The sequence below is a fragment of the Microcoleus sp. genome (genome assembly GCF_041354475.1).
Taxonomy (GTDB): Bacteria; Cyanobacteriota; Cyanobacteriia; order Cyanobacteriales; family Microcoleaceae; genus Microcoleus.
In genome coordinates this window covers 1-47,938 of the sequence record NZ_JBGJZU010000050.1, presented here as the reverse complement: position 1 = coordinate 47,938, position 47,938 = coordinate 1, and the positions used below count along the sequence as shown (strand labels likewise).

General features: G+C 45.4%; 40 protein-coding genes, 1 tRNA gene and 1 pseudogene. 15 read left to right on the top strand and 27 right to left on the bottom strand.

Annotation, left to right across the window (positions count from 1 at the left end):
• The 4 genes and pseudogenes from ACBR23_RS18550 to ndhL all read right to left on the bottom strand — a co-directional run.
• A pseudogene (locus tag ACBR23_RS18550) lies at window positions 1-874 on the bottom strand (hypothetical protein); the annotation flags it as partial.
• Window positions 875-1,120: 246 nt separating this feature from the next.
• Complete coding sequence (gene trpA, locus ACBR23_RS18545) at window positions 1,121-1,918, bottom strand: tryptophan synthase subunit alpha (RefSeq protein ID WP_341736710.1); 798 nt, start codon at window positions 1,916-1,918, stop codon at window positions 1,121-1,123.
• 94 nt (window positions 1,919-2,012) lie between these two features.
• The gene (locus ACBR23_RS18540) at window positions 2,013-2,318 is read right to left on the bottom strand and encodes a DUF3007 family protein (RefSeq protein ID WP_340522087.1); all 306 of its coding nucleotides are present in this window, start codon (window positions 2,316-2,318) and stop codon (window positions 2,013-2,015) included.
• The gene (gene ndhL / locus ACBR23_RS18535; RefSeq protein WP_340522086.1) at window positions 2,319-2,534 is read right to left on the bottom strand and encodes an NAD(P)H-quinone oxidoreductase subunit L; all 216 of its coding nucleotides are present in this window, start codon (window positions 2,532-2,534) and stop codon (window positions 2,319-2,321) included. It abuts the gene before it with no gap.
• A 210-nt stretch (window positions 2,535-2,744) separates the two neighbouring features.
• On the opposite strand from ndhL, the gene ACBR23_RS18530 reads away from it, so the two are divergent.
• Window positions 2,745-2,829 (top strand) — tRNA-Leu (locus ACBR23_RS18530).
• Window positions 2,830-2,946: 117 nt separating this feature from the next.
• Complete coding sequence (gene thiL / locus ACBR23_RS18525; RefSeq protein ID WP_371125669.1) at window positions 2,947-4,422, top strand: thiamine-phosphate kinase; 1,476 nt, start codon at window positions 2,947-2,949, stop codon at window positions 4,420-4,422.
• Window positions 4,423-4,463: 41 nt separating this feature from the next.
• Here thiL and ACBR23_RS18520 read toward each other — a convergent pair whose 3' ends face one another.
• The 4 genes from ACBR23_RS18520 to ACBR23_RS18505 form a co-directional block, all read right to left on the bottom strand.
• A complete protein-coding gene (locus ACBR23_RS18520) occupies window positions 4,464-5,111 on the bottom strand; it encodes a hypothetical protein (RefSeq protein ID WP_371119820.1) in 648 nt (215 codons plus the stop codon).
• A gap of 171 nt (window positions 5,112-5,282) precedes the next feature.
• Window positions 5,283-5,483, bottom strand: a complete 201-nt coding sequence (locus ACBR23_RS18515; RefSeq protein WP_341736707.1) for a hypothetical protein — start codon at window positions 5,481-5,483, stop codon at window positions 5,283-5,285.
• 7 nt (window positions 5,484-5,490) lie between these two features.
• Window positions 5,491-6,660 carry a cysteine desulfurase family protein gene (locus ACBR23_RS18510; protein WP_371119821.1) on the bottom strand — a complete coding sequence of 390 codons (1,170 nt, stop codon included), beginning with the start codon at window positions 6,658-6,660 and terminating at the stop codon, window positions 5,491-5,493.
• A gap of 67 nt (window positions 6,661-6,727) precedes the next feature.
• Window positions 6,728-7,129, bottom strand: a complete 402-nt coding sequence (locus ACBR23_RS18505) for a hypothetical protein (protein WP_371117648.1) — start codon at window positions 7,127-7,129, stop codon at window positions 6,728-6,730.
• A 191-nt stretch (window positions 7,130-7,320) separates the two neighbouring features.
• Here ACBR23_RS18505 and ACBR23_RS18500 point away from each other — a divergent pair, with 191 nt between their 5' ends.
• Complete coding sequence (locus ACBR23_RS18500; RefSeq protein WP_371119822.1) at window positions 7,321-9,006, top strand: phospholipase D-like domain-containing protein; 1,686 nt, start codon at window positions 7,321-7,323, stop codon at window positions 9,004-9,006.
• Window positions 9,007-9,298: 292 nt separating this feature from the next.
• On the opposite strand, the gene ACBR23_RS18495 is transcribed toward ACBR23_RS18500, so the two are convergent.
• The 3 genes from ACBR23_RS18495 to ACBR23_RS18485 all read right to left on the bottom strand — a co-directional run bounded on the left by ACBR23_RS18495 (window position 9,299) and on the right by ACBR23_RS18485 (window position 13,268).
• The gene (locus tag ACBR23_RS18495; RefSeq protein ID WP_371119841.1) at window positions 9,299-10,009 is read right to left on the bottom strand and encodes an MORN repeat-containing protein; all 711 of its coding nucleotides are present in this window, start codon (window positions 10,007-10,009) and stop codon (window positions 9,299-9,301) included.
• 102 nt (window positions 10,010-10,111) lie between these two features.
• Entirely contained in the window at window positions 10,112-10,864 is a 753-nt protein-coding gene (locus ACBR23_RS18490; protein WP_371119823.1) for an MORN repeat-containing protein, read from the bottom strand.
• 415 nt (window positions 10,865-11,279) lie between these two features.
• Window positions 11,280-13,268, bottom strand: a complete 1,989-nt coding sequence (locus ACBR23_RS18485; protein WP_371119824.1) for a hypothetical protein — start codon at window positions 13,266-13,268, stop codon at window positions 11,280-11,282.
• 495 nt (window positions 13,269-13,763) lie between these two features.
• Between ACBR23_RS18485 and gpmI the strand changes: the two genes are divergently transcribed.
• The 7 genes from gpmI to ACBR23_RS18450 all read left to right on the top strand — a co-directional run bounded on the left by gpmI (window position 13,764) and on the right by ACBR23_RS18450 (window position 22,267).
• Window positions 13,764-15,365 carry a 2,3-bisphosphoglycerate-independent phosphoglycerate mutase gene (gpmI, locus tag ACBR23_RS18480; RefSeq protein ID WP_371117653.1) on the top strand — a complete coding sequence of 534 codons (1,602 nt, stop codon included), beginning with the start codon at window positions 13,764-13,766 and terminating at the stop codon, window positions 15,363-15,365.
• Window positions 15,366-15,730: 365 nt separating this feature from the next.
• Window positions 15,731-15,970: a preprotein translocase subunit SecG gene (secG, locus tag ACBR23_RS18475; RefSeq protein WP_341736700.1), complete on the top strand. Its 240-nt coding sequence runs from the start codon at window positions 15,731-15,733 to the stop codon at window positions 15,968-15,970.
• 88 nt (window positions 15,971-16,058) lie between these two features.
• Window positions 16,059-16,781: a peptidase gene (locus ACBR23_RS18470; protein ID WP_371117654.1), complete on the top strand. Its 723-nt coding sequence runs from the start codon at window positions 16,059-16,061 to the stop codon at window positions 16,779-16,781.
• Window positions 16,782-16,898: 117 nt separating this feature from the next.
• Window positions 16,899-17,366 carry a bis(5'-nucleosyl)-tetraphosphatase gene (locus ACBR23_RS18465; protein WP_371117655.1) on the top strand — a complete coding sequence of 156 codons (468 nt, stop codon included), beginning with the start codon at window positions 16,899-16,901 and terminating at the stop codon, window positions 17,364-17,366.
• Between the two features lie 781 nt (window positions 17,367-18,147).
• Window positions 18,148-18,858 (top strand): hypothetical protein, encoded by a 711-nt coding sequence (locus ACBR23_RS18460; RefSeq protein ID WP_371119825.1) that lies wholly within the window; start codon window positions 18,148-18,150, stop codon window positions 18,856-18,858.
• A 46-nt stretch (window positions 18,859-18,904) separates the two neighbouring features.
• Window positions 18,905-20,770 carry a hypothetical protein gene (locus tag ACBR23_RS18455; RefSeq protein WP_371119826.1) on the top strand — a complete coding sequence of 622 codons (1,866 nt, stop codon included), beginning with the start codon at window positions 18,905-18,907 and terminating at the stop codon, window positions 20,768-20,770.
• 12 nt (window positions 20,771-20,782) lie between these two features.
• Window positions 20,783-22,267: a DUF1802 family protein gene (locus ACBR23_RS18450; protein ID WP_371119827.1), complete on the top strand. Its 1,485-nt coding sequence runs from the start codon at window positions 20,783-20,785 to the stop codon at window positions 22,265-22,267.
• Between the two features lie 35 nt (window positions 22,268-22,302).
• Here ACBR23_RS18450 and ACBR23_RS18445 read toward each other — a convergent pair whose 3' ends face one another.
• From ACBR23_RS18445 to ACBR23_RS18410, 8 genes are all read right to left on the bottom strand, one after another.
• Window positions 22,303-23,073, bottom strand: a complete 771-nt coding sequence (locus ACBR23_RS18445) for a Uma2 family endonuclease (RefSeq protein WP_371119828.1) — start codon at window positions 23,071-23,073, stop codon at window positions 22,303-22,305.
• An 84-nt stretch (window positions 23,074-23,157) separates the two neighbouring features.
• Window positions 23,158-23,748: a YdcF family protein gene (locus ACBR23_RS18440; RefSeq protein WP_371119829.1), complete on the bottom strand. Its 591-nt coding sequence runs from the start codon at window positions 23,746-23,748 to the stop codon at window positions 23,158-23,160.
• A gap of 878 nt (window positions 23,749-24,626) precedes the next feature.
• Complete coding sequence (locus ACBR23_RS18435; RefSeq protein WP_371119830.1) at window positions 24,627-25,460, bottom strand: GUN4 domain-containing protein; 834 nt, start codon at window positions 25,458-25,460, stop codon at window positions 24,627-24,629.
• 442 nt (window positions 25,461-25,902) lie between these two features.
• A complete protein-coding gene (locus ACBR23_RS18430; RefSeq protein WP_371117661.1) occupies window positions 25,903-27,045 on the bottom strand; it encodes a response regulator in 1,143 nt (380 codons plus the stop codon).
• Window positions 27,046-27,215: 170 nt separating this feature from the next.
• Window positions 27,216-29,858 (bottom strand): GAF domain-containing protein, encoded by a 2,643-nt coding sequence (locus ACBR23_RS18425; RefSeq protein WP_341736689.1) that lies wholly within the window; start codon window positions 29,856-29,858, stop codon window positions 27,216-27,218.
• 668 nt (window positions 29,859-30,526) lie between these two features.
• Window positions 30,527-31,660 carry a glycosyltransferase gene (locus ACBR23_RS18420; protein ID WP_341736687.1) on the bottom strand — a complete coding sequence of 378 codons (1,134 nt, stop codon included), beginning with the start codon at window positions 31,658-31,660 and terminating at the stop codon, window positions 30,527-30,529.
• 296 nt (window positions 31,661-31,956) lie between these two features.
• Window positions 31,957-33,105: an NAD-dependent epimerase/dehydratase family protein gene (locus ACBR23_RS18415; RefSeq protein ID WP_341736686.1), complete on the bottom strand. Its 1,149-nt coding sequence runs from the start codon at window positions 33,103-33,105 to the stop codon at window positions 31,957-31,959.
• 112 nt (window positions 33,106-33,217) lie between these two features.
• Window positions 33,218-33,808 (bottom strand): chromophore lyase CpcT/CpeT, encoded by a 591-nt coding sequence (locus tag ACBR23_RS18410; protein WP_371117662.1) that lies wholly within the window; start codon window positions 33,806-33,808, stop codon window positions 33,218-33,220.
• A gap of 116 nt (window positions 33,809-33,924) precedes the next feature.
• Between ACBR23_RS18410 and ACBR23_RS18405 the strand changes: the two genes are divergently transcribed.
• Together ACBR23_RS18405 and ACBR23_RS18400 are read left to right on the top strand one after the other, a co-directional pair.
• Window positions 33,925-34,269 (top strand): hypothetical protein, encoded by a 345-nt coding sequence (locus ACBR23_RS18405; RefSeq protein WP_371117663.1) that lies wholly within the window; start codon window positions 33,925-33,927, stop codon window positions 34,267-34,269.
• Window positions 34,259-34,699 carry a hypothetical protein gene (locus ACBR23_RS18400; protein ID WP_371119831.1) on the top strand — a complete coding sequence of 147 codons (441 nt, stop codon included), beginning with the start codon at window positions 34,259-34,261 and terminating at the stop codon, window positions 34,697-34,699. Before ACBR23_RS18405 ends, ACBR23_RS18400 begins: the two co-directional genes overlap by 11 nt.
• 178 nt (window positions 34,700-34,877) lie before the next feature.
• On the opposite strand, the gene ACBR23_RS18395 is transcribed toward ACBR23_RS18400, so the two are convergent.
• Window positions 34,878-34,979 (bottom strand): cytochrome b6-f complex subunit PetL, encoded by a 102-nt coding sequence (locus ACBR23_RS18395; RefSeq protein ID WP_340523689.1) that lies wholly within the window; start codon window positions 34,977-34,979, stop codon window positions 34,878-34,880.
• Between the two features lie 296 nt (window positions 34,980-35,275).
• On the opposite strand from ACBR23_RS18395, the gene aroB reads away from it, so the two are divergent.
• Entirely contained in the window at window positions 35,276-36,370 is a 1,095-nt protein-coding gene (gene aroB, locus ACBR23_RS18390; protein WP_341740100.1) for a 3-dehydroquinate synthase, read from the top strand.
• 230 nt (window positions 36,371-36,600) lie between these two features.
• Here aroB and ACBR23_RS18385 read toward each other — a convergent pair whose 3' ends face one another.
• Window positions 36,601-37,371 (bottom strand): tetratricopeptide repeat protein, encoded by a 771-nt coding sequence (locus ACBR23_RS18385; protein WP_371117665.1) that lies wholly within the window; start codon window positions 37,369-37,371, stop codon window positions 36,601-36,603.
• Window positions 37,372-37,555: 184 nt separating this feature from the next.
• On the opposite strand from ACBR23_RS18385, the gene ACBR23_RS18380 reads away from it, so the two are divergent.
• Entirely contained in the window at window positions 37,556-38,395 is an 840-nt protein-coding gene (locus ACBR23_RS18380) for an SPFH domain-containing protein (protein ID WP_340520485.1), read from the top strand.
• Here the strand turns inward: ACBR23_RS18380 and folP are convergent.
• The 5 genes from folP to hemE form a co-directional block, all read right to left on the bottom strand.
• On the bottom strand, window positions 38,386-39,255 hold the full coding sequence (gene folP, locus ACBR23_RS18375) for a dihydropteroate synthase (RefSeq protein ID WP_371117666.1): 870 nt from the start codon (window positions 39,253-39,255) through the stop codon (window positions 38,386-38,388). The two genes, ACBR23_RS18380 and folP, sit on opposite strands and share 10 nt — an antisense overlap.
• A gap of 94 nt (window positions 39,256-39,349) precedes the next feature.
• Entirely contained in the window at window positions 39,350-40,420 is a 1,071-nt protein-coding gene (locus tag ACBR23_RS18370; protein WP_341740103.1) for an aromatic ring-hydroxylating dioxygenase subunit alpha, read from the bottom strand.
• 263 nt (window positions 40,421-40,683) lie between these two features.
• Window positions 40,684-42,273, bottom strand: a complete 1,590-nt coding sequence (locus ACBR23_RS18365; RefSeq protein ID WP_371117667.1) for a B12-binding domain-containing radical SAM protein — start codon at window positions 42,271-42,273, stop codon at window positions 40,684-40,686.
• Window positions 42,274-42,596: 323 nt separating this feature from the next.
• Entirely contained in the window at window positions 42,597-43,562 is a 966-nt protein-coding gene (locus tag ACBR23_RS18360; RefSeq protein WP_371117668.1) for an NAD-dependent epimerase/dehydratase family protein, read from the bottom strand.
• Between the two features lie 208 nt (window positions 43,563-43,770).
• Window positions 43,771-44,835 carry a uroporphyrinogen decarboxylase gene (hemE, locus tag ACBR23_RS18355; protein ID WP_371119832.1) on the bottom strand — a complete coding sequence of 355 codons (1,065 nt, stop codon included), beginning with the start codon at window positions 44,833-44,835 and terminating at the stop codon, window positions 43,771-43,773.
• Between the two features lie 385 nt (window positions 44,836-45,220).
• On the opposite strand from hemE, the gene ACBR23_RS18350 reads away from it, so the two are divergent.
• Entirely contained in the window at window positions 45,221-46,450 is a 1,230-nt protein-coding gene (locus ACBR23_RS18350) for an RNA-guided endonuclease InsQ/TnpB family protein (RefSeq protein WP_371117670.1), read from the top strand.
• 266 nt (window positions 46,451-46,716) lie between these two features.
• Here ACBR23_RS18350 and ACBR23_RS18345 read toward each other — a convergent pair.
• Window positions 46,717-47,938 (bottom strand): AIR synthase related protein (locus tag ACBR23_RS18345; protein WP_371125668.1); only part of this gene is annotated, 1,222 nt, incomplete at its 5' end.

Sequence of the window (47,938 nt, the reverse complement as noted above, 5' to 3'; positions counted from 1 at the left end):
GGGTGGTTCTTCCTTGGGGGTAGGGGGTGGTTCTTCCTTGGGGGTAGGGGGTGGTTCTTCCTTGGGGGTAGGGGGTGGTTCTTCTTCCTTCCATCCAAGCTTCAGCAATTAACCCATTTACTGCTACAATGGCCGCCGTTACTGCACTCGGCCCAGAGAGTTGACCGAGGTGTAAAATAGCTAAATTGTGGGGGCTTTGGGTGTAAGATAGTGATGTCCACCACAGCGAACCTTGACTCCAAAAACTTTCTAAAGCACACCATAATGCCGTGCCAATTAAAACACGAATTAATGATGAGAATTTGGAGTTACCCCCCCCAGCCCCCCCTTGTAAAGGGGGGGAGTGAAGAGTTCCCCTTTTAAAAATGGGGGAGTTAAGAAGAACCCCCCCCAGCCCCCCCCAAGGGGGGAAAGAAGAGAGGGAGTTGAAAGTTACAAATAGCCATGCCCAAACAGCAACTAAGGCGGCTCCCCAGAGAGTGATGAATGCCCAACAAAAAAGTGCGATCGCTAAACTAGGCCACCACGGAACCCCCAACCAAGTCATGGGGTGAATTCCCATAATCCAAGACAAAGCTAATCCGTGATAGCCAATTCCCCAGAGTAAAGGAAGAAGGAACAAGGAAGAGGGAATAAAAAAGAATTTTTGTTTGTTTACTTCTTGTTTTGGCTGTTGGTAATCTACAACCAAAACCCAGAGGGGAACTAAGGCGAACCAAGCCAAAAGCCAAGCATTTACTGGTGCGGTTGTCAATCCCATCACAATACCGCCCAAAAGTGCGATCGCCCATCCTAATTTCTGAGGTGTATTCACCTCGATTTTTTGAAATTTGCGTTTATTAAATGAGCTACTTATATAAAATCCTCTCTTCATCGTCCTGTATTAAACTCTCTCTTCTCTTGCTTCGCGTACTTCGCGCCTTCGCGGTTAAATCATTCCGATACAACCGGAATTGATATTACTACGCGCTTTGTTATCTCAAAAAAACCTCCCTTCAGGTCGGAAACCTAAAGGAAGAAAACCTTTTATCTCAAGTACAACAATGTCTTTAGGAGCAATTATGGCAAGCTAGATCGCACTCCGGCATCTATCTAATGATAGAAATTATCGGCAAGGTGGCTAAGTATTTTGAATTGCTGCTTTGAGACTCTTGCAGAATTGGGCGATAGATTCTAAACCCTGTTCTGGAGTGCCATCAGCTAAACGTTTGACAAAAGCACTGCCCACAATGGCAGCATCTGCGCCCCATTCTTTCACTTGACGAGCGTGTTCCGGTGTCGAAATCCCAAAACCGATGCCGATGGGTTTTTCGGTGACGCTGCGCAGTTCTTGCAGTAACTCTTTTGCTCGCTTTTCTAATCCATCCCGCACTCCTGTAACGCCGGTGACGCTGACTAAGTAAATAAATCCTTGAGACTGCTTAGCAATAGCTTCTATGCGGCTTTTGGGACTTGTGGGAGCCACTAATAATGTGAGTTCAATGCCTAATTTGTTGGCTGGTTGAATTAGGGTTTCGGCTTCTTCTAAGGGCAAATCTGGTACTACTAATCCCTGGACTCCGGCACTTTTGATTTGCTGCAAGAAAGTTTCTACACCTCGATACAAAATCGGGTTATAGTAGGTGAACAGAATAATGGGCGATCGCAAATTAGGGCTAACTTTGGCGACCATTTCCAGCACGTCATCTAAGCGAGTTCCGTGCTGCAAAGCCCTGGTAGCAGCAGCTTGAATGACTGGCCCGTCAGCCAGGGGGTCGGAATAGGGAACACCAAGTTCGATCGCATCAGCACCGTTGTCATCCAAAACTTGCAGTGCTTTGGCCGTTGTCTCCAAGTCGGGGTCGCCAGCAGTAATGAAAGGGATTAAAGCGCACTGATTTTTTTGGCGCAGGTTTTCAAAGCAATTAGAAATAGTCATTAGTTATTGGTTATTAGTCAGTGGTTATTGATTATTGGTTATTGGCAGCACCGCGCCCTGAGCGTAGTCGAAGGGCGCCGCTAATAACAAATAACTAATTATTTTTTTCCTGTTCAATTTCAGCTTGAATTTTTGCCAATTCTTCGGGAGTCAGTGCATCAAGCTGCTTCTGCAATACTGCTTCTTTGTAGTCCTTCAGTTGCTGACTGTAGGTCATACCTTGAGTAACAGCTCGAAATAGATAGGTAGCCAGCCATCCAATTAAGCCGGCCACCAAAAATAATTGACTCCAGATACCAGCCTTGGTGCTGTCGAGTCCCGCCAATTGCAGCAACAAGTAGGCTAACCCACCAGCCACAAAGACACCGAGTGTGATTCCAATTACGTCTATACGTCGCATTTAGGCTTCTATCTGCCGCCGTTTGGGGCGAAAATTTAAAAATGGAGCTAGGAGAAACATACCTGGGAAAAAGAAGAACATCAAGAAGTACATGAACGCCCGTTCCAAAGAAGTAGCAATGTACCAGCGGCTGTTGAGATAGGCGTAGGTAGCTGCGGGTACTACCAGGAGATAAGCTCCCGCCAAGACGGCGTACAGCAGTAGGGTAATATACATAGATTTGCTTTAGGGGAATAATTACAGGCGGTAGGTGAGATAGGCGCGATCGCCTAGGACACACTGATTGATTATTGTACCGCTTAGGGGGATGCAGCGCAGTTTTTGAGAAATTTTCGATTAGGGGTTGCGTAAAATAGGGTTTTGGTTGTATTGTATAAAGCTGTGGTTGTCTGTGGGGGCATAATCCTGCTACAGTAACTTAAATCAGGGGGTGTGGCGGAATGGTAGACGCTACGGACTTAAAATCCGTTGACCCGAAACGGTCGTGTGGGTTCAAGTCCCTCCACCCCCATTCAAATTCGATGCTTTGTGAGTCAAGACTCTCAGATTTACTGATTGACCGAGATTTTTGTTTGCCGCTCATCATAACCATAAGAAGCTCTCTTCCCTCTGGGATGAATTAAAAATTATGGTCATTAAAGATATCGGAGAACAAGGTCTTTTAAAAATATTGCAAAAATTCTGCCCCCCAGAGATAGTCGGTGATGATTGCGCTGTGATGGTGACAAGTCCCAACCAATCTCTGGCTGTGACGACGGATATGTTGGTGGATGGAGTGCATTTTAGCGATCGCACTACCAGCCCCTATGATGCAGGATGGCGCGCGGCAGCCGCGAATTTGTCGGATCTGGCAGCGATGGGAGCAAGACCTCTGGGGGTGACAGTAGCCCTGGCTGTGGCGGCGGATACGGCTGTGCTCTGGGTGGAAGAGTTTTATCGGGGGATGACGGCTTGTTTGCAAGTGTATCAGACGCCGATCGCCGGGGGAGATGTTGTACGATCGCCCGTTGTGACTGTGGCGATTACGGCTTTTGGGGAGGTTGAGCGCGATCGTATCATTAGTAGGTTACAGGCGCGATCGGGCTGGGCGATTGTGGCTACGGGTGTTCACGGGGCCTCTCGCGCTGGATTGGAGTTGCTGTTGAATCCTGAATTTGGGCAAAATCTCACCACAGGCGATCGGGCTACTTTGATTCTAGCCCACCAGCGCCCTCAACCGCGGCTGGATGTTTTGCCTGTGCTTTGGGAAATCTTGGGTTGTGAAGATGGGATGGAACCCCCCCTCAGTCCCCCCCTTGCTAAGGGGGGGAAGCCGGATTTGAATTCTCCCCCCCTGGGTAAGGAAGGGAAGCCGGATTTGAATTCTCCCCCCCTGGGTAAGGAAGGGAAGCCGGATTTGAATTCTCCCCCCCTGGGTAAGGGGGGGAAGCCGGATTTGAATTCTCCCCCCCTGGGTAAGGAAGGGAAGCCGGATTTGAATTCTCCCCTCGTTGGTAAGGGGGGGAAGCCGGATTTGAATTCTCCCCCCCTGGGTAAGGAAGGGAAGCCGGATTTGAATTCTCCCCTCGTTGGTAAGGGGGGGAAGCCGGATTTGAATTCTCCCCTCGTTGGTAAGGGGGGGAAGCCGGATTTGAATTCTCCCCCCCTTAGCAAGGGGGGGCCGGGGGGGGTTAATTCTCCCACGCTGATGAATGAGGATCTAAATTCTCCCCCCCTTAGCAAGGGGGGGCCGGGGGGGGTTAATTCCCCAATTGCGATCGCCGGAATGGACAGTAGCGATGGTTTAGCAGATGCGATTATTCAAATTTGTCGGGCTAGCGGTGTTGGTGCAAAAGTCGATCGCCCCAAAATACCAATTCCCCATATTTTCAGCGAACTTATATCAACAGAAAAAGCTTTAGAATGGGCATTGTACGGCGGGGAAGACTTTGAGTTAGTGCTGTTTTTGCCACTGGTGCAAGCTGAGTTATTGGTAGAAAAAATCGGAAATGGGGCCGCGATTGTGGGAATGACTACAGATAGCACGGATATCTGGTTGACTGATAGCAGCGGTATTTATCCTGATGTTGTATTAAAGCTCGATCGAGGATTTCAGCACTTCTAAATAATCTCTTAGTCAGCCTAGGAACTTGGGCGAGGGTTGAGTCAAGCCGGCGAACCATTGGTTCTGTTACTGTAAGCAGTAGCCAGATTCTGTTGAGTTTGAGCAAACTTTTCGCTCCCAGGTTCCCGATTATTTAAAACTATTTGATAACCAGTAATGGCTATTTCCATATTCTTCTCTTTATTACCGCTGCTAAACTCACTAATATGACTACTCAAACTTTCAATTAGGCCAATAATTGAGCTAATTGTTTCTGAATTTTCACCGTCCAGTAACTTAAAAGAAACTTGCTCTAAAGTCCGGGCAAAACTGTCATTGAGGAGATGTTGCCGTTGAGCTAGCATGGGGAAAATTACTGCACTATCGCTATTGCTAGCTTGTTCTGCTTGCAATAATTCTAGGAAGAAGTTTGCATATTCTTGAAAATTTTCACCTTCAGATATATTGCTATCTCCGTCATCATTCATATCCATAAATTGCCCTAGCTCACGGGCCAGATTTCGCAGAAATTGAGCGCCATTTTCCCCTCCTTGTTGAGCCAAGGTTGATGCTACTAACTCGCAAGTTTCCAGAAATCCGCGATCCAACAATTCTGAGTTATCCTGTAATATCTGCGGTTCTTCGACCTTGGGGCAATTCAGCAAGCTGTGAATTAATTGGAGATAGGCTTGGGCGCGGTTTTCTTCCATTGTGGAGAGTTGTCAATAACACCGGAATGTATTTTATCATGATTGGTCGGTGACGAGAAACCGGGTTTTTGCGACAGACTTGGTTACAGGCGAAAACTCTGGAAAAAACCCGGTTTCTTTGGTTATGTGTAGAAAGAATGGAGTCGGCGATTGAAATCGCCCCATCATCTATTACAATTGATTTGGATCGATTCCCATTTCTCGGAGTCTTGATTCTAAAGCTTGCGATCGCGACGGGTCAAACATTTCGAGTCCCTTGTCAGATAACTGGAACCGCACGCCCAGTCTGGGACTGATCCAACCGTCTATTTGTTCGATCGCTTCTAATTGTTCTTGTTGACGTTGCCATCCTGTAAACGATTTCAACGTCATTGGTAGCTTATTGACATAATGCTACTTTGGGAATTAATCTCTCCAAAATTTGCTCGATCGCCTTGGCAGTCCAATCAATATCAGCTTCCGTTGTTTCCCGTCCCAGACTCAACCGAATGCCGCAAATAGCCATGGTTTTGCTATATCCCATTGCCAATAATATCGAACTTGGAGTTAGTTTTCCGCTGTTACAAGCAGAACCGGAACTAATGCCAATTCCGGCCAAATTGAGCTGTCTTACTAAAGTTTTTCCCGTCACTTTCCCTGGGTCGCAGTCGGGAGAAACAATGCAAAAACTGACGTGGTGTGGCAGTCTACAATATCGATCGCCAGTTGGTACTAAACTAGGTACGTGGGCTAATCCGTCAAAAAGGCGATCGCGCAATTCAATTAATCTTGCAGTTTCCCCATCCATCTCCTGGGATGCCAATTCCGCCGCCACCCCAAAACCCACAATTATGGGCACTGCTTGCGTCCCGGAACGCAGTTTCAATTCTTGGCCACCACCAGTCAAGATTGGCGCTAATTTTACACCAGGACGCACGTAAAGCGCCCCCGCACCTTGGGGCCCATACAGCTTGTGACTGGAAAGGGAAAGCAAGTCTACGGGAAGTTTCTGGACATCGATGGGTAATCTGCCAGCAACTTGAACTGCATCGGTATGAAACAGGATATCGCGATCGCGGGCGATCTTTCCTAATGCTTCAATTGGTTGCAGCGTGCCAACTTCGCTTTGTCCGTAAATAATGGAAATTAACACTGTATTCGATCGCACTGACTGCTGCAAATCCCAAGGGTGAACTCGCCCAAGTTTATCCACCTGTAGGCGAGTCACTTCCCATCCCCACTGTTCAAGTTGTAGCGCGGTTTCTGATACTGCTGAATGCTCTACGCTAGAGATAATTATGTGCTGTGGCGTAGTATAAAGACGCGCAATTCCCAGGATGGCTAAGTTGTCAGCTTCAGTACCACCTGAAGTAAAAATCATCGATTCTGGGAGAGCGTTAATCAGGCTAGCTACCTGCATTCTGGCTAATTCTAAAGCTGTGGCGGCTCTTTGTCCCCACTCGTGCAAACTCGAAGGATTTCCCCACAGTTGAGCAATAGCTTTTTGCATCGCATCAATTGATTCTGGGCGTGTGGGAGTCGTGGCGCTATAGTCGAGATAAATTTGCATGGCTTTAAATAGGTTAGTTATTGGTTATTTGTTATTGGTTATTTGTTATTGGTTATTTGTTATTTAACTAACTTCCCGGTTTACAAACATTATAGTCTTCGTGGGACAAAACTTTTTGGGGAATCAAGAACGTCCCACAATCTTCGCAGAGCATTCTGTAGTTGCGCGTTACAGGAATACTCACGATCAAACGATTGTGACGCAGGCGTTTGCCACCGAAATCTCTGTAATTTTTATTTTCACCTAAAGCTGCTATAATTGCTCGTGCTTTAGTAACTACATGATCTGGCAGACCTCTGAGATCGATGATATCTCTGGCAAATGAAGCCTCCTTTTCCTGTTTTTTGGTTTGTTTTTCCGCCCGCAGTTGGACGCACTGCTGCTGTGCTGCAAACTCTTGCGTACAGCGATGACACGCTTTACCATATCCTTTGTGACCGCACGGAAAAAGGGTTTTTCTTTTAGCCATAAAGCAGCAGTATCGGGTTCGATCCACGCCCCTGAATGCTGCTACCCTACCAGTGATGCTTCCGGCATCGAGGCAGTCTTAAAAGACGTACAATCTATTCCCTTTCATAAATTTAATAGGTTCTAACCATACATTATCGAATATATTTGAACAGTAAGCTGATAAATAACCTCAAGATTTTTTAAACTTTTGTGGATAAACTTTTTTATATTTTACTGCGTTTGTGCTCGCTTTTGTTACTGACAATCGGTCTGGCTGCTTGTGGACAACGAGAGCAAGAGTTGCCTAAATCCTCTCCCAGTCTGACTCCCTTGCCTCAAGACCCTTTGTTGCAAGTATACTTCAATCAGTCACTCACTTCCAGTTATACAGAGCCTTATCGTCTGCAAACTAGACCTGGAGATGATTTGGAAAAGTTGGTCACGGAGGCGATCGCCACTGCTGAATCGACGGTAGACGTAGCGGTGCAGGAGTTTCGCTTGCCCGGTATAGCGCGAGTTTTAGCCGATCGCCAACGTTCTGGGATCAAAGTGAGATTGATTGTGGAACATATGTATAGTCGCCCTTGGAGCGATTTTTCCGCGTCGGAGTTAGGAAAATTACCAGAAAGAGAGCGCGATCGCTACCAGGAATTTGTTCAACTTGCAGATACCAATAAAGACGGGAAATTGAGTGCCGATGAAATCCAGAAAAATGATGCTTTGCTAATTCTCAAAAATGCAGCTATTCCTTTAATAGATGATAGGGCTGACGGTTCTAAAGGTAGCGGCTTGATGCACCATAAATTTGTGATTATTGACAATAAAACCGTGATTGTAACTTCTGCTAATTTTACAACTAGCGATGTACATGGTGATTTCAAAACAGCAGAAAGCCGTGGCAACGCTAACAATTTATTAAAAATTCAAAATCCTGAATTAGCACAAATATTTACTCAAGAATTTAACATCATGTGGGGCGATGGACCAGGAGGCAAACCAGACAGTAAATTTGGCATTAAAAAGCCCTTTCGTCAAGTACAAAAAATCCGAGTAGGGAATGGGACTGTGGCGGTGCAATTTTCGCCGACTTCCAAGACATTACCTTGGGAAAAAAGTGTTAACAGTTTGATTAATAAAACTTTGGGACGTGCCAAAAAGTCAGTGGATTTGGCACTGTTTGTTTTTTCGGCTCAGCGGTTAGCAAATACTCTGGAAATTGAGGCGAGGCGGGGAGTTGCAGTGCGAGCTTTAATTGACTCTAATTTTATTTATCGCCCTTACAGTGAAGGTTTGGATATGATGGGGGCGACTTTGATTGAACATTGCCAGTTGGAAGCGGACAATCGCCCTTGGAAACAACCCCTGACTACGGTGGGAGTGCCTGTGTTACCAAAGGGCGATCGCCTGCACCACAAATTTGGGGTTGTAGATGGAAGTATCGTGATTACAGGCTCTCACAACTGGAGTGAGGCGGCAAATCATGGGAATGATGAGACGCTATTGGCGATCGACAATCCGGTAGTTGCAGCCCATTTTGAGCGGGAGTTCGATCGGCTTTACAAAGGTGCAATGTTGGGAATTCCGCCTCGAATCAAGCAGAGAATTGATGCTAGGAAAAAAGAGTGCGAATCAGTACCATTAGCATCCAAATCTTCAACAGTGGCGGCGGGAAATGTGGCAGCCAAACTTCCAATTTCTGCTGGTAAAAAATTAGTTAATTTGAATACCGCGAGTCAGGCAGAATTGGAGACTTTGCCTGGAGTTGGGCCAAAGTTAGCCGAAAGGATTATGGCAGCGCGGCAACAGCAACCTTTCACATCTGTGGACGACGTGGCGCGGGTGCAGGGCATTGGGGACAAGCTTTTAGAGAGATGGCGCGATCGAGTAACTTGGTAATTAAGTTTGTACTCAGGACTTCATTCCTGACAAAGTTCACAGTCCGAAATTCCATCCTTCCTTTCGCAACCCAGCATCAAAGACTCAAGTCCTCACTAGAAACCTATTGAACCTACTTTGACAACAAAAGGGCGAAAGATTGGCGACGAAGTTGCCTGAGTTAGGAGTAAATCCGAACCCATTGAAAACTAACAATTTTATGCGATTTCCCCGACTTCTTAAAGAAGTCAGGGATCTGGATCTATTGGGCAGTGGACTTACTTAATAGCGGTCAATAGCACTTATTCCCAGTTTATCGAGTCAGCCGCTGGCCGTCCTTGAACACTCCCGGAAAGCGCTTGCCACTGGTATCGATAATGATGCCCTTGCCGTGAGGCAATCCCTTACGGAACTCTCCCTCATAGCGAATACCATTAGAGAACGCGCAAGTACCTCTAGCATCGAGATCTTGATTAAAAAACTGTCCCGAACACCGGGTACCGTCGGCGCGGGTGAATACCCCCGCACCTAAAGGTTTACCCCCCAAAAATTGACCGACAAATCGATCGCCATTAGCAAAAATGAATTGCCCCTGTCCAGTCGGCGTACCCACTTTCCAATCGAGAGAAAACGGCCCAACGTAGCGATCGCCATTAGTAAAAATAGCAGTCCCAAAACTAATTCTGCCATTTCGGAATACGCCCTCGACGCGAGCATCATCCTTAAAAATAAATTGTCCTCGACCATTTGGCTGGCCAAGGCTGAACAGCCCCTCATAGCGATCGCCGTTAGAGTAGATATACACCCCCGTGCCGCCCGGTAAACCGTTAACTAAGTCTCCGATGTAGCTATCGCCATTATCATAATCGCACCGAACTCTAGCTGTAGCGATAGCTGGCACACAGCGACCGGTTCTAGCTCCTCCTTGCGCCATTGATGGCAATGGATAAGTCGCATAACTACCAATGCCCAAAACTGATGCAACTAATAAAGCAATTCCACTGGTTTTAAAACGGGAAATCATTAAGCAAGTTTCTCCTATGCGATTCTGGATATTATTTTCCTTCGTCATTTGTCGTTTGTCCGATTTCCGCTCAAAACTGGCCTTAAAGGCTCAATTTATGATTTACGAAAGTCCCGGTTTGCCATTGCGGAATACCCCCGGAAAGCGTCTGCCACTAGCGTCGATCATCGTCCCGACACCGTGAGGCAATCCCTTTCGCAATTCTCCTTCATAGCGCGTACCATTAGGGAAAGTGCAGGTAACGGAAGCATCAAGTCCTAGATTAAAAAAACTACCTGAGCAGCGAGTTCCGTCTGCCCGCACCAATAGCCCTGGCCCAAAGGGTGAACCTGCAAAGAATAGTCCTTCATAGCGATCGCCATTGGAATAAAAAAATTGACCCCGCCCAGCCGGTTGACTACTAATCATATTAGTCTGAACATTTCTAACGACTCCAAAGTCTCCGATGTAGCGTTCTCCATTCGGAAAAATCACCGTCCCAGACCTCATTGTGCCGTCTTGGAAGATGCCTATGTAGCGGCCATCATCTTTAAAAATAAATGTCCCTCGGCCATTGGGGACTCCATTGCGAAATTGTCCTTCGTAGCGATCGCCATTAGCATATACATAAACACCCGTACCATCGGGCAAGCCATTCACAAAGTCTCCCTCGTAGTTGTCGGCCCCCTCATAATTACATTTCACTTTCCCCGTAGGAGGATTACCTTGACATACGGGAGGACGTTTGCCTTCTTCTTTTTTTGGCTCATCTTTTGGTTGAGCAATTGACGGCTGAGGATTCAAGAGATTAGTCGCGCTTCCGATACAAGAAGCAACTAATATCACCATCCCTAATTTTTGAATTGAACCGAGCATGAGAAATCTCCTTTGACTTGAAAATATAGGGATTTTAGAGAAGTTAAGGCTTGCTGAAATGTTTGGTATTTTTCAATTCTAATGTTGATTTTTCAGGAGCGCTAATTGCTGTGTCTTGGCTGTAGGGACACTCCAAGAGCCCATTGGTGTCAATTTAAGGTAGAACCTATAGTCCGCCAGGGGTTGAAACCCCTGCCTCAAAGCTCAAGTCCTCTCAAGAGGACTGAAGAGAAGAATTTTCAACTCATTAGTCCTCTTTAGAGGACTTTAGCTATTAGACAGGGAATTCATTCCCTGGCGGACTGGCGGGAGGACTAACAGATTTGGCGGGCTGATATCGAAGTCAGCCCTAAATACAAAAAGGCAAAAATTAAAGTTTTTGCCCTTAGCATTTTTGCTGCTTTACTGTCAATTATTAGCGCCCCGTCGCTCTATTAGCATTTGGCAGACGACTAATAACTGCATTGGCGGGTTTTGGTTCACGACTTGGGGGTTTTTCCCCAACTGCTTTGGCAACCTCAACGCCGTTTTCTTCCAGAATCACGATCGGATCAGCTCCTGACTTGACATCAACACGCTTCACCAAAACTTTCCCGTTAGACAATCGTTGCCCTACTTTGACATATCGACTGGTTGGTTCATTCGGTACTCTCACAATCACTTGCGTCTCGTTCCCCACTTTCACAACACCGCTGACTTCAGTGCCTGTAGCGAGGTCAGTAGAAGGTGGTGGAGGAGGCCCAGGAATTGCCGGCACTTGCTTGACTGGAGGCGGATTGGGGTCTACCCACTGGGGCGGACGCTTGTCTACTGGCAGTGGTGGTAGATTCGGCACTCCTAGGGGTTTAGCTGCAATTGGCTGGGGCGGGCGTGGATTCCTAGCGGTCAGCGGATTCCTATCGGCAGTTGTTGCTGGATTTGGACGGCGGCTCAATTGAGGCGTATTTAGCCCCGGAACTTGGCGCGGGGAGCCAACTTGCGAGCCATCACCTCCCGGCAAACCGGGCTGTCCGGGGCGACCACCAAAGGGAGGCGCATTGAGTCCCGGAACTTGGCGCGGGGAGCCAACTTGCGAGCCATCACCTCCCGGCAAACCGGGCTGTCCGGGGCGACCACCAAACGGAGGCGCATTGAGTCCGGGAACTTGGCGCGGGGAGCCAACTTGCGCGCCATCGCCTCCTGGCAAACCACCCTGTTCGGAGCGACTTGCCAATTGAGGAGCATCTACTCCCGGTACTTGCCGTGGGCTGCCAAGTTGCGCTCCCTCGCCTCCCGGCAAAGTAGGATTTTGGGGAGAGCGAAGGCGTGGTATTTGTGGCACCGCAGCTAAGTCCCTACCCAGGGCCTTTTCCCCTGCGGGTTCAGGATTTGTCGGAGTTTCGGATAGAACTGGCAGCAGAGGTGCTTTTGCAATTGTTCGCGCCTCATAGTCTTGATCGCGGACGGCTGCATCAAGCCTATTCTTTCCCTGTCGCCAAACTGCTTGCAGCAAATTGATTCGCGTCACGCAAGAAAGAGATCCCCTTCTTTCTGTCGGTGGTCGATATACCTCAATTGCTTCTGCAATTTGCGGCACGATGGAACACCGGAGAGCATCAGGAGGTGATTTATCTCCGTAAATGTTCCACAAGTTTGAGGCTATTACATATTCATCAAGAGTTTTTTGTATTCTTCGGAAGAATGGTCGGTTAGTTAGGAGTAACTCTCGTCTGGTTGAATTCTTGCTTCCTTCTTTGCCGTAAATGGTATCGACTAATAGACCCAGATCCGTACGGTACTCAGAATTTTGTGTGGTGTCATCCAGCAGAGCCTGAAGCGTCCTGAATTCGCTGACAATGCCTCTTGCTGTCGGGCTGAGATTGATTGGGGGAGCGGCGGGGCCTTTGAGTTTAGTTCCTCCAATTTGGACAGGGCGAGTTAGCTCTGGCAGTTTGGGTAGCAGGTCAATCTTTCGCGATACCAGTTTGGGCAATGGATTCGCTGTCATCGGCCCTGCTGCAACTCCTACCGATTCTGCTCCGGCTGGGTTTTGAACTGCGATCGGTGGCAGCGGCCCAAAGGGGTCTATCTGAGCAGGATTTGGTGTCAACGCTCCCGACGGTATGGGTTGACCAGGCGCTGGTGGGTTTTTGGGCTGGCTCTTGTTGTCGCCAATCCCTGTGGCACTCTGTTGTGCCCGTTGGTCTGGGTTGGTCGATCGAATTAAGCCCGGAGGCTGAGCCGCTACGACTGGAGACTGGAAAGTCTGAGTTCCTGGGGTGGGGCTAGCTGCTGCTGACGGTGATGGAGAAGCTCCACCAGGAGTGGGGCTGGGGCTGGCTGTGTTGCCACCCCCACCGTCACCACAGCCTCCGATCGAGAAAGCTAGTAGTCCTATAGTTGCAAAATATAAAAGTTTGTGCATTGCCGATCGCCCCTAAATGCTTGATTTCAAGATCCAACAAGGCTTTGCAATTACAGCCTGTTATCGCTTTTAGTTTATCTGTGTTCGATGTTATGCGATCGCTTCACAATTGCCAAGTTCCCCCAGGTGTCATTCCCACCGTTCTCACCGTTACCCCGACCATCGCCATCGCCTTGAGTCCGCAATTTTTCCCCTCACAGCCCTAGGCCTCTCTAGAAAAGCCCCTCTGGAACAGGCTGTTTGACCCAAAAAATGGGATTCAAGCCCCGTCCTTCTAGGACGGGCGAGTGTCAACTGTGCCACAATAACTATTGCAAAGGTCCATAGTCTTGACATCTAAAGGTCAATTATGTTAATTTGCCGTTTTAATAGTGAATGAAAATTTCATTCCGTAAAAAAGAAAATCCCCTAAAATTATCCCTTGGCTTCGGGTGAACAATCACACCGTATATAACTGATTAACTGAGAAATTATACTTACAAATAGGGTATTGTCATGCCACAAGCGTCCGTATCTCCTGTAGTGCTGATTATTCTAGACGGCTGGGGTTATCGTGAAGAAAAAGACGGAAATGCGATCGCCACTGCAAAAACACCAGTTATGGACAGTCTGTGGGCCGCTTATCCCAGAACTCTAATTCGCACTTCTGGCAGAGCCGTAGGCCTACCCGAAGGGCAAATGGGCAACTCCGAAGTCGGTCACTTGAATCTGGGTGCGGGTAGGGTAGTCCCTCAAGAGTTGGTGCGGATCTCTGATGCAGTGGAAGATGGTTCTTTGCTGAGCAATCCGGCTCTAGTTAAGCTTTGCGAGGAAGTGCAAGCTAGGGGCGGGAAGTTGCACCTGACTGGCCTTTGTTCCGAAGGTGGGGTTCATTCCCATCTCAGTCATATTCTAGGTTTGCTGAAATTGGCAAAAGCCCAGGGCATTTCTGAGGTTTGCATTCACGCCATTACCGACGGCCGCGATACTACCCCGAAAGAGGGTGTGGAAGCTCTCGCCAAAATAGAAGGTTATATCCAAGAGGTAGGGATTGGCAAAATAGCTACTCTCAGCGGTCGCTATTATGCGATGGATCGTGACAAGCGCTGGGATCGGGTGCAACGTGCCTATGATGTGATGGTGACTGAGAGTGTGCCTGATGGTCGATCGGCTGTGGAGGTATTGCAGGCATCTTATGGTGAAGGGGTGACGGACGAGTTTGCCCTCCCGACCCGCATTGCGCCCGGAGCAGTGGCATCCGGCGATGGGCTGATTTTCTTTAATTTTCGCCCGGACAGGGCTAGAGAGTTGACTCAGGCCTTTGTCGATCCAAATTTTAAAGGGTTTGAACGGCAGTTAATTGAGCCGCTGACCTTTGCTAGTTTTACTCAATACGATCCGAAGTTGTCTTCTGTTTTGGTGGCTTTTGAACCTCAGAATTTGAACAATATTCTGGGTGAGGTAATCTCGAAACAGGGTTTGCGGCAGTTGCGGACGGCGGAAACTGAAAAGTATGCTCATGTGACTTATTTTTTTAATGGAGGTCTAGAAGAGCCTTTTGAGGGAGAAGACCGGGAAATGGTGCAGAGTCCGATGGTGGCGACTTATGATGAGGCACCAGAAATGTCGGCGGCCCTGGTGACGGATGGGGCGCTGGCGGCGATTGAGAAGGGTATTTATTCGTTTGTGGCGATTAACTACGCTAACCCTGATATGGTGGGTCATACGGGGATGATGGATGCGACTATAATTGCGATCGAAACTGTGGACAAATGTTTGGGGAGGCTGGTGACTGGCGTTACCAAAGCTGGGGGAACGGCAATTATTATCGCTGACCACGGTAATGCTGAGCAGATGTTTGATGAGGATGGGAATCCTTGGACGGCTCACACTACTAACCCAGTGCCGTTTATTCTCGTAGAAGGCGAAGGTCTGAAGATTCCTGGTCACGGAACGGATGTTCCTTTGAGGGAAGATGGCTGTTTGGCTGATATTGCACCGACGATTTTGGAGTTTTTGAGATTGCCTCAGCCTCCTGAGATGACAGGACGTTCTATGATTCGATCGGCTGATTTTGAAGTTCGTGCTAATCGCTCTCCGGTGCGAGTCCGGTTGTAGTAGGGACGCGGCAATGCCCATTGGTGTCAACTTAAGGTACAACCAATAGTCCGACAGGGGTTTAAACCCCTGTCTCATAGCGAAAGTCCTCTCAAAGAGGACTGAAGAGTTAATTGATCTGTATTGGTTTCAGGCAAATATTCAGTCAGTTTCAGCCAAATATTCAGTCGGTTTCAACCGACTTTAGCTATGAGACAGGGGTTTCAACCCCTGGCGGACTCGTGGAATGACTGACAGACTTAATGCGCTGACAGCTTAAGTTGACACCTATCGACATCACCATCTCCCCACATAAATTGCGAGCGCTCGACCAGATTTGATATAATAATTAATTACCGATTACCAATTACCAATTACCGAGAATTATGAATATTGTTTCTCTCTTACAAGTTATCTGGTCTGTGTCTGCTTTCGGAGTTGTAGTTCTTGTGTTGCTGCACAGTCCTAAAGGTGATGGCATTGGAGGTATTGGAGGACAAGCTCAATTGTTTACAAGTACCAAGAGTGCTGAGACTACTCTGAATCGGATTACTTGGGGTTTGGCTATTGTTTTTATAGGTTTGACGGTGATTTTGAGTGCTGGTTGGTTGACTCCTAAGTTATAAGATTAGGTGCAGATTAATTCTTTGTGGAACAGGCATCCTGCCTGTTCTTGAAAATGGTGCAACATAAGATTTAACTGCGGTTGCAAAAATGTCGTTCTGGAAAGTTACAAGAAGATTTCGGGCAGTATTTTTATTGGCTTTATCTTGTTTTAGCCTGATAATTTTGACTCAGGTTTATACCCCTGCTGCGAGTCTTCCTCCTGTCGATAGTTGGCCATCTCCACAGGTTCATTCTTTGCCACCAACGCTGGCTAATTGGCAAGATTCAACTGATAGTGGCGATTATTTCGATCGCATAAAGCCCCCGAAAGTCGGTCATTTGATTTGGTCAAAATTTCCAATTCGGGTTTATGTGCAACCTCCGGTTAATACCAATCGCTCTCTTGAATGGGTTGAGGCTGTGTTGGGTATTGTTCGGGAATGGGGCGTTTATTTGCCCTTGGTAGTGGTGGATAGTTCCGAGGTGGCTGATATTAAAATTTTAATTCAGGCTCCACCTTTGCGTCAAGGGTTGTTGCGATCGCGATCGGGAGAATCTGTCTATGAATTATACACCCGCAATGATGGCGATAAAACAGTGTTATCTCATCGGTTTTCGGTTTATCTGAATCCGAATCAGGTGGGCAAATATATGGCTGCGGTGGCCCGTCACGAGTTTGGTCATTCTTTGGGAATTTGGGGTCATAGTTTGATGGAAACTGATGTGCTTTATTTTGCTCAAGTGAGGAATCCTCCACCTATTTCTGTCAAGGATATTAATACTTTGAAACGAATTTATGAACAGCCTACTCGCTTGGGTTGGGAATTTTAGTTAAAACTACACACAAATTCCCGGCGAATAGAATTCGCGTCTACACAAACGAAGTCCGCCTGCGCGGACTAAAGAAAAAAAGATTGGGATTAGTTAGTAATAGGAAACCGAAAAACCATGAAAGATGAAGCTTTTGGAATAGTGCCAGTTTTTATGAATGAAACTGATACTTTGTTTTTATTAATTCAACATCAAGCCGGACATTGGGCGTTTCCCAAAGGTCATGCCGATCCTGGGGAATCTGCATTGGAAACGGCTAAACGGGAATTGGAAGAGGAAACTGGCATCCGTGATTATGAAGTGGTGGAGGAGCCTAGTTTTGTGGAATATTATTCTTTTGTTCAGGAATCTGCTCCCAGTTCTGTGAAACATTATGCCTTTGCTAAGCAAGGGGAGGTAATTGAAAAGACTGTTACTTACTTTGTGGCTTTTGTCAATTCAATGGATGTTGTTTTGCAGGTAGAGGAAGTTCAAAATTCTGCTTGGAGTTCTTTTGAGGAAGCTATTAATTTGATTACTTTTGATGGAAATCGACAAGTTTTGAAGGAAGTTAAAGCATATTTGGACGGCAGGAAGGAAAATTAAATCGATTTAAAATTGGAGATTTGAGATTGAACAAATCGACTCTAGGTGATATCAAATCCGGTAACATCGGAATTATTCATCTCTCTTATCTCCCTCTGTGTTCTCTGCGTTCTAGTAAGGTTAAATCATTCCGATGCAGCCGGAAACGATATGACTCCGAAACCCGACTTATTTAATAAGTCGGGTATTGGTCTAGGAGCGGAGATTATTTGTTAATTTTCTGTGCTTTTGCGTGCTATTGTAGGCGAGAGAAATCGCTATAATTTGTTGAGGTTGCTCAGGGAAGTTGATACTGGCGACTGTTTTGTAATACTAAAGTCGCTGTAGACTCTCATGGCGTTGAATAATTCATGTTCAATAACTTACCCATTTTTTGATATTCATCCTGATTCTGCGAAGGATTGAATGGGGGGATTTAGGAATCAATTGCTTTTGGTAAGACCGCAGATAATATCAAATAACAGTTTTTTAGTCAACCCCTATTTTTTTAAATAATCAACTTTAAGAATACGGATGAGTAAGTAGAAGGAAGAAGTCACCCCCCCCCTGCCCCCCCCAAGGGGGGAAATTCAGGAAGAAGGAAGAAGACTTATGCAGTCAGCTTTTCGGTCATCCGTATTTTACGTTTAATTAAGTGGATTTACTTAATAAAATTATTGCAGCCGCAAATCTGCATAAATTATTGGCAGCATCTGGAGAAATTTGCCGGACAATTGAGATGTTTTTTAGCAGGATTTCTGATAAAATTCGATGATGATATCTGGTATTTGAAGGTATGAATATGTCTAAAAAAGCTGAAATTGCGTTGACGGCCGCAGAGCAATTGCTGTGGAATGCGAAGGCAAAAGTTCGGGTGCTGTTGAATTTGTGGGATGAAGGGAAAGGAGAAAAGAAGGTTAATCAAGGGAAATTGACTAAGCTGATTGCGAGAACTAATGAGACTAAAAAGACTTATGAGGAAGTTTTGAAGGAATTGGAGGAGGCTGGGGCGATCGCATATTTGCGAGAAAAAGGACGATCGCAGGTGGAATTGACTGCGAAGGGGAAAGAGGTTTTAGCGGCTGGTTTGAAAAGTCAGGATTCTTTGTTTGAGTTTGATGGTTCCCAAATGGGTGCGCGGCTGGGAAATGCTCTGTTGAAGTGGATGCGACATGAGGATGGTGGGGTGGCTGTTGCGGTTGAGGCGGGGAAAGGGGATGTAGGGGCGATCGCATCCTATGAAGAATTTAAGGCTGTGGCGCTGGATGTGTATGACAGCTTGAACCGGGATTATAACTTAGACGATTTAGTGCCGATTTATCGGATGCGACGGGCGATCGGGGAAAGGGTAGGGCGATCGCAATTCAATGAGTGGCTGTTGGAAATGCAGGCTAATGACATTTTTCAGCTTCAGGGTGGAAGCGTCGAAGACAGCGCTGCGGACAAAATTCAAGATTCCATTACTACTGAAGTGGGCGGATTGCGCTGCTATGCCCAACGTCTGAAACCCTAAATTTTTTTCGCTTCTCACTCCTCATTTTGTGAGCATAACTAGGAATATGACTACATCTAGCATTGACGAACTCATTAGAAATCACAATCCATTTGCAGGACATACTGTGGTAAGACCCCAGCAAATCTGGGGCAAGAGTTTTCCTGATGTTCCCTCAATCAATGCCCACGTTTCTAATGCGATTTTTCAGGCTGTTGCACAAGTGCGGCAAGGGCAGCGTCAAACTGTGGGTATCACTATCACAGGAGAAAAGGGACTAGGTAAAAGCCAAATAATCAGTCGAATTCGGCACGGCTTACAGCCAGATGGCAGTGCTTTATTTGTCTACATGGGTAAGTATGACAACTTAAATCAGATTAAGTATCAATTTCTCCAAAATGTAGCCTCTAGCCTCAGAGCATTTGGGAGTTACCAAGGGGTGATGCAGTGGCAAGAACTGGCAGCAGCTTTAATTAACGAAGCTAAGAATTTCAGCTACACGCCTCAGCAGTATATCAGTATGTTCCCATCTTGGTTGAAAAAATACCCAAATCAATTAGTTGATCGCTTTACTGATTGGGTTATTCAAATTAAGCCGGAAATTAATAACCCTTATCTAGTGAAAGCTATTTTGTGGACACTTTCTTCTGACCATGCTATCTATGCTACTCACTGGCTTTCTGGATTGGAATTGACAGATACACGTTCTGAAGAAATGGGGCTGCCCAATTCTCAAAGAGAGCATAAAGAAGCAGAAGCATTAACCACAGTCCGCCAAATTTTAGACATACTGAGCGATTACAGAGTGCCAGTAATATGCTTTGATGAACTAGATAATACTGATGCCGATGACAATGGTTTTACAGCAGCACAGGTTGTTGCTAGCTTGGCTAAGGATTTATACAACAACCTCAAACGCGGTGTGTTGCTGCTAGCTATGTATCCTGACACTTGGAGAGACCAAGTTAAGGTTTTACCAAAAGCTGATGCAGTAATCGATCGGCTTGGCGGGAAACCTATCCAACTGAATTTTCTCAACTCGGATGATGTTGTAGTGATTGTTTCTTATTGGTTGAAAGAGTTTTATCAGGAACATCAACAAACTTCCCCATCACCTCTCTATCCATTTGATGAAAATAAACTTAAAGAATTAGGTAAGCAAAGACTTACTGTAAGAGCGGTATTGAACTGGTGTGCAGAGCATTTTGTCGTGCCTGAAGATATCTCGCCAACGCCAACACCGCCGCCACCACCGCAGCATCCGGTTGAACCTGCGTTTAATAATGAGTTGGCCGGTGTTGAGGAATCTCTAGATAATTATCTAGAAGATAATGATGCAATTGGCAATGCTCTTCGGCTTGGATTTTCCAACTTAGTCGGAGAGACAGTAGAGGAAGTTAAAATCGCTCAGGTTGCAGTAATTCAAGGCAAAAAATGCTACCTAGGCTTCAAAATTATTGGCGAAGAAGATGGAAAAACAGTTAAAATAGGGGTAGCTATTGTTCAGTATTCCGGTGGTTCGGGGGTACAGGCTATATTAGGTCAACTGATTGATTACGAAAAGTTTGATTTAACTCGCGGTTGCCTAGTTCGCTCTAAAAAAATCAGTCCAAGTGCTACCAAAGCTAGAGAATTTGTCAGGACACTGCTGAATGAAAAAGGGGGAGAATGGGTGCTGTTACGAGGTGAAGATATCAAGCCTCTTTTGGCGATTCAATTGGTTTTAGAGAACCGTGAAAGTTACAAATTGAGTGAAGCGGAGATTATCGATTTCATCAAGCAGAAGCAACTAGCCATTAATAACCCTCTAATCAGAGAGATTTTGAGCGATCCTTCGGGTCAGGAGCCGGAAAATTTGATGGATGAAGATATGCCCGTCAGCATTCCTCAAGGTGTGCTTGACTCAGCTAATCAAGTCAACTTAGGAATTTAGCTAACTAAAAAAATGAGCCAGCTAGTTTCACTTTCAACAGCATTGTGTCTGCCCATCCCTGAGATTGAAGCCTTAATCAAAGGGCAAACGATCGCAGCTATGCCTCGGATATTTCTCAATCCTGGCAGGCAATTTGCTCTGTATCCTGCTAATTCCTCTACAATCCCGCTTTCAGTTGAGCGATACTACCGCTTAAATTTGTTTTCTATTGCTGAAAATTCTCTGATTCAGTTGGAAACTGAGACTGTAGCGATTAAAGCTTGGGCGAGGTGCGAATTCTGCCAAGTCGTAGATGATACTGAAACGTTAGATGTTTTGTCGCGCTTAACAATATGGACAAAAGAAGGATTGCAGGAGGCACTGGGGTTGTGGCAGAATATCTTTCTGGCTTACTTGCGTGTCTATCATCTGCCTCAACCGCTGGAGGTGTCAGTGAATCCAAACAGTCAGGATAAGATAGGTAAATTTGTAGGTTTACCTCGTTCGGTGACTGTGACTAATGCTTCCCCTGTGTTCAGCGATACTATCTTTGCTAAACGCCGTCAAAAGCTGGAAAAACTAGAGCCGCCAGATCATCCAGAATTGGAAGAGTTGCAAAGTGCATTAGTGCATTTATCCACCACCAACCCAAAAGCCAAACAACTAGACGCAGAAATCAAAATATTTCTAGGTTGGTCAGAAAATTCAACAACTGCAAAACCAGATGCAGATTTAGATTGGATTAAAACGATCGCACAAATTGGCAACTCTAGCGATGGTAATACATTTGAAAAGTTAGTCCGCAAAAGTTTTATCAAGCTAGGATTTGCCAATTCTAACAATAAACCAGAAGCTAGCCTCGATCCAGAATCAACAGGCGGTGCTGGCGGATTAGATTTCTACTGTGAAACTCCCTATCAGGTAGTGGGAGAATGCAAAGCTACCAAAAGTGAAACCGTAGCTGATGGAACGCCAGCGCAACTTATCAAGTTAGGACATAAGCATCTTCAGGAACAATACAACTGCTGTATTAAGATAATTATGGCGGCTGGTCAGCTAAATAGACACGCTAAACAAACTGCTATCGGAAATCACATGAATGTAATTCGCCCGGAAACATTGCAAAGATTAGTTGAACTGAAAGCTAAGCAACCAGGTTCGATCGATTTATTACAGTTAAAACCTTGTTTAGAACAACAGCCGTTTGGTGAGGAAGCCGATGCTAAGGTTAATCGCTATATTGACGATGTGCGGGAAAAGCTTAAAGTGCGATCGTACCTAATCAAAATTGTGAAAAATCGTTTAGAAATCACAGGTGTTGAAAATGCTGGAGTTGAGACTCTTCATGGGGCATATTATGCTAATCCCAATCCACCTCAGCCATTGAAGCTTGAAGAAATGCACGAAATTTTAATAGAACTTTCCTCGCCATTGACGGGTTTTTTAGGGCGAATTAAAGGAGATAATTTATGGCGCGATCGCTTTTATTTCCTGCGCGACTTACTGCTAGATGATTGAGGTAGAATTGAGGCGATCGCCACTATTTCAATCCCTTAAACAGTATCAGGATCTACTCCCAATTCCCGCAACTTAGCCGCCAATTTTTCAGCGAGTTGACGCTGCTCCTGGGCGCGTTGACGTTCGATTACAACTTGTTGCTGTGATTCCTGCAACTCAGCTCGTTCTGCCTTCACTAACTCCTCCACCAATGGCGGATTTAGTATTTCATCCACCGATAAAATAAAATCTGGAAATACTACAGACACAATCTCTTCACCAGTAAAGAAATCTGTATGCGTGTAACCATCTTCACCTTCAATTAATGCTAAAATCCTGATTTTTTGCTTGCCACTTTTAGGGTCAATAATGCAATATTCCGGCACATTCGCTAGTTCGTATTCCGCTCGTTTGATCACGTAATCTGCCCGCCGATTTTCGCTAACTACCTCTACCACTAATAACGGCTTTTCATCAAAATCGAGGATGCCTGCACCGGGTCTACCAGCAGCTTGTTCTAAAAGACTTTGAGTGCAGACTACTACATCGGGAATCCGGGATTTATCTTCATCGGTTCTCACTCCCAAGCCAGTTTTGACTACTAAGTCGAGATTGTGAGCAGCTAGGTAACGCTGCAATTTGTAAACTAAATATTCGCAAATTTTGATGTGTAAAACTGTTGCTGTTGGCATCGGTATTAATTTGCCTTTGTACAGTTCATATTGTACATCAAGTTCGCCTTGATAAACTCGGTATTCTTCAAAGGTTAATGTGGGTGAATCATCAACTTGTTGGTCTGTCAAAACTGGCGCAATTGATTGAGACATATGTTTTCCTATGAGTTGAAATTGATCTAGTTTCTATTGTAACTCACAACCCAAGGTATCAAATATAAGTCATACTTTCTTAGTTTATTTAATTCTGGCTTGACTTAAATTAGCCCCCGTATAACCGGTAGTCAGCCACACAATAGCTCTCACACCATCGCGCACTGCTTTTTGCACCGGTTCGGGTTCTCGGCCCGAAGGAACAGCCACAGGCTTGAAACTAATGCCTCGACTACCGAAAACAATCTCGCCGATGATCCAAGCTCGTCTCATGTGGTCGTCTGATGTAATGAGATACAAACTATCAATTCCCCGATCGCGCAATTCATCCACCAATGTGGTAAAGTTGGTCACAGTATCCACTGCTCTGTAATCCAAATGTACGCGATCGGACTTAATGCCCGCCTCTGAAAACACCCATTGAGCGAACTCAGGATTACTCCCAGAAGAAACCCAAATCGGCAAATCAGGATGCTTGCGAGCAAAGTTAGCGGCAAACACCTCCCGCTCTGTCGCCCCACCCAACACCAACAAAGCTTGGGGTCTTTGAAACTCGCCCTTGAGATGTTGATAACTAAACCAAAAAGCCGCCAAAAGCGCTACTAGCAATCGAACTTGCTGTGAACTCCTCAAACGCTTGCGAGGTCGCTTGTTTAAATTGACTCTTAACCACATTTAAACCTATAAAAATTTTGTGTAGCTGACAAGGGAACAATAACAAAAAATACGGCACTTAAAGCCTATTAACAGGAATTTAAATTTTAAAGTTAAGAAGTGGCCATCATGCGGATATTTGATAAATCCCGTAACCTCGGAATTAATATTACCCACAGTTACGATTATTTTGGGGTAGGGACACGGCAATGCTGGGTTAATTTAAAAGAAAAGGGCAAAACCTAGACTTTGCCCTTTTGCTTTAAATTGTCCTTGATTTTTTTCACGGGACTGGCCGGGTTCGAACCGGCGACCTAGCGCTTCAGATTTGTGTGAGTTTCCCCACTCTCTGGACTATTCCTTCACCGTAGGCTTGCGACCTTTAGGTGGTGGCCGTATGTTTAGGAGGTTTTATGATGTTTACTTCCTAAAGCCAGTCTCTGCACCTTCTCTACCAAAATTTGAGTATTAGTAGAGCTTGGCTCAAGATTACCTTATCCGTTGTCAGACTTAGGCTTCCTTGAGTTTGACCACATTCACTCCCAGAGTTTCCTACCAGGGTGCCCGATTCTTCAGGAGGCGCTTGCTCTATCCATCTGAGCCACAGCCCCAGTTACTGAACCGTTTTGATTATAGCAGCTAATGTCGATTTTAAATTTAAAGTTTTCGATTCAATTTCTACGCACACACAAGGCCAAAAACCCGGTTTCTCCGAAAAATTGGGAATTATACCATTCTCTAAAATCGTGCAACCCCCCCGTCCCCCCCCTAGAGCGTGTTTTCAAACCCGGAGATCCCCCCTAGCCCCCCTTAATAAGGGGGGGACAAAAGCACTCAAAGTCCCCCTTTTTAAGGGGGATTTAGGGGGATCTCCGGGTTTTTTTATCTTAGTCCTATGTTTAATGATTTCCGCAAGCTGCAAGTCTTTGAGTAATCGCGACAAAGTTCTCTGCTGCGGTGAGTTGGCCAGCACCGTAACAAGCGCGCCGTCGCCAGACTGTGATGGGGAGATGTCCCGGCGGGGCACTGTCGCGAAAGGATAATTCTTCGTAATATTTCCAATTATCCTTGACTCGCCAGCCTACCCGATCGCAAAACTCCGTATATTTGCCCCCAACGCTTTCCCAAATCTGGTGCTGTACGCTCAGCCCAAACCGTCCATCGCTGTATTGTTGCCAAAGTTGGTCGATCGTGCAAAGGTCTGTACAAGGAAAATTGTCAATATCCGCAGCACTGAGCCAACCTTCCTCTTCCCTCAAACTTATAGACAGCAAAATTTCCCAAGTATGCTCGTCAGCTTTCTGCCATTTTCCAGTTTTTAACAACTTTGTCAATGGGCGGTAGTCCATCCCGACTTCCGACAGCGATGGAGTTTGCTCAGGCATTTGGCCTATTTTCTCTTCCAGCCGCAGGAGAGTGCTGGAAATAGCTTCTGGGTTCAATTGTTCCAGGCGGTACAAAACCCAGTCTAGCTGAGATTGGGTGTGCGATCGGGCGATCGCATTTTGCTGCAATTCCCCTTGCAACGCATCAAACCTTGTCTCCCAACTTTGTTGAGTGCAGGCAAATTCCCACATTTTTTTTGCCCACTCTAATCTAATTGCTTCTTTTTTTAAATATATTTTCGTAGGCTTATAACGCAATGGATAAGGTGTCAAATCCCAGCCACAAGTTGAGCAAAATACTGCTGTTTCTTCGACATATTCTGTATCGCATACTGGACAGTTAGACATAGGAGAAGGAAGAAGGAAGAAGGAAGAAGGAAGAAGGAAGAAGGAAGAAGGAACGCTCGCGAGCAAGGTCGGAGACGGCAATGCCGTTTCCTTACGCCAAAGTAATATTGTAGGGACAAAGGCTTTCGCCCATTGGTGTCAACAATCGCCTGAAAGCCCGCCCCGTGTCCGTTAGTCATCCCACAAGTCCGCCAGGGGTTAAAACCCCTGGCTAATAGAAGACAGTTGGTTGAAACCGACGGTCGATTTGCCCCAAACCAATATACATCAACTAACTCTTCAGTCCTCTTTGAGAGGACTTTCGCTATAAGACAGGGGTTTTAACCCCTGTCGGACTATCGGTTTGACCTTAAGTTGACACCTATGGGCTCTTGGAGTGTCCCTACCTCTGCTACAGCATTTTGTAGGGCAATCCCCCCGTGGTTGCCCTCTCTCGATCGACCTAACAAGGCAAACGAATAGTAAACAAACTACCATTTCCTAGCTCCGATTTTGCCTCAATGGTACCGCGGTGAGCTTCCACTATTTGGCGACACAAATGGAGTCCCAAACCAGTGCCAGATCTTTTGTGAGTTCCCGGCCCAAACCTTTGAAATAACTTGGCTTGTTCCGCTGGGGAAATCCCCGCACCAGTATCTTGAATTTCAATGACAACCCAAGCTAGTGGTTGGTTTTTGAAGCTCGTAAAATCGGGAGAATTTGCCGCTTTTAAGCGAATGTCTATGGAACCGCTGTCAGTGAATTTAATCGCATTTCCGATTAAATTTGTTAGCAAACGGTACAACTCCAGGCGATCGCCGGGATACTTAGCAATGGGAGCACTTTCTGCACTTTCTGTCAAGTCTAAATTCACTGACAAACCTTTAGCATCGGCTAAGGGTGCGAGTTCTTCGGCTACTTCAGTAATTAGCTGTCGCAAGTCAACGGCTGCAAAACTTAGGGATTTGCCACCTGCTTCGTAGCGGTATACTTCCAGCAACATATTTACCATACTGATCAGGTTTTTGTTGCTGCGAACCATCGTACCGAAAGCCTCGTGCATGGGGAGGGAGATTTCTCCCAGAGCACCTTGCTGCATTAAGGTTAACATTCGATCGGCTGCTACCAGGGGTGTCCGCAAGTCGTGAGCGAGTCGGGAGACAAAATCTTCTCGTTGAAGCGCGATCGAATTGCGCTCGTCTACGCTGTGTTTTAGTCGCAGGAGCGATCGCACCCTCGCCAGTAGCTCGTCCATTTCCACCGGTTTGCGGATGAAATCATCTGCTCCCATGTCCAACCCTTGCACTACGCTAGCACTGTCGTGAGCGGTGATCAGCAAAATCGGAATAAACGGCAATTCTGTTTTTTGCCTAATTCTTTTAGTCACTTCGTAACCATCCATTCCCGGCATCATCACATCTAGCAACAATAAATCTGGGGGAGATTTTTCAATTTGCAGCAAGGCCGAAAAACCATTATCTGCACTACTAATTTCGTAACCTTCTTCTTCCAGAATTGTCTCTACCAATAAAACATTATCTGGAGCATCGTCTACAACCAGAATGCGATCGACCTTGGTAGCATTCGGAACAGATAAATATTTCATTGAATTCTTGACCTGCTATTTTATACTATTTTTTTTAGTCTTCGACACCATTTTTTCACAGTTTGTAACTTTTGAACTCTCTCCTAGGGAATATATAAATATATTCACAATATTTAGCTATTAACTTCACAATTTTTATACAATTTTGCACAGTGATGCGATATGATTCACTACTTTGTTGCCATAGTATGCACGCCGTCCCAATCATCGGGTGGAGAGACTTTCAAGTAATTTAGAGAGCGTTCGATGTGAACTTCAACAGGTTTATCTTTTTGTCTGATTGCCAAGGCAGCCTCAAAAAAACTAATAGCTTGTTGAAAATTTCTAGCAATATAAGCCTCACGACCATTTTTGTAAAGTTCCAAGAACCTTTGAGTTTCCCCGTCTATAGGTTCTGAACTACTTTGTAGCAATTCGTAAATACCAACTGGCTGATTTTTGCCCTTAACTCGCACCTTATCTAACTCTCGCACCCAAATGCGATCGCTACACAAACTCAGGGTAAATTCACTCAAAATTATATCGCACCCATACTCCTTGGTAAGTTGTTCCAGGCGAGAACTCAAATTCACCGCATCCCCAATTACCGTATAGTCCATGCGTTTTTGAGAACCAATATTTCCTGAAACCACCTCTCCCGAACTAATCCCAATACCAAAACGAAATGGAATTTCACCGGGGCGAGAATCATTAAACTCTTTGAGCCGCTTTCTCATGTCCAAAGCTGATTTAACCGCCATCCAGCCATGAATTTCCGGGGGATTGAGCGGTAAGGGCGCGCCGAACACAGCCATTAAAGCATCACCGATAAACTTGTCTAAAGTACCTTCGCAGTGGAAAACAGCCTCCACCATCGTCTCAAAATACTGATTGAGCAGAGCAACAACTTCCGATGCTCCCAAATTTTCCGTCAGCGTGGTGTAGCCGCGAATATCTGAAAATAAAATAGTGACATCCTTGCGTTCCCCCACCATCAGGGCGTCGTCACCCAAGGCCATCACTTGTTCCACGACTCCGGGAGTCATGTAGCGAGACATAGTAGTTTTCATCCGCTTTTCGCGGCTGATATCTTCGAGTACCACCAAACCCCCCCGCACGCCTCCTTCGGGATTAGTCAGGGGGTTAACAGTCAAATTCAAACTGCGTTCAATTACCTTAATGTGAGAGCCGGAAATGGGGAGCGGACAGTAAGGGTAATAGGTAGCAGAATTATCAAGGGCGAATAGAGATTGGGAATTAGCCAATTGTAGCACTGCTAATTCTTCAGCCCAAGCAGCATTTTCGCCCCAAGCATAATATAAACTAGGGTTATTGGGAGCGGGGACTGCCAAAATATAATTTTCTGTATCGGGGGAATTTAGAGATTTTTCTATCAAAAGTCCGAGGGTTAAACTTTGTTCGGGAACGTAATGTCTAGCAGCATGATTCAGGCTGTCTTGTAGTCGAAATTGCAAATTTTCGATCGGCAAAACTTCCCAAACATAGCGATTTATCAGTTTGTGTTCCCAAAGCTGGGGATTATCTTTAGTTTTATCTTGATTTACCGGACAGCCCAAAAGTTCGAGAGCAGCCTCATTGATAGTGACAATACGCCCCTGAAAATCAGTGGAAATAACCGCATCAGAAAGACTTTGTAACATATCTTTCTGATACTGTTTTTCGACCATCATATTTTCAAACAATTGAGAATTTTGCAGTGCCATGCCCGCCTGGGAATTGAAAGCCCGCAGAAATTCTTCATCGGAATTAGTAAAAGTTCCTTGGTTTTTATTAATTAGCTGAGTTACGCCGATCAACTCACCTTTAGCGTTATAAACTGGCATACACAAGACAGTGCGAGTGCGATATCCTGTTTGCTGATCTGTAGTGGGGTCAAAACGGGGATCGTCGTAAGCATCTGTAATATTGAGAGTTTGACCTGTAGAAGCCACATAGCCCGCAATTCCCCTATTAGCGGGAATGCGGATTTTAATCATAGTTTTGCCATCAGCCTTGGCGAGTTTTGTCCAAAGTTCGTTAGTTTCCCGATTTAATAAAAATAGCGTACTGCGGTCTGCCTGCATCAAGTCACGAGCTTGATCCATGACCGAGCGCAAAGTTGTTTCCAAGTCAAGACTTTGACCCAAAGTTGTCGTAGCTCTCAAGAGTGCCGCCACCCCTCGCTGATTGCGAGCGACGACATAGAAAGACTGACAGCTTTCGAGAATAATCCCGATCGAATCTGCAAACACCCGAAACTGTTGTTCGTCCTCTTCGTCAAAAGGTACATCCCCTGCTTTATTCAAAAGTCTGACTACAGCTACAGGTTCAGTTTCGCTCTTGCTACTAAAAATTGGCATACAGAGGATGCTCTTGATTTGATAATCACAAGGTTCATCTACTTCTGAATTGAACAGCTCGTGTTCTCTGGCTTCTACGACATTGATCGATTTTCCAGTAGTTGCGACATAGCCCAAAATACCTGCATCCATCGGTAAACGAACTTCTACAGGTTTGCCGATAGTAACATCGACGGTTTTGTGCCAAAGTTGATTTTTGCTGGAGTCCACCAAAAAAATTGTCGTCTTGTCTGCTTGAAGGATGAGACCAATTTTGACAGTGAAGGCATCTAAAAGTTGCTCTAAGAGACTTTCGAGGGCTTCATTGTTAATCAGATCCATCGCCCGGATAAATTGCTGAAATTCAGCCGTGATAAAGTCCAGCAGACAGACTAATTCAGGAACTGGCAGGTTCTTAACACGGGAGGTTAATGCTCCCATCAGATTGACTTGAGTCAGTGTAGCCAGAACGCTACCAGCATTGGAGAATGTCATGATTAACTGCTTTTTTCGGAGGGTAGAGTGACCACTTATCAAAAACTAGATTTTGCTCGTGATTAAAATTTTGAGTTAATTTAACACTAAATGACTAGGTTAACCCGATTTTTGTATTTTGGTAATTTGGGTAGTTCAGTAAATTTACTTGGGTATTTTGTATAAGCTTTGAGCGTGGCTTTATGTACTACCCAAGCTGGCTCTAACTGCCTGATTTGTTGATGTACTTTGGTCAGAAGTACATTGTCATCAGGGAAATGAGACATAATTATTATAGACATCGTTTTTTTAAGAACCCCAATCTTGATGATGACCAGTCAAAATCGAGGTGCACTTAAGTTATAATACCCAATTAGCTGTATCTGCCAATTCACGATCGACTCAAAACCTCCAACGGGGAGATAAGTTCGCAGTTTTTTGCCCGATAGACAGTCACAGCATTGGATTCCTGGTATTGATGTGTCGCGGTTTCAGCCCATGCACCAGACCAAATACAGTCCGATCGAAGGCGTTTGATGTTACCCACACAATATTTTCAGGAAGCTATTCATAGTTTAATGTTAAACCAAGGAGGAGAATAGCTACGGCAATTGGAGCAGTAAAAAAACTTGGACTCTCGACAGAAAATCCTCACCCAATCCCTACTGTAATAAATTGTTGTCAATCCGTCACGCCACAGAAGACATGGACTCAGCAAAAATCACCGATTGATAGTAGCGCCGCAATTGTCCAGAAGCCGCGGCCCAACCCCAGCGTTCGGCTTCTGTGCGGGCGCTTTGGCGCAGATGTTCCCGTTCTGCGGGGTTTGCAAACAAACGCTGGGTAGCAGTAGAGGCTCCCATGTCATCAGTGGGGTCAAATAAATAGCCGTTAACGCCGTCAGTGACAATATCAGGAATTCCACCACTGCGTGCCGCCACTACGGGTGTCCCAGCAGCCATTGCTTCTAGGAGTACCAGGCCGAGGGTTTCGGTGCGGGAGGGAAAAATGAAGGCATCAGCAGATGCGTAAGCTGTTGCGAGTTCTTGGCCCTTGAGATAGCCGACAAAATTGGTGGGAGTGCCGGCAAAATATTGTTCTAGGGTTTGTCGGTGGGGGCCATCTCCCACGAGGGCGAGGCGGGCGCCTGGAATGGCTTCGAGAACTGGTTTGATAGCTTCAATTTCCTTTTCTGCACCGAGGCGGCCGACATAAAGTAACAGGGGACTATCGGGGTGATTTTGGGAAAGACGCGATCGCATTTCTCGACTAGCCAATTCCGGGACAAACATCTCAGTATCCACACCCCGCTGCCATAAGTCTACGCGATCGATCCCATGACTTCTGAGTTCCTCCACCATTGCTGTAGAAGTGCACAAATTCAGCTCTGCTTGATTGTGAGCACCTTTAAGTAATTCCCACAATAAAGGTTCCAGCATTCCAAAACCGTAGTGGTGCAAATACTTAGGTAAATGAGTGTGGTAAGAAGCCAAAATCGGAATATTGAGCTTTTTGCCATAATATATGCCACCCAATCCCAAAATAGCAGGATTAACCACATGAATAATATCCGGTTTAAACTGCTCTAATTGACGACCGATCGCCGGACTGGGCAAGGCCATTTTCAATTCCGGGTACATCGGCAAAGGTAAACCCTCAACACCATAAACCCTGGCCCCTTTATATTCTGTAATTCCGTAATCTGGGGAAAAGATGAGAACCTGTTCGCCCGCGCGTTGTAAGTGGTCTACAGTGTGAATCAGCCTAGTAACAATGCCGTCTATTTTCGGCCAGAAAGTTTCAGTGAAAAGAGCAATTCTCATAATAAATTGTTGAGGAAACCGAAAATTGTGCCAGAATGTGACGACCTGTTTTTAGCCATTTACTCGCTTGATTTAAATAGAGTTCTGTTAGCAGCTTCATCACCAGTAATTACGCTCTCTAATTTTTTAATTAACCGCAGAGGACACAGAGGACACAGAGCAAGAGAGCCAAAGATAGAGGGAAATTCATTCATAACTTGTAAACCCTTCTCTTCCCTTCTTTCCTCTTCCTTCGCGCCCTTCGCGCCTTCGCGGTTCCCTAAAAAAACTATTGCACCGCAGCTATCTGCCAGAACTTACCGCCAAGAAACCTTGGGTAAAATCTGATTTTTATCGACCCGATGCTGATATTTTGTAGCAAAATTCAGCAGAGAATCAAGCAGAGAATCCGACAAATAATGCGGTTGCAAACCGAGGTCTAACAGATTGCTGTTTTTCGCATTGAAATAATGTTCTTCTTTCTCGACCCTCGGATTTTCCAGGTGATTGATTTCTACCTTTAATCCCATTGCCGTGCCTGATTTTTGCACCAATGCAGCCAAGTCGCCGACACTGAATTGTTCAGTGAATTGGTTGAAGACGCGCAATTGTCCAGCTTGGGCGGGAGTGGCGATCGCCAATTCGACGCATCGCACAGTATCCCGAATGTCCAAGAAGCTGCGGGTTTGCCCACCAGTACCATAGACTGTCAAAGGATGACCGATCGCAGCTTGAATGCAAAATCTGTTCAAAGCTGTACCGAATACTCCGTCGTAGTCCAAACGGTTGATTAACAGTTCGTCCATGCCGGTTTCATCTGTGAGTACGCCGTAGACGACTCCCTGATTCAAGTCGGTGGCTCTTAGCCCCCAAGTTTTGCAGGCAAAATGGATATTGTGCGAATCGTGGACTTTACTTAAGTGATAAAAACTTCCAGGCTGTTTGGGATAGGGTAGTGTATCCTTGCGCCCGTTGTGTTCGATCGTAATATAGCCTTCTTCGATGTCAATATTCGGCGTGCCGTATTCGCCCATTGTCCCCAATTTCACTAAGTGACAGTCGGGGAAATCTTCGTGAATGGCGTAAAGCAGGTTCAGTGTCCCAACTACATTATTGACTTGGGTGAGGACTGCGTGTTCGCGATCGATCATCGAAAAAGGTGCCGAACGCTGTTCGCCGAAATGGACTACAGCCTCTGGTGCAAATTTTCTCATGCTTTTGCTGAGAAAATCATAGTTGGTGATGTCACCGACAAACAAGTCGATCGACTTACCCGTTAAATCTTGCCATCGCTGGAGTCGTTGCTGAATCGGTGCAATGGGAGTGAGGGTGTCGCTGCACAGTTCCAGATCCCAGTGCCGCCGCACAAAGCTGTCGAGGATGCCAACTTCGTAACCTTTGTTGGAAAGGTAGAGTGCGGTTGCCCAACCGCAATAGCCATCGCCACCAATAACCAGGACTTTCATAAAACAAAGGTGAATCTTGCTTACCAATACTGGGTTAATGTACCAGGTATTGGTGCATTCTGAACCTTTAATCAAGGGAGTTCTTTGCTAAATCGCCCCTTGTTTTTTTGTATTAAACCTGAATTTCATCGGCGAAGCTAGCTCGACGGGTGAATTCAAAGGGACCGGCCAGGGCGCCCCAGACGTGGGCGTCGGTTTCTGGGTCCCGCCCGCGATCGTGACTAATAAATTTGTCTCCATCAATCTCGAATTCGCTGTCTAGATAGGTGTTTTTGCCCTTTCTGACCACCATACAGCCTTTTCCTGGTTCAACGCACCCTTTGAAGCTGTGGCCGGTCCAGTGCGTAATAAAGGTGCACCCCGGCATTAGTTTAAATTCTGCTTTTTTGAGTTCTTGGAGTCGTTGGAGATCGCGGGAGGCGCCGTAGAATTGTTCTTCGTTGTCGATCGCGTAATTTTCGATATCGATGCGATCGCCCTTCGGCACTAATTTTAACACTCGGACTCGGTACGGCGTGTTGAGTTCGATGTCATAGGCTTGTTCTAGATAGAGACTGAGGCCGCCCAAAAGTTCCACGGGTAGGGGTCTCATGCAGACGCGGATGTGGGCAAAGAAGGGCGGATTTTCAAAAGCTTGGGCTTGGTTGCTGAAGTCGGAGGCCATCCAGCGGCCGAGGGTGAGGATATCGGTGGAATGAGACATTGCGATTTGAAATTGAGGGAAGTAGAAATTATTTTAGGGGAAATGAAGACGCGATCGCGCTTGAGATCCCCAACTTATTAAGGTAATATAAATTTATGAAGTAGCCACGGCTTGACATGAAACTACCCGATCGCATCACAACCTATAAATACCCGATTAAAAGTCACGTAGAACTCGAAGCGGAGTTTAATAGCCTTGCACAAGAATGGCGTGACCAGACAAGGATGCTGTCATTAGTTACACAAAAATCAATGCACCCAGCTTATCAAAGAATTATTGGCATGGGACAGCCTGTTGTACCGTTAATTTTTCGGGATCTCGAACAAAAACCAGATCATTGGTTTTGGGCATTGAGGGCAATTACTGGTAATAATCCGGTAAAGCCAGAACAGCGCGGTCGAATGAAACAAATGGCTCAAGCGTGGATACAATGGGGAAAAGAACACGGTTATGAATGGTAGGCTAGAATATCGCAAACTGTTGAGATTTCCTAATTTAGAAAATACTGAATATGAAGTAACAAGTGAAGAAACAGTAGATTATAATTGCTTTGCTTTCGTAGCTGGTGAAGAGGACTGTAGATGGGACCCGGTAGACCCAGATGGATACTGGCCCGATGGTGTACCAAGAGAGTTAACGTTGGATGCTTTTATCAAGGCTTATCAAACTATTGGATATGAATGTTGCGATAATGGTGACATTGAACCGGGCTTTCAAAAGATAGCAATATACACCTATAACGGTGAACCACAGCACGCTGCCCTACAAGAAGAAAATGGTATGTGGAAAAGTAAATTAGGGGATTGGGAAGATATCCAACATGAATTAAAAGGGTTAGAAAATCCTAATTATTATGGGGTGGTTCAACAAATTTTAAAACGAATGCTGTAATTGATGAAGAGCGATCGTGTTTTATAGCAAGTGCGATCGCTCCTTGATTAAATTTAAGAGAAGTATTTACGCCATAAATCTACAGATCAAACTACAGATTTTTGGCGCAAATACTTCGCCCAAATGATAGTTTTACCAGAGGTTAAAATCCTCTGGTTCTCGCATCTAAATTAGTAAATTAGATGAGTTTGACAGCCCGCAGACCAAACATCAACACTGTCGCCAAGCCCAGCATTCCGCCGAAAAGCCCAAAATAAGTTATTGCTCCGCTAAGAGTCATTGCAATTTCTCCAAAACAATCAATAAAAAGACCTTATCTTCTAGCGTACCATACTAGATAGACACTATATCAGCATTAACCGGAAGGTTTGAAAGTATTTTTTTAGACTTGAAAACTTAGAAATTAAAGCCGTCGTCAAAGGTGATGTGCTAAGCCTAACGGCTGCGTTTATCCTGCCCTTCGACTCTGCTTAGGGGGCGCGTAGTCCAAGGACTTAAGATAAACTCTGTCACAGTGCCGGGGTTTTAAACCCAATTTTCTGATAATCTAAAATCTCATATCTAAAGTAGATAAATATGAAATCAGTAATTAAAGTTGACTTAGGACCAGAATCTTACAATATTTGCGTGCGATCGGGCGGTTTAGACGAACTCGGCACTATGCTCGGTGGGCTGAATTTGGGCAAAAAAGTGCTGCTAGTGTCGAATCAGTCGATTTTTCGGCATTACGGAGAAAAGACGGCTGCTTCCTTGGAATCGGTGGGTTTTCATGTCGGTAACTGTATTCTACCACCAGGGGAACAGTACAAAACTTTAAATTCGGTGCAGAAGATTTACGGCGCTGCTTTGGAAAACCGCTTAGAACGTTCTTCGACGATGGTGGCTTTGGGTGGCGGAGTGGTTGGCGATATGACGGGTTTTGCTGCTGCGACTTGGTTGCGGGGAATTAATGTTGTCCAAGTTCCGACTTCTTTGCTGGCGATGGTTGATGCTTCTATTGGTGGTAAAACCGGGGTTAACCATCCTTTAGGGAAGAATTTAATTGGGGCTTTTCATCAGCCTCGTTTGGTGTTAATTGACCCGGATGTGCTCAAAACTCTGCCGGCGAGGGAGTTTCGCTCGGCCATGGCGGAAGTGATTAAGTACGGGGTGATTTGGGATGTGGAATTGTTCGAGAAGTTGGAGAGTTGCAAGCGTTTGGATCAGATGCGCTACGTGAAGGCGGATTTGCTGGCAGAAATTTTGAGCAGGTCTTGCCAAGCTAAGGCGGATGTGGTAAGCAAGGATGAAAAGGAGTCTGGTTTGCGGGCGATTTTGAATTACGGACACACCATTGGCCATGCGGTGGAAAGTTTGACTGGTTACAAGTTGGTGAATCACGGGGAAGGTGTGGCCATCGGTATGGTGGCTGCGAGTCGGTTGGCTGTGGAATTGGAAATGTGGGACCGAGAATGCGATCGACGTCAGTTAGCTTTGCTGGGAAAGGCTGGTTTGCCTACGAAATTGCCCGCTGGTATGGATGTTGAGGAGATTTTGAAGACTTTACAATTGGACAAAAAGGTGCAGGATGGTAAGGTGCGGTTTGTGCTACCAGTGCGCCTGGGTGAGGCGGCGGTGAGCGATCGCGTGGATGGAGATGTGATTTTACAAGTTTTGAAGGAAATGCTTTAGGAAGTCATTAGTCAGTAGTCATTAGTCAGTAGTCATTAGTCAGTAGTCAGTAGTCATTAGTCAGTAGTCATTAGTCAGTAGTCAGTAGTAATTAGTCAGTAGTCATTAGTCAGTAGTCAGTAGTCATTAGTCAGTAGTCATTAGTCAGTAGTCATTAGTCAGTAGTCAGTAGTCATTAGTTTGTCCTAATCACCAATAACGCATAATTCATGACTCATAACCTATGCAGCTTAGGAACCGCTAGATTGCGAATTAATTTCTTGCAAAATTTGCTCGACTCTCTTGGCTTGTGAAACTCTACCTTGTTTGATGAATAATTCCTGAGCTTTTTTGAGGCTGGCTACTGCTTCTGCTTGGTCTTCTTTGACTCCTTGTTGGTAAAGTCCGACTCCTAAATTGTTTAAAGCATCGGGATATTGGCTGTTAATTTTAATTGCTTGTCTCCACTCCAAAATTGCATCTGGCAATTGTCCTTGACTGGCCATGGCTACGCCCAAATCGTTGTGAGCTTTGGCGTGCTGCGGGTTTAGTTGAATTGCTTGTCGAAATTGGGCGATCGCCTCGCTCATTTTACCTTGGGCTGAGAGCAAGGTTCCCAACTTATAGTAAGCATCTCCCTGTTTCGGAAAACGCGTAATCAGTTGTTGGTACAAAATTTCGGCATTGGCCAGGTTTCCTTGATTGTAAAGGTCGTTGGCGATCCTCAAGGCTACTGTGTATCCTTTGCCCACAACTTCGCACTTTTTCTCGGAGTTGCCTTCCTGTTTGCAAATCCTGAGTTCGTCTCCCTTCATCTCGTAGGAGAGAACTTCCCGAACTGGGCCGCGGGGACTTCGTGGCGGGGTGTTTTGGGACTGCAAGTTTTGGGAAATTTGGAGGGTGCTGGGTTCAGCTTGTACCGCTGGTACAAGTGCTAAAGCGCTCATTGCTCCCGTTGCCAAAATGCTTGGGGCGATCCAGATCAACATTTTTAAAGGGCGAAACTCTCGATCGTTTTTCATATATTGTGTGGCAACGTGTTTTTGATATCCTGGGTTTCACACCCTGTCAGAGTCTGAGCAAATGGGGGCGCACTATTAAGAAGTTATTAACAGTCGAGATATTTTAGCACTGTGTGGCATATTTTGCGTTAAATTAGAGTAGAATTCCGATCAATTATTCAGTAAACTTAGCAGGAAAGTAGAAATGGGGCAGTCTATTCTAGCCATGCTCGTTGCGCTCATCCTCGGCTACGCTGTTAACTCCTCTGTGAAAATAGTCAGCGGCGGCGACGAAGCTTTAGTCGAACGTTTGGGCCAATACAAGCGCACTCTCAAGCCCGGATTCCACTTTATCAGTCCCGTGGTAGAGAAAGTAGTCTGCGTGGACACAACCCGCGAAAGAGTTTTAGATATTAAACCTCAGTCAGCCATCACGGTAGATAATGTGGTTCTCGACGTCGATGCCGTGGTGTATTGGCGAGTTGTAAATTTGCAGAAAGCTTATTACGGCATCGATCAAATTGAAAATGCGATCGCCAACTTAGTTTTAACTACGTTTCGTGGTGAAATTGGTCGGTTGCCGATGAAAGAGATTTTCGGTTCCAGAGATGACATGAATAAGCAGTTACTCAAGAAATTGGACGAAGCTACTGAAACTTGGGGTGTCAAAGTCATCCGGGTCGAAATTCAAAGCATTACACCTCCAAAAAGGGTGCAAGAAGCTATGGAATTGGAGCAGGCAACCAAGAGCGAGTGGCAAGCAATGGTCAATAAAGCTACTGGTACTAAGGAGTACATGAAACTCTTAGTGGAGGCTCTCGATTCCCATCCCAATAGTAAGCAAGTTTTGAATTACTTAGTAACAGAAAAATACTTAGATGCTCAACAAAAATTGGGCGAAAGCGATAACGCCAAAATTCTGTTTATGGACCCAAAAAACATGACAGAAGCTCTTAACGAGTTGATGGGTTCTATGTCTGATATTGAACCGCACTCTCACCATGAGGACATGAAAGTTATCGATACTCACGCTAGTCAAGACTGATTTCTGAAGATGGCGTCGGCTACCTGACAGACATCGTGCATTTCTCTGACATCGTGAACTCGTAAAATATCCGCCGAATTCGCGATCGCACCTGTACAAGCCGCCGCTGTCCCCCAAACTCTTTGTTTCGCTTCGGGCTGATTCAAAATCTTGCCGATGAAGCTTTTTCGCGAGACTCCGACTAAAATCGGACAGTCTAAATAACGAAATTTCCGCAAATCACGCAGAATTTCTAAATTCTGACTGTGAGTTTTAGCAAAGCCAATACCGGGGTCGATAATTATTTGAGATGTGTGAATACCTGCTGCAACGGCTGCCGCAATTCTAGCTTCTAAAAATTCGCTAATTTCGCCAATTAAATCGTGATAATCGGTTAGTGTTTGCATGGTTTGGGGCGTTCCCCGAAGGTGCATCAAAATTATTGGTACTTTTAACTTGGCAACGGTTGACAGCATTGCTGAGTCAAAGGTAGCTCCTGAAATATCGTTAATTATATCAGCTCCCGCAGCCACAGCCGCCTTAGCAACCATGGATCTGGTAGTATCCACAGAAATAGGTATATCTGCAAAAATAGTTGCTTTTTCTCTCAGGATTTGGACAACTGGAAGGACTCGATCCAGTTCTGCTTGTAAGGATATTTCGGCTGCACCGGGTCTGGTAGATTGACCACCAATATCAATAATATCAACCCCGTTTTTTACCATATTTTCAGCTTGCATTAGAGCCGATTCTATGGTATTGAAATCGCCACCATCACTAAAACTATCAGGGGTAACATTCAAAACGCCCATTAAATAAGTGCGTTTTCCCCACTCGAAAGATTTATTTCTAATTGTAATTGTTTTGTGATTAACAGTCATATTATGCCACTAAAATACGCAGTAAGGACGGGGAGGGTAGGCAAAGTTTGACTTCGCTCAAAAAGCTATTTTTATCATCTGTCAATCAGCAGAATTACAAATTTTCCGCCTGACTTCTCATCAACCGTTGCACGCTGACTAAAGCCCGATTTAATTCATGATTTTTTCTTTCTGAGTTTTGTAAAAAAGCCTGTTGTTCTTCCTCAATCATCAACACATCCTGCCGCACCAAACCATCCAATAACTTTTGAGCCGCACCGAAACAAATATCTTTAATAAACCTGCGGAACCACACAGGCAATTTGTGCAGTCGCCAAAAGGCATTTAATGAGGTAAAGTGAATTAAATAAGCACGGGTTGCCGTCTCGCTCACCGGACAAACCAAGCAATAAATCTTAAAGTCATTGCCCAAAGTGGAAACCCAGTGGGGGTAAACATAACTCACCTCTAAAGGTTCCGGGTGCAGTTGTCGCAAAGATTTAAATAATAACTGAGAGATTGACCAAATTTTATCTATTTTGTAATAACTTTCGGCCTGGTAAAGAGCCGTTACTTGGTGTTCATCTTCTTCTAAAGAATCTAGCACAGGATTGGCCCAAGCTTGCCAGTCTTCGTGCAAATGTCCGTGATACATATCCATCAAATTTTCAATCAAAAATGAATGGTGTGCCTGACAGTCAATTACTGCAACTGTGGCAATATAATTGAGATGTTCCCACTCTGGGAAGCTCAATAAATTAATTTCTTCGGCTTTGGTCTCATCGCCGGGAAATATCCAGATAAAACCAGATTCTTCCTTGACTGGAAAGGAGCGAATTTTGCAGTTAGGTAGCTTTTGATTTTCTGCTAAATAATCTATTTCTGCACATTCTCCTCTGGTATTTAAGCGCCATCCGTGGTAAGCACATTCTATTAAGTCACCTTTGATTTTACCGTGACTAAGTTTAACTTGTCGGTGCGGACATCTGTCTTCTAAAGCGTTGATTTTGCCTGAACTATCGCGAAATAGGACGATGGCCTGATGCCAGACCATCGCAGCTAGTGGCTGAGTTGTGACTTCTGTAGTGCGAGCCACAGTATACCAGTGATTGAGATTAATTCCCAACTGGCGGATGTGAGTTTTTTCCGTGTTCTGAGATGGAGATTGTAGGGTATTATTTTGCATGATAAATATTTCCTAACTACGGCAAGCTTAACATTCGGGCAGGAGCGGGTTTCACCAAGCATAAATAACGATGACAAACCATCTAAATAAACCGGCCCCCACTGGATGTAGCAGCAATCAGCAAGAAGCAATAATCAATAACAGCAAGTGTTTGAGCTATCAAAAAAGCGATCGGGGCAATTAGCAGTTATCAATTACCCAAGAACGCTCATCATTCCCATCGAAATGGATTTGATATTAGAGAATCTTCAAATCTTCCCACTCTAAACTACTTGCACTTCTTTTTCCCCAGCTACAGGTTCTTGATATACTGTCTGAGATTCATTAGCCAAAAATTCAGCTAATTGAGCTTCTATTTCATCCCGCACAATCTGACGGTATTCCAGAAAATGCTCGTTGTGGGCACACACCGTCAAGTAATGATCCCAAACCGCAGGATTGCGCTTGAGAATGCTGAACAAATGATGCCAGAATTTCCAGCGAGTGTTACGCTTGACTCCTTGTCGCCAAACCACTGTTAGCAGCGCCCGCAAATCGATCAAACTCGGAATTCGAGCGGGTATCTTGGCTGTGGGTGCGCCTAACATTAAGAAATGCCGATAAGTTCGGTCTAAATATTTCTGGGCATCGTATACATCAGAAAATGCTTGGACATACTCCCTCGCAATATCTTCTAAGGGCCGCGTGGGAATGAAGTTCATCAAAGTAGTCTGGTTGAGATTACCAGATTTGTCGCGCAGTCGCCCTTCTTTGGCGAGTCTGTGGGACAATGCAGTGTGGGGCAAAGCTTGCAGCATTCCAAAGGTTGTACTGGGAATGGCTGCTGCTTCGGCAAAGTCTACAATCCGCTGACCGGCACCGGGTTTTTCGCCGTCAAATCCGATGATGAATCCTGCCATTACTCGCAAACCTGTTTTTGCAATCAACTCTACGGATTCTATCAGGGAATTTCGGGTATTTTGGAATTTTTTGGTCATTTGCAGGCTTTCTTCATCGGGAGTTTCAATCCCTAGAAATACTGCATTGAAATTGCAAGCTACCATCATCTCCATCAATTCTTGGTCTTGGGCTAAATCGATGGATGCTTCTGTGTTGAAAGTAAAGGGGAATTTGTGTTCTTCTTGCCAGATTTTTAAGTCGGTTAGCAATAGTTTGACGTTGCGTTTGTTGCCGATAAAGTTGTCGTCTACCATGAACACGCCGCGCCGCCAGCCTAGGTTGTAAAGGCTGTCTAATTCTGCGATTAGTTGTTGGGGGTTTTTGGTGCGTGGTTTCCGCCCGTAGAGGATGATGATGTCGCAGAATTCGCACTGGAATGGACAGCCTCTGGAAAATTGAATTGACATGGAGTCGTAGGCGTCTAATTCCAGTAAGTCGAAGCGGGGAACTGGGGTTGTGGTAACATCGGGTTTGATGCCGTCCGATCGATAAATTCCACTTGTTTCGCCTCTGTTTACCGCTGCTACGAACATTGGTAGGGTGATTTCGCCTTCGTCGAGAATCAGATAATCTATGCCGGCTGCTTGAGGTTCTTCGGGTACGGAGGTGGGGTAGGGGCCGCCGCAAGCCACTGATTTACCGCGCCGTTTGGCTTCGCGAATGATGTCTAGCAAGTCTTCTTTTTGGACAATCATGGCTGAGAGGATGACGAGTTGGGCCCACTCCCATTCTGCTTCTGTGATTTGTCTGATGTTGCGATCGACTAACTTAAATTCCCATTCTTGTGGTAGGATAGCTGCTACTGTTACCAAACCCAGCGGTGGTAGTAGGACTTTGCGATCGACTAATTCTAGAATTTTCTCGTAGGACCAAAATGTTTTGGGAAACAGGGGATAAACCAGTAAAACTCGCATCGTATGTTAAACCTCACATTAGTATCAGACTTGCGATCGCCCAGGCGAATTGAGTGCGATCGACCCTGAAGATATCATGTTAGTTGTAAAATCGAGATTTTGCACCTCTATCGCAGATAATTTCAGGGCGATCGGTCCCTAAGTATCTCTAAATAACAGACAAATCAGCCAGATTTTTAGCTTTAATTTCCTGTTAACGCCTGTAAATGCTGACATCTTATCTTACATCGAAACCAAATACCCAGGTCAGATTTTCGCTATCAACTATCAATTATCAACTGTCAACTGTCAACTGTCAACTGTCAACTGTCAACTGTCAACTGTCAACTTTTAATATCTTTCCCCGGAATCCCGCTAGTCCTTAACATATCGGCAATCGTGCCGCAATAACTCGGCAATCCAATAGTTTCGGGATTGACAAAATTGTGATAAGTAAAATGGCGATAGCTAATACAAAATCTATCCCAAGCAGCTAATTGAATTCGGAACAGCCAAATAAAGAAATTCGCCAGCCCTGGTGACAGAGTAATCCGAAAAAATATCTTTTTATTCAAATAAGCACAAGCTTGTTCTACTGCTTGATTAGCTGTAAGCGGAGAATTTCCTAGCACAAAATGTCGCGGTTCCTCAGAAACTGCCGGATGTTCGACTAAATAATTAACTACTGTGGCAATATCAGCGCCGTGGATGAAGTGAAAACTGGCATCTGCCTTCAACCAACGAATCAAACCAATCCATTTTGCTACTTCTGGAATACCTGAAGAAAGGTGAGAAACAGGTTTATTGGCATCTCCGCCCAAGACTAATGTGGGGTAAAGTGCTGTAATCGGAGGCACATTTTGTAACTCTGACAATTGAGTCATACACTCATATTTCGAGCGAACATAATCCGTACCTAATTCCCCTGCTTCCTTGAGCAAATTATTATCATTGCCGAGAATGCTGGCAGTTGAAAAGTAAATTACTTGTTGACAAGTTTGTGGCGAAAGTAACTGAATCAGGCGGAGGGTTTTGTTGACATTAACATCAAAAACTTCTTGAGTCCCCCCCCAAGCAGTTGCAGCCAAAATCGCCACATCTATTGTTTGGAGAAGTTCGGCATATTGCTCGATATCTCGCATATCGCCTTGCAATATGTTGATGCCGGGACGGGCTTTGGTGTCAAATTTTAATTTATCGGGGTTGCGAACTAATAAGTAAAGTTCGTGGTTTGTCTGTTGAATCAAAGTTTCGGTCATGTAGTGACCGATACAGCCACTTGCACCCGTTATGAAAATTTTTTTTGTCATTTGCAGAAGGGGAAGGGAAGATGGCAAGGGGAGAATTGAGCTGTTTTCCTCGTTACCAGGCTCTGGCCTGGTAACGCAGATCCGGAGGCTCTGCCTCCAATTTGTCTGATAGCAAACGAGGCAGAGCCTCTGGACATAGGTTCCCAGGCAGAGCCGGGGAACCAGTATTGATATTTGAGCCGATTATATAATCGAAACCCAATCAAATTCAAGCAGTAACTGCAAGCAATTTGTCGGCTTGTTTGGCGGTTTCAAAGAAGAAACGCACGTTGTCTTCCGGTGTTCCTGGTAAGACGCCGTGTCCCAAATTGAGGATGTGTCCGCGCGGGCCAGCTTTACGAATGGTATCAAGAATGCGATCGCGAATAAACGGTTGAGAGCCAAACAAGACACCGGGATCTAAATTGCCCTGAACGTTCATGTTGCGGCCCAAACGTCGGCGCGCATCGGCCATATCCACAGTCCAATCGACGCTAACAATATCGGCACCGGATGTTGCCATACGTTCGAGAATGCCTGCACTTCCAGTGACTAACAGAATGAGTGGCGTGTCGGGATGGGTTTTTTTGACTTGCTCGAATACTTGTTTTTGGTAAGGTAGAGCAAAAGTATCGTAGTCTTGGGGGGAAAGTTGGCCAGCCCAGGAGTCGAACATCTGCACTACTTGGGCGCCACAGTCGATTTGATAGCGGACGTAAACGGCGATCGCATCTGCAAACTTTGACAGCAACTGATGTAGTAAAGTTGGATCGGAAAATGCCATGTTTTTGATAATCGCATAATCCTTGGAACCTTTGCCCTCAACGGCGTAGGCGGCCAGAGTCCAGGGCGCGCCGACAAAGCCGAGTACAGTGGATTTGTTGCCGACTTCTGCGCGCAGGGATTTGAGGATTTCTTTGATGAAAGGCAAGCTTTCTTCGGGATTCAGCGGTTGTAATGCGTCGATTTGCTGCTGAGTGCGGATTGGTGAGTGGATAATCGGGCCTTTACCTTCGGCGATATCCATATCGATGCCCAAACCAGGCATAGGTGTCACAATATCGGAGAACAGAATTACGCCGTCGGGTTGAAATGCGTGCCACGGTTGGAGGGAAACTTGAATCGCAACTGCGGGAATTTCGGAACGTTCGCGAAAGGATGGGTACTTTTCTCGCAAATCTCGATAGGCTTTCATGTAGCGGCCGGCTTGGCGCATCATCCAGACGGGAGGGCGTTCTAGGGTTTCGCCACGGGCTGCCCGCAACAGCAAGGGAACTTCATTTAATGCTGACATCTTAATTTTTCTCGGATTTAGCTAAACAGACGGGAATCCCCACACTAGATCGCTTCGATTAGTGTGGGATGAAAGGCGCGGTGAGGCGAGGATTCCACCCGTCAACCAATTCAAAACTATGTTTTGAGCGGTGGGCGGGTGGATGACGAGATAAACAAACTCTTTATTCGAGAGGTCTATTTTCTCCTTCAATACACTTTTTTGATCATTTCATAATTATGTCGTCAGTCGAATTTTGGTAATAAAAATTAACATTTGAGGATAGAAACCTCTCTGATTCTATGAATAAAATATTCACTCATAAACTTGACAGCAAGTAACGTATTCAAGTACAGTAACACTAATTGATAAGTAGCGACTGCAATTTAATATTGGCCACGCAGCAATGAGAACTTCTTACCAGTATCGATTACGTCCAACAAAGTTGCAAGCCACTGAGATTGACAGATGGTTGTCAATGTTGTGTGCACAGTACAACTATTTGTTGGCAGATCGATTCAACTGGTACGAACAAAACCGCTCCTCCATCAATGCGTGTCCGCTAGTTTGCTACTTGCCTGAACTGCGAGATAATCCAGATTACTACAGTCAGAAAAAGACGTTACCTCACCTCAAAAAAACTCATCCTTGGTATGCCGGGATTTACTCTCAAGTCCTCCAAGATGTAGTTAAGCGAGTTAAAGTAACTTTCGATCGTTTTTTAAAAGGTGATAGCAGCGGAAAACGTAGCGGTAGACCGAGATTTAAGCCGCGTAGTCGTTACCGCACGTTTACTTATCCTCAAGTTAAAGACGGCTGTCTACAAAATAACTTAATCAACTTGCCGATGCTCGGAAAAGTTAAAGTTATTTTACACCGTTCAATACCTGCTGGCTTAAAAATCAAAACTGTCTCTATCACCAAAAAAGCTGATGGTTACTATGTGACTCTCAGCTTAGAAGATTCAACAGTCCCTGAGATCAAACCAGATTTCAATCCTCAAAAGATTGTTGGAATTGATGTAGGGCTGAAAGATTTTTTGACAACCTCAGAAAACGAGACTGTGGCAATTCCTCAACATTACCGCAAAGCTCAAAAACGCCTGCGAACCATTCAGAAGCGAGTCTCACGTCGCAAAAAAGGCAGTAACCGCAGGCAAAAAGCAGTTAAGCAACTGGGGAAGTGTCACAAGAAAGTAACGGACAAACGTAAAGACTTTCATTTCAAAACTGCCAACGATCTTTTGAATAAATATGATGTTGTTGCAGTTGAAGACTTGAATGTTAAGGGACTTGCTCGTACAAAGCTAGCTAAATCTGTGTTGGATGCTGGGTGGTCAAGGTTTCTGTCGATACTGACAAACAAAGCCGTAAATGCTGGTTTGTTGGTGATGACCGTATGTGCCTACAATACTTCACAAGATTGTTCTAGTTGTGGTGAAAAAGTACCAAAAAAGCTGCATGAAAGATGGCACGACTGTCCGAATTGTGGATGCAGTCTTGACCGCGACCATAATGCAGCTATCGTGATTAAAAATAGGGCGGTGGGTCATCCCGTCTTTAAAGCTCAGTTAATGTCCGAAGCAATAGCTGGAGTCGCTGAGAAGCCTGCACCATACTGTACTCAGTGGGTGTAGGAGAATGTCACGTATTTTAATGCCTTTGGTAGCTTACCATTGCGCGATCGCCCTTTTTGACAAAAAATTCATCTGTTGGTCCTGACGGGGCATGGGGACACGGCGGTTTCATTCTCAGGTATAGTAACCGCCAAGTCAGTCGGCGGTTGAAACCGCTACTCTACAAACAAAGTCCACGCAACGCGAGACTGAAGAAATTCAACCCGCTTGGAGTGGGTTTCGTCTGTGTAGACGCGGTTTCTAACCACCGCATTTATAAGCGATAATCAAACAGAGCCAATTCGACGCTCGATCGCATTATAGAATCGATCGCCCATATCACCCATCCCCACCTCAATCAACCCTAGATTATCCGCACTCACCACCCGCAAAGGCGAGTTAGCACCCCCAACCACACCGATTTTTTGCCACATTTTCGGCAAATATTCTTCCAGATAAGCTTCCCAAATACCTTGATTTTTGGGGGCGACAGAAACAACAATGCAATTGCCCATTTCACCAAACAAAACCTCATCCCAACGGCTAACACTTGCCGAATTTCCACCTAGATGAACCTCTGCACCCAGTTTACCAGAGATACAGGATTCTGCGAGGGCGATCGCAATTCCACCCTCCGCACAATCATGGGCAGAACATACCCAACCTTGCCGAATTCCATCGCGACAAACTGCTTGCACTTTTCTTTCTAGCTCAAAATTAATTTTTGGCGGTTTTCCGGCAATAATTCCGTGAATGGCTGCCAAATATTCCGACCCTCCCAAAGTAGGAGAAGTGGCAATTTCTGAATTTTCAGATGACGAATTTTCAGTGGAATTCATGGTAATAGCATCGTCGGATTTTCCAATCCCCAACACATAAATTAAATCGTCTTTATTTTGCCAACCTTGACCGCAAATCTTCGTCAAATCAGCAATCAATCCCACCATTCCAATTACCGGAGTTGGATAAATGGGTTGAGGATTGCCATCAGAATCGATAGTTTCATTGTAAAGAGAAACGTTCCCACCAGTCACAGGTGTTTTCAACTCCCGACAAGCATCTGCAATCCCGCGACAAGCGGATGCTAACTGCCAATATCCAATGGGTTTTTCGGGACTGCCAAAATTCAGATTATCTGTAACTGCAATCGGTTCCGCACCCACACAACTTAAGTTTCGGGCAGCTTCGGCTACCACGGCTTTTGCACCTTCGTAAGGATCGAGATAAACATAGCGAGAATTGCAATCAACGGTGGCCGCCACTCCGGGAATAACCCCCCCCGGCCCCCCCTTGGTAAGGGGGGGAGAAAGTTCGGGAGTTTCTCTACCTTGTGCCTTCTTAAATAAGGGAATAGCCTCTGCTTCCTCTTGAAGCGTCGTCTTAGTAAGGGCAGGTTCTTCCTCTTGAAGCCCCCCCTTACTAAGGGGGGGTTGGGGGGGTTTTTCTTGCCCCTTAGTAAGGGCAGGTTCTTCCTCTTGAAGCCCCCCCTTACTAAGGGGGGGTTGGGGG

Bases quoted from the DNA above. Each gene is read 5' to 3' on its own strand.
- trpA (WP_341736710.1), bottom strand. From the start codon at position 1,918: ATGACTATTTCTAATTGCTTTGAAAACCTGCGCCAAAAAAATCAGTGC.
- ACBR23_RS18470 (WP_371117654.1), top strand. From the start codon at position 16,059: ATGTCGTTCTGGAAAGTTACAAGAAGATTTCGGGCAGTATTTTTATTG.
- ACBR23_RS18515 (WP_341736707.1), bottom strand. From the start codon at position 5,483: ATGACGTTGAAATCGTTTACAGGATGGCAACGTCAACAAGAACAATTA.
- gpmI (WP_371117653.1), top strand. From the start codon at position 13,764: ATGCCACAAGCGTCCGTATCTCCTGTAGTGCTGATTATTCTAGACGGC.
- secG (WP_341736700.1), top strand. From the start codon at position 15,731: ATGAATATTGTTTCTCTCTTACAAGTTATCTGGTCTGTGTCTGCTTTC.
- ACBR23_RS18485 (WP_371119824.1), bottom strand. From the start codon at position 13,268: ATGCACAAACTTTTATATTTTGCAACTATAGGACTACTAGCTTTCTCG.
- ACBR23_RS18430 (WP_371117661.1), bottom strand. From the start codon at position 27,045: ATGAAATATTTATCTGTTCCGAATGCTACCAAGGTCGATCGCATTCTG.
- ndhL (WP_340522086.1), bottom strand. From the start codon at position 2,534: ATGTATATTACCCTACTGCTGTACGCCGTCTTGGCGGGAGCTTATCTC.
- hemE (WP_371119832.1), bottom strand. From the start codon at position 44,835: ATGTCAGCATTAAATGAAGTTCCCTTGCTGTTGCGGGCAGCCCGTGGC.
- ACBR23_RS18405 (WP_371117663.1), top strand. From the start codon at position 33,925: ATGAAACTACCCGATCGCATCACAACCTATAAATACCCGATTAAAAGT.
- ACBR23_RS18440 (WP_371119829.1), bottom strand. From the start codon at position 23,748: ATGTGGTTAAGAGTCAATTTAAACAAGCGACCTCGCAAGCGTTTGAGG.
- ACBR23_RS18540 (WP_340522087.1), bottom strand. From the start codon at position 2,318: ATGCGACGTATAGACGTAATTGGAATCACACTCGGTGTCTTTGTGGCT.
- ACBR23_RS18455 (WP_371119826.1), top strand. From the start codon at position 18,905: ATGACTACATCTAGCATTGACGAACTCATTAGAAATCACAATCCATTT.
- ACBR23_RS18465 (WP_371117655.1), top strand. From the start codon at position 16,899: ATGAAAGATGAAGCTTTTGGAATAGTGCCAGTTTTTATGAATGAAACT.
- ACBR23_RS18460 (WP_371119825.1), top strand. From the start codon at position 18,148: ATGTCTAAAAAAGCTGAAATTGCGTTGACGGCCGCAGAGCAATTGCTG.
- ACBR23_RS18495 (WP_371119841.1), bottom strand. From the start codon at position 10,009: ATGATTTCCCGTTTTAAAACCAGTGGAATTGCTTTATTAGTTGCATCA.
- ACBR23_RS18350 (WP_371117670.1), top strand. From the start codon at position 45,221: ATGAGAACTTCTTACCAGTATCGATTACGTCCAACAAAGTTGCAAGCC.
- ACBR23_RS18450 (WP_371119827.1), top strand. From the start codon at position 20,783: ATGAGCCAGCTAGTTTCACTTTCAACAGCATTGTGTCTGCCCATCCCT.
- folP (WP_371117666.1), bottom strand. From the start codon at position 39,255: ATGACTGTTAATCACAAAACAATTACAATTAGAAATAAATCTTTCGAG.
- ACBR23_RS18395 (WP_340523689.1), bottom strand. From the start codon at position 34,979: ATGACTCTTAGCGGAGCAATAACTTATTTTGGGCTTTTCGGCGGAATG.
- ACBR23_RS18510 (WP_371119821.1), bottom strand. From the start codon at position 6,660: ATGCAAATTTATCTCGACTATAGCGCCACGACTCCCACACGCCCAGAA.
- ACBR23_RS18400 (WP_371119831.1), top strand. From the start codon at position 34,259: ATGAATGGTAGGCTAGAATATCGCAAACTGTTGAGATTTCCTAATTTA.
- ACBR23_RS18420 (WP_341736687.1), bottom strand. From the start codon at position 31,660: ATGAGAATTGCTCTTTTCACTGAAACTTTCTGGCCGAAAATAGACGGC.
- aroB (WP_341740100.1), top strand. From the start codon at position 35,276: ATGAAATCAGTAATTAAAGTTGACTTAGGACCAGAATCTTACAATATT.
- ACBR23_RS18360 (WP_371117668.1), bottom strand. From the start codon at position 43,562: ATGACAAAAAAAATTTTCATAACGGGTGCAAGTGGCTGTATCGGTCAC.
- ACBR23_RS18370 (WP_341740103.1), bottom strand. From the start codon at position 40,420: ATGCAAAATAATACCCTACAATCTCCATCTCAGAACACGGAAAAAACT.
- ACBR23_RS18445 (WP_371119828.1), bottom strand. From the start codon at position 23,073: ATGTCTCAATCAATTGCGCCAGTTTTGACAGACCAACAAGTTGATGAT.
- ACBR23_RS18425 (WP_341736689.1), bottom strand. From the start codon at position 29,858: ATGACATTCTCCAATGCTGGTAGCGTTCTGGCTACACTGACTCAAGTC.
- thiL (WP_371125669.1), top strand. From the start codon at position 2,947: ATGGTCATTAAAGATATCGGAGAACAAGGTCTTTTAAAAATATTGCAA.
- ACBR23_RS18385 (WP_371117665.1), bottom strand. From the start codon at position 37,371: ATGAAAAACGATCGAGAGTTTCGCCCTTTAAAAATGTTGATCTGGATC.
- ACBR23_RS18490 (WP_371119823.1), bottom strand. From the start codon at position 10,864: ATGCTCGGTTCAATTCAAAAATTAGGGATGGTGATATTAGTTGCTTCT.
- ACBR23_RS18520 (WP_371119820.1), bottom strand. From the start codon at position 5,111: ATGGAAGAAAACCGCGCCCAAGCCTATCTCCAATTAATTCACAGCTTG.
- ACBR23_RS18435 (WP_371119830.1), bottom strand. From the start codon at position 25,460: ATGTCTAACTGTCCAGTATGCGATACAGAATATGTCGAAGAAACAGCA.
- ACBR23_RS18365 (WP_371117667.1), bottom strand. From the start codon at position 42,273: ATGCGAGTTTTACTGGTTTATCCCCTGTTTCCCAAAACATTTTGGTCC.
- ACBR23_RS18410 (WP_371117662.1), bottom strand. From the start codon at position 33,808: ATGTCTCATTCCACCGATATCCTCACCCTCGGCCGCTGGATGGCCTCC.
- ACBR23_RS18380 (WP_340520485.1), top strand. From the start codon at position 37,556: ATGGGGCAGTCTATTCTAGCCATGCTCGTTGCGCTCATCCTCGGCTAC.
- ACBR23_RS18505 (WP_371117648.1), bottom strand. From the start codon at position 7,129: ATGGCTAAAAGAAAAACCCTTTTTCCGTGCGGTCACAAAGGATATGGT.
- ACBR23_RS18415 (WP_341736686.1), bottom strand. From the start codon at position 33,105: ATGAAAGTCCTGGTTATTGGTGGCGATGGCTATTGCGGTTGGGCAACC.